Raw genomic sequence first — 55,892 nt, 5'->3', positions numbered from 1 at the left:
CTGTCCTATCTGGAGCGGCTCGCCGACGACCCGGTACCGCCGGACCACGTGATCGGGCACAGCCTCGGCGAATACGTGGCGCTGTTCGCCGCGGGGGTCTTCGACTTCGCGACCGGACTTCGCCTGGTGCGGCGGCGCGGTGAGCTCATGGCCGCCGCGGGAGGCGGGGCGATGGCCGCGGTCGTCGGCGTCGACGAGGCGACCGTCACGCGCGTCCTCGCGGAATCGGACCTCGGCGGCCTCGACCTGGCCAACTACAACGCCATGGACCAGTTCGTCGTCTCCGGGCCCGACGAGCTGATCGACACGGCCTGCCCCGCCTTCGAGGCCGTCGGTGCCCGCACGGTCCGGCTGCACGTCAGCGCCCCGCTGCACTCGCGGTACATGCGCCCGGCGGCGGAGGAGTTCGGCCGGTTCCTCGACGGGGTCACCCTGCACCCGCCGAAGATCCCCGTCCTCGCCAACGTCGATGCCCGGCCGTACACGGCCGACACGGTCAGGGAGCGCCTGGTGTCGCAGATCGCCTCGTCGGTCCGGTGGACCGACACGGTGCGCACCTTGATGGCGTACGGGGACTTCGAGTTCACGGAGCTGGGGCCGGGCAGGGTCCTGACGAAGCTGGTGACGCGCATCAGGGACGCCGCGGAACCGCTGACCCCGCGGGACGACCGGCCGACGGCGCAGACGCCGGCCGCGACCGGGACGCCCGCCGACGAGGGCGAGCCGGCGGGGATCGACGCCGGATCGCTCGGCGCCCACGGCTTCCGCGAACGGTACGGGCTGCGGCGCTCCTACGTCGTGGGGTCGATGTACGGCGGGGTGTCCGGGCGGGAGCTGGTGCGCGCGGCGTCGAAGGCGGGCCTGCTCGGCTTTCTCGGCATCGGCGGGCTCCAGGACGACGAGGTGGAGCGGCAGTTGCACGGGCTGGCCGAGGACCTCGGCCCGCACGGCCACGGCGTGAACCTGCTCTATCCCCACCGGGCACCGGAGCGGGAGGCCCCGCTCGTCGACGCGCTGCTGCGGCACGGTGTCGGCCTGGTCGAGGCGTCCGGCTACCCCTTCGTCACCGAGGAGCTGGTCCGCTACCGGCTCAAGGGCGGCCGGATCCTCGCGAAGGTGTCCAGGACCGACCTCGCCGCGGCCTTCCTCGCGCCGCCGCCGCACCAGCACGTCGCGACGCTGCTCGCCAAGGGATCGGTGACGCGGCGGGAGGCCGCCACTGCGGCCCGGCGCCCCATGGCGGACGACCTGTGCGTCGAGGCGGACGGCGGCTGGCTCGCCGGCACGGCGAACCCGCTCTCCCTGCTCCCGGCGGTTCTGCGGCTCCGGGACGAGGCGGCCCTGCCGGGCCACCGGGTGCACGTGGGATGCGCGGGCGGCATCGGCACCCCGGAGGCGGCCGCCGCAGCCTTCCTGATGGGCGCCGACTTCGTGCTGACCGGCTCCATCAACCAGTGCTCGGTGGAGGCGGCCACCAGCGCCGCCGTCAAGGACCTGCTGCAGGAGGCCCAGGAGTACGACGTGGACACCGCGCCCTGGAGCGAGCTGTTCGAACACGGCGTCCAGGCACGCTACTTGAAGCGCGGCCAGTTCTTCCCGGCCAGGGCGTCCAGGCTGCACGACCTGTGGCGCCGCCACGCCTCCCTCGCCGAACTCGACGCCCCCACAAGGAAGCAGGTCTTCGACCGCTACCTGGGCGGCGAGGACCCGGGGGCGACGGCGGCGGGCCCCGACCCCAAGGCGGAACTGGCCGAAGTGTTCCGCGCCTACTTCCGGCGCGGCCTGCGCCTCGCGGTGACGGGCGACCGGCAGGCCACCGTGGACTACCTGGTGCACTGCGGACCGGCGATGGGCGCCTTCAACCAGGCGGTCGCGGGGACCAGCCTGCAGCCGTGGCGGGCCCGCACCGTCGAGGCCGTCGCCGACCACCTCATGGACGGCGCCGCCGCCCACGTCACGGCCCGGCTGCGGGCCCTGCGACCGGCACAAAAGATCTAGAGAGACGGAGGAAGGAAAGCTACGATCAGTAACCGTCCCGGAGGGCACCACCGGTGTCACCGCGCCGAACGGGACCACCTCCCCCCGCGCGCTGGACCTCTCGACCAGCACAACCCTTTTTCCACCGCTACACACATGCTGACGCCTGCGCGCTCGGCAGAGGAGTTCACCATGAGCACGGTGCCGCACCGCGAGCCCCTGATCTTCAATCCGTTCACGCCGGAATTCATGGCCGACCCCTACCCGCACTACGCGGAGCTGCGCCGAGAGGTCCCGGTGCACGAACACCCCGGCGGCTTCTGGATGCTGTCGCGCTACGCGGACGTGGACGCGCTGCTGCGCTCCGGTCTCTCCGTCGAGCAGCGCCACGTCGCCCCCGGCCCCTTCCGCGACGCGTACACGAACGCGGGCGTCACGGACGAGCCGCGCCTGAAGGGCCTCGCTCTGCTCGACCGGGACGCGCCGGACCACACCCGGCTGCGCAAGCTGGTCTCCAAGGCGTTCACGCCGCGCGCCATCTACGCCATGGAGCCGCAGATCAAGGCCCTGGTCGACGAGGCGCTCGACGGCATCGCCGCGGCCGGCGGCGGTGACCTGGTCGAAGCGCTCGCGTTCCCGCTGCCGTTCACCGTGATATCCCGGATGCTCGGGATGCCGCCCACCGACACGAAGCGCATGCGGTACCTCACCAACGTATTGATGCGCTCCGTCGAACCGACCACGGACCCCGAGATCATGAGGGCCGTCGAGTCGGCCGACGCCGAGCTGTTCGACCTGGTCGGCGAGGCCGTCGCCTGGAAGCGCGACAACCCCGGCGACGACCTGCTCAGCCAGCTCATCGCGGTCGAGGACGACGGTGACGTGCTCAGCCACGACGAACTCGTCGCCCAGGTCACCATGCTCTACGTCGCGGGCCACGAGACCACCGTGAACCTCATCTCCGGCGGCACGCTGGCCCTGCTGCGCAACCCCGATCAGCTCGAACTGCTGCGCGCCAAGCCGGAGCTGATCGAGAACGCCGTCGAGGAGATGCTGCGGTACGACGCCCCGGTGCACAACAGCCGCCGGATCAACCTGGAGCCGTACCACGTCGGCGGGTTCGAGATCCCGCCGGGCTCGTTCATCCTCGCCAACCTGGCCGGCGCCAACCGCGACGAGGAGTTCTTCGGAGCTGACGCGGAGGAGCTGCGCCTGGACCGCGAGAACGCCCGCAAACAGCTCTCCCTCGGCGCCGGCATCCACCACTGCCTCGGCGCTGCGCTGGCCCGCATCGAGGGCCGGGTGGCGATCGGCGGCCTGGTGGAGCGCTTCCCCGGCCTGGCCCTGAACGGCGAGGTCGAGTGGAACGGCCTGCTCAGCCTGCGCGGGGCGGCCCGGATGCCGATCAGTGTGTGAGCGAGCAGACCACAGGTGCGTACCCGAAAGGAATCAGTGACCATGACCAGCGTCGACCCCGGCACCGTATGCCGGGTGAAGGACCTCCCGGTGGCCGAGCGGCGTGACGACGCCTGGCGGATCCTCGCCGAGAAGGGAGAGGTCGCGCCCATGGCGGACGGCCTCGCGGTGACCGGCCTCGCCGGCGTCAAGGAGATGCTCAGGGAGCCGAACCGGTTCTCGGCCAAGATGGTGTTCGACGGTGTGGAGAGCGGCTTCCCGCTCGTCCCGCTGGGCTATGACCCGCCCGAGCAGACCCGCTACCGCCGCATCCTGCAGCCGTTCTTCAGCCCGCGCCGCATCCGGCCGCTGGAGGATTCGCTGCGGGCCCAGGCCGTCGACCTCATCGAGGGCGTCAAGGCCCGCGGTGGCTGCGAGTTCGTCGCGGACGTCGCCGACCCCTTCCCGGCACAGGCGCTGCTGACCCTGCTGGGTCTGCCCCTGGAGGAGCGCGAGCGGTTCATCGCCTGCAAAACGGCGGCCCTCGCGCTCACCGCCGACGCCGCGGGGGAGGTGCCCCTCACCGACGAGGAGCGGGTGACGGCGACGGAGCGGACCGTGGCCACGGCCGGTTACCTGATGGAGCTGATCCAGACCCGCCGCGCGCGGCCCGGTGACGACATCCTCAGCGAGATCCTCGCCATTGACGGCGACGACCGGCTGTCCGACGCGGAGGCCATGGGTCTGTGCGTGATGCTCATCATGGCCGGTCTGGAGACCGTCACCGACGCGCTGAGCATGGCCATGGAGCGCCTGGCCACCGCTCCCGAGCGGCGCAAGGAACTGGTCGCCGACCCCTCCCTCGTGCCGGCGGCGGTGGAGGAACTGCTGCGCCTGGACCCGCCCGCGCCGTTCCTGCCCCGCGTCACCACCGAGGACGTCGAGGTGGCGGGCTGCCCGGTGCCGGCCGGGACCCTGGTCAACGCCCACCTGACGACGGCCAACCGGGACGAGGCGACCTGGCCGAACCCCCACGACCTCGACTTCCACCGCCCGGAGAACGTGCACACCGCGTTCGGCGTCGGCGTGCACCGCTGTCTGGGCGCGCATCTGGCGCGGCTGGAGATGCAGATCCTCTTCGAGGAGTGGCACTGCCGGATCCCGGAGTACGCGATCGCCGAGGGCACCGAGCACCGGGCCAGGCTGGTGCGCGCGAACATCGGCCTCGAGTCGCTGTACCTGCACTTCCCGGGGACAGGCAGCGGCTCCTGAGCCGTTCCTGGCGCGGCGAAGTCGATCAGTGTCCGGAGGGTGTGCTCGTCACAGCCAGTCGCGCCGCTTGAAGATCACGTACAGGCTCGTGCACACCACCGCCATCAGCAGCACCGCGAACGGGTAGCCGGCGGCCCAGTGGAGCTCCGGCATGTGGTCGAAGTTCATGCCGTAGATGGTGCCGACCAGTGTCGGGGCGAAGAGGATGGCCGCCCACGAGGAGATCTTCTTGATCTCCTCGTTCTGTTCGAAGCCTGCCTCCGCCAGTGCTCGCATCTCCGCGTTCTGTTGCTGTGTCACCAGCGTCGCGTTGACCGTGAGGATGTCCGTCAGGGCCTGGCGGAAGCCGTCGACGCGTTCGCTGGTGTGGGTGACGTGGTCGGCCACGTCACGCAGGTAGCGCTGGAGTTCCTCGTCCGTGCCGTACTTCGCGAAGCCCGCCATCAAGGCGTGCAGCATGCCCACCAGGGGGCGGGTGGCGCGTTGGAACTCCACCATTTCGCGGGAGAGTTCGTAGATGCGGCGGGAGACCTCGGGGTCGCCGCTGAAGACCTCCGTCTCGATCTCGTCGATGTCGTTCTGGACGCCCGCGACGACCGGGGCGTAGCCGTCCACCACCGCGTCGAGGATCGCGTACAGGACCGCTTCTGGGCCCAGCTTGAGCAGGTCCGGGCTCTCCTCCATGCGGCGGCGGACCCCGGACAGGTCGGGGGCCGCGGCGTGCCGGACCGTGATGACGAAGTCGGGGCCCACGAAGACGTGCAGCTCGCCGAAGTCGACCTCCTCGGGGGCGTCCAGATAGCGGGCGGCGCGCAGGACGACGAAGAGTGTCTCCCCGTACCGTTCCAGCTTCGGGCGCTGGTGCGCCTCCAACGCGTCCTCGACGGCCAGCTCATGGAGGTCGAACTCCGCTGCCAGGGACAGGAGTTCCGCCTCCGTCGGGCGGGCCAGGCCGATCCACGCCATGCCGTCCCGCTGCTCGCGCAGCTCCCGGAACGTGTCCGCGAGGGAGGACGGCGTCGCCACGCGGACCCCGTCCCGGTACAGCGCCGCCTGGACGACGCTGCCCGTCGCCTCCCGTGCCGCCGCGGGACGCGCGGGCGGGGCCGGGCGGGTCTCCTCGGCCGGCGGGGCCGCCGGGGGGCGCGTTCCGCGTCGCCACGTGTGCTTGCGCGCGGGCGATGCCGGACGGACTCGGCGCTCCGCCATGCTGGCCGCCTCCAGGTCGGTTGTCGTGGGTGGGCGTCGGGTGTCGGGTGTCGAACGTACGTCTAGATGGCCACTGAGCAGGATATACGTGGCCGATGGGGCGGGCTCCTGGTGGCGGCCAGGCCCGGGGCGGCTGGCCCGGAGCGCGTCGCCATCGGTCCGCGCATTGCGGACCGCACGTGTCCGCAAGCCCCACTAGCGTGACCGTATGGCCAAGACGAACAGGGCTCCTTCGGGAACCGCCCCCGTGCTGGGGCCCCGCGCGCTCAATCGCGCCACGCTCGACCGGCAGCTCCTCCTGCGCCGTTCCCGGGACCTGTCCGTCGAGGAGGCCGTCGCCCATCTCGTCGGGCTCCAGGCGCAGAACGTCAAACCGCCCTACTACGCCCTCGCCGCGCGTCTGGCGGACTTCGACCCCGCCGAACTCTCCGCGCTCCTCGACGCGCGTGAACTGGTCCGCATGGTCACGATGCGCTCTACCATCCATCTCCATACCGCCGCCGACGCCCGCGTGCTGCGGCCCTTCGTCCAGGACGCGCTCGCACGCGAGCTGAGCGTCTTCCGCGCCGGTCTCGCCGGCGTAGATCTGCGGGAACTCGCAGGCGTCGCCCGCGAAGCCGTCGAGACGGAGCCCCGCACGATGAAGCAGCTCCGCGAGGCACTGTCGGCCCGGTGGCCCGACGCCGACCCGCAGTCGCTCGCCATCGCCGCGCGCTGTGCGCTGCCGCTCGTCCAGGTGACCCCGCGTGGACTGTGGCGCCGCAGCGGACAGGTGGCGCTCACCACGCTTGAGCACTGGCTCGGGGAGGAGCAGGGGGATCGCGGCATGGCAAGCACGGGCGGGGACGGTGGGGCGCGGGGCGGGCGTGACGGCTGGGGCGCGGTCGGGGCGCCGCCCGCCGCCCCCTCCGACGCCGGCACCCCCTGCGATACCGCCGCCCCCTCCGAAACTGCCTCCCTCGTCGTCCTGCGCTATCTCGCCGCCTTCGGACCCGCCTCCGTCAAGGACATGCAGACCTGGGCGCGGCTCACCCGGATGAGGGAAGTCTTCGAGCGGTTGCGGCCCCAGCTGCGGACGTTCCGCGACGAGCACGGCGTCGAACTGTTCGACCTGCCCGATGCGCCGCGGCCCGACGCGGACACCCCGGCTCCGCCGCGCTTCCTTCCCGAGTACGACAACCTCCTCCTCTCGCACGCCGACCGCACCCGCGTCGTCCCCGCCGCCTACAAGGGGCGTACCTGGAAGGGGAACTCCGCCCACTGCGTCTTCCTCCTCGACGGGTTCCTCGCCGGGGTCTGGCGGCTGGCGGAGGACCCCAGGGGCGGCGGCGAGGCCGTGCTGACCATCGAGCCGTTCGGGGAGCCGGGGCGCGCCGAGCGCGAGGAACTGACCCGGGAGGCCGAGCGGATGCTGCTCCGCATCGCCGAGACAGCCTCCTCCTACGACATCCGCTTCGGCACCGTCATCGACACCTGAGCCGACGCCCCCGTAGCACCCCGTCCTCGTAGCACCCCGTCCTCGTAGAACGCCGCCTCCGTAGACGGCCGTCCCCGTAGAACGCCGCCTCCGTAGACGGCCGCCCCCGCAGAACCCGTCTGCGCAGAACCGCCCAGGGGTAGTGGGACCCGCATCGCGGACTACACGATGCTACGTAGCCGAAGTGGTCCCGGATATCAGGAGAGAGCAATGCGGACACCGATGACCGTCACGGACTTCCTCGACCGGGCGGAGCTGGGCTTCGCCGCCAGCCCCGGCGTGATCGACGAGCCGGATCAACCCGCCCCGGTGGTGCCGGACTCGACGTACGGGCGTCTGGGGGAACGGGTCCGGGCCTGGCAGGCGGGGTTCGACGCGCTGGGCGTCGGGGAGGGCGAACGGGTCGCGGTGGTCAGCCACAACTCCGCGCGGCTCCTGGAGCTGCTGTTCGCCGTGCCGATGAGCGGACGGATCTGCGTGCCCGTCAACTTCCGGCTCAAGCCGGAGGAGGTCGAGTACGTGGTCCAACAGAGCGGCGCCTCCGTCCTGCTCGTCGACCCGGAGCTGGACGACGCCCTCTCGGGCGTCAAGGCGCGCCACCGCTTCGTGCTCGGCGAGGAGACCGAGACCGGGCTGATGCGCTTCGGCGTGGAGCCGCGGCCCTGGTCGAACCCCGACGAGGACGCCACCGCGACGATCAACTACACCTCGGGAACCACCGCCCGGCCCAAGGGCGTGCAGCTCACCCACCGCAACATCTGGGTCAACGGGCTCACCTTCGGCCTGCACACCCGGGTGTGGGAGCGCGACGTTTACATGCACACGCTGCCGATGTTCCACTGCAACGGCTGGGGCATGCCGTTCGTGATGGCCGGGCTCGGCGTGAAGCAGGTGGTGCTGCGCAAGGTGGACGGCGCGGAGATCCTGCGCCGGGTGGAGGAGCACGGGGTCACACTCATGTGCGGTGCGCCCGCCGTGTGGAACGCGGTCCTGGACGCGGCGGTGACCTGGCGCGGCGCGGTGCCCGGCCGCGACCGGGTGCGGATCGTGTGCGCCGGCGCCCCGCCGCCGAGCAGGACCATCCAGCGCGTGGAGGCGGAACTGGGCTGGGAGTTCACCCAGATCTACGGGCTCACCGAGACGTCCCCGCTGCTCACCTTCAACCGCACCTCGCCCGCGGACGCGGCGCTGCCCGCCGAGGAGCGGGCCCGCAAGCTCTCCCGCGCCGGGCTGCCCGCGCTCGGTGTCAAGCTCCGGCTCTCCGAGGAGGGAGAGGTGCTCGCCCGCTCCAACGTCGTGCTCGAAAGCTACTGGGACAAGCCGCGGGAGACCGCGGCGGCGCTCAGGGACGGCTGGTTCCACACCGGTGACGGCGGGACGTTCGACGAGACCGACGGCCATCTGACGATCTCGGACCGGAAGAAGGACGTCATCATCACCGGCGGCGAGAACGTCTCGTCGATCGAGGTGGAGGACACGATCTTCCGTCACCCGGCGGTCGCCGAGGTCGCCGTCATCGGGGTGCCGCACGAGAAGTGGGGCGAGACGATCAAGGCCCTGGTGGTCCTCGCGGAGGGGGCGACGGCCACCGAGTCGGACATCATCGCCCACTGCAAGCAGCGGATGGCCGGCTACAAGGCGCCCACCTCCGTCGAGTTCCGCGACGCCATCCCGCGCACGGCCACGGGCAAGGTCCAGAAGTTCAAGCTGCGGCAGCCGTACTGGGAGGGCCGGGACCGCGAGGTGAACTGACGCCCCGCGCCACGGCCGGAACCGGCGCCTTCAATAAACCTGCACATCGAATGCGCAGTCCGGTCACGCAATTCGGCATCCGGCACCGGGTGACTCCCCGGGAATTCCCGTACAGGGGCCATAGAGCGTGTCTCTCGCCATGAAAGTGTCCGATTTGTTGACGGGAGTCCACCGGTGTCCCCGATTTCCTTCTGTGAATCTTGTGAAGGAGCTGCCGCCACACGGTGAAACCCCCTGCACGCAGCGGTGATGCGACGCCGTGCCCCTCACCGAGAGGCGCTTCACCGATTGGATGTGCGAGCTGCGAACGTGCTTTGATCCTGGCCCACGCGGAATTGGCAGGTCAGGTTCCGCTGTGCTGGAAACACCTTTGCGACATTGATGAGAAGGGCAGCTCACGCCATGAACAACACCCCCCAGGTCGAGACCCTCGAAATTTCCGACGCCGACCTCGACAACGTCTCCGGCGGCCTCGTCGGCCAGGTCGTGGGCAACGTCACCGGCACCGTCGACTCCATCGCCCCGGTCTCCGGCGTCGTCTCCGGTGTCCTCGGCACCGTCGACAACGTCACCGGCGTGAACACCGGCGCCGTCACGGGTCTGGCCTCCGGCCTGACCGCCGGTCTCTGAGCCTTCGCTCACCGAGACACCGTGATCCCCGAGCCCCGGAGCCACTGGCTCCGGGGCTCGGGGACGCCCCGGGCAAGCAAGGGAAACGCTCCGTGCAGTTCCGTCAACAGGCCCTGTCCAAGCTGCAGTCGCCCGAGGAACTCGACCTTCCGGTGCGCTACGCCCGCCCCCAGGGCCTGCTCGTCCTCGCCGTCACCCTCGTCGCCATGGCCGCCGCGAGCATCTGGGCCGTGACCGGCTCGGTGGCCTCCACACTCCGTGCGCCCGGCATCCTCACGCACGGCCAGGGCAGCTACGTCCTGCAGAGCCCCGTCACCGGGCAGGTGACCCGCGTCCTGGCCAAGGAGGGCGAACGCCTGGCCGCCGGCGCCCCCGTGCTCGAAGTCCGCACGGAGCGGGGCGACAGGACCGTGCGCGCCATCGCCGCAGGACGCCTGACCGGCCTGGTCGCCAGAATCGGCACCGTGGTCACCACCGGCGCCGACGTCGCCACCGTCGAGCGCGTCTCCGGCGCCGACGACCCGCTCCTCGCCCTGCTCTACGTACCCGCCGACAGCGCGGCCACCATCCCCGTCGGCGCCGACGTCGACCTCACGGTCCAGTCCGTGCCCACCGACACCTACGGGACGCTGCGCGGCCGCGTGCGGGCCGTCGGACGCGCCGCCCAGACCCGCCAGAAGATCGCCGGCTTCCTCGGCGACAAGGAACTCGCCGGGCGGTTCACGAAGGACGGGCCACCCGTGGCCGTCCTCGTACGGCTCGAACCCTCTCCCGGCACCCGGTCCGGCTACGCGTGGTCGACCGCCGGGGGCCCGCCCTTCGCGCTCGACTCCATGACCCCGGCCACCGGCGCCGTCCACCTCGCCGAGCAGCGCCCGATCGATTGGCTGCTTCCGTGACCGCACCGCACCCCGCCCCGACCCCCCAGCGGCGGCTGCCGCCCCCCGGCGGCCGCCGCAGGCACCGCCCCGAACCCCCGCGGCGCGGCCGCCGGCGCGCGGCACGGCCCCCCGCGCGACGGGGCGGGCGGCCCAAGACCGTGCGGACACCCACCGTCCTGCAGATGGAGGCCGTGGAGTGCGGCGCCGCCGCCCTCGCCATGGTCCTCGCCCACCACGGGCGGTACGTGCCCCTGGAAGAGCTGCGCATCGCGTGCGGCGTCTCCCGCGACGGCTCGCGGGCCAGCAACGTCCTGAAGGCAGCGCGCGGTTACGGCCTCACGGCCAAGGGCATGCAGATGGAGCCCGCCGCGCTCGCCGAGGTGAAGGCCCCCGCGATCCTGTTCTGGGAGTTCAACCACTACGTCGTCTACGACGGCACGGGGCGCCGCCTCGGCCGCCGGGGCGTGTACGTCAACGACCCCGGCAAGGGCCGCCGCTTCGTGCCCGCCGAGGACTTCGACACCAGCTTCACCGGCGTCGTCCTCGTCCTGGAACCGGGCGAGGACTTCCGCCCCGGTGGCCGCAGGCCCGGCGTCCTCAAGGCCCTCCCCGCCCGGCTGCGCGGCACGACGGGCACCATGCTCGCGGCCCTCCTGGCCAGCCTGCTGCTCGTCGCGGTCGGCGCCGCGCTGCCCGCGCTCAGCCGCACGTACATCGACCTGTTCCTGATGGGCCATCAAACCTCCGTGCTGGGAGCGCTGTTCGCCTCCATGGGGGTGATGGTGGCGCTCACGGCGCTGCTGACCTGGCTGCAACAGGCCAACCTGCTGCGCGGCCGCATCATCTCCTCCACCCTCGGCAGCGCCCGCTTCCTGCGCCACCTGCTGCGCCTGCCCGTCACCTTCTACGCCCAGCGCAGCCCCGCCGACCTCGTGCAGCGCCTCGCCTCCAACGACGCCGTCGCCGAGACCCTGGCCCGCGACCTCACGGCCGCCGGGGTCGACGGCGTCGTCGTCCTGCTCTACGCGGCCCTGCTGTGGACCTACGATCCGCAGCTCACCCTCGTCGGCGTCGGCATCGCCCTGCTGAACGTCGTGGCGATGCGCGTCGTCGTCCGGCTGCGCGCCACCGGCACCCAGAAACTGCGCGCCGACAGCGCCAAACTCACCAACACCGCCTACACCGGCCTGCAGTTGATCGAGACGCTGAAGGCGACCGGCGGCGAGAGCGGCTACTTCCGCCGCTGGGCCGGGCAGCACGCCACCACCCTGGAGGAGCAGCAGCGCCTCGGCGTGCCGAGCGCCTGGCTCGGCGTCGTCGCGCCGGCGCTCGCGACCCTCAACAGCGCGCTGATCCTGTGGCTCGGCGGCCTGCGCGCCGTCGAGGGGCATCTGTCGATCGGACTGCTCGTCGCCTTCCAGGCCCTGGTCACCCGCTTCACCGCGCCGATCACCCGCCTCAACGGCGTCGCGGGCCGCGTCCAGGACTTCGCCGCCGACGTCGCCCGCCTCAAGGACGTCGAGAACTTCCCCGTCGACCCCCTCTACACGCGCCCCGCACCGGCGGCCGACACCCGCCGCCTCAAGGGCCACGTCACCCTGGAGAACATCACCTTCGGCTACAGCCCCCTCGACAAACCGCTCCTGACCGGCTTCTCCCTCACGGTCGGGCCGGGGCAGCAGGTCGCGCTCGTCGGCGGCTCCGGCAGCGGCAAGTCGACCGTTTCCCGGCTGATATCGGGGCTCTACACCCCCTGGGAGGGCACCATCCGCATCGACGGACAGCGCCTGGAGGACATCCCGCGCGGCGCGCTCACCGCGTCCGTGTCCTTCGTCGACCAGGACGTGTTCCTCTTCGAGGGCACGATCCGCGACAACGTGGCCCTGTGGGACCCCTCCCTCCCGGACGCCGAGGTCGTCGCCGCCCTGCAGGACGCCTGCCTGTACGAGGTCGTGGCCCGCAGGCCCGGCGGCATCCACGGCCGGGTCGAGCAGGACGGCCGCAACTTCTCCGGCGGGCAGCGCCAGCGCCTGGAGATCGCGCGGGCCCTGGTCCGCCGCCCCAGCGTCCTCGTGCTCGACGAGGTGACCAGCGCCCTGGACGCCGGGACCGAGCAGCTCATCATCGACAACCTGCGCCGCCGCGGCTGCGCCTGCGTGGTCATCGCCCACCGCCTGAGCACCGTGCGCGACAGCGACGAGATCGTCGTACTCGACCACGGCCAGGTCGTGGAGCGCGGCCGGCACGAACACCTCGTCGCCGCCGGCGGCCCCTACGCCGATTTGGTCAAGGAGCACTGAGGTGACGCAGGCCCCACAACACGTCCACCCCGGCGACGGCGTCGCCGCCGCCTTCGGCGCGCTCGGCACGCCCGTCGACTGCGCGGACCTGCGCAGCGTGGGCCTCGAGGGCCCGCAGGTGCTGTGGTTCGTCGTCGCCGGCGCCCTCGACCTGTTCGCCGTCGACGCCGTGCAGCAGGGCCACTGGCACTTCCTCGGCCGCCTGGAGCCGGGCACGCTGCTCCTCGGCCCGGTCGAAGGCCCCCGGCACACCCTCGTCGGACGGCCCCTCCAGGGCTGCGAGCTGCGGCGCGTCCCGCTGCGCGAGCTGTACCGCCCCGAGTACGGCGACACCTGGGCGTACGAGGACGAGCGGTACCCCACGCGGTACGACACCCAGGACGCGGCCCTGAGCCTCCTGGAGCAGGCCTTCGCGCTCGGCGTCGCACGCGGCCACCGGGTCCTCTTCGAGGCGCCGCTGGACGGCCGCACCCTGGGCGACGACGTGGTCACCGACGACGACATCCTCTGGATGCCGGTCGCACCGGGCAGCGTGCGCTACGGCTCCGCCTACAGCGCGGAGGCCGCGGGGGACCTGCTCGTCGACGCCGCCATGTGGCAGCGCATGGTCGACCAGCAGTACCGGCTGCTGTCGACGCTGGACCGCTGGATCGAACGCCTGGAGCGCGCCCACGAGGACCGCACGGCGGCGGGCATCAAGGCCGGCGAGCACGTCCGCGAGGAGGCCGACCGCACCCTGCTCGCCTCCATCGGCCGCCCGGGAAAGGGCGGTTCGCGCCGCTCGGGCACGCGGGGCGGTGACGACACCACGTACGCCGCCTGCCGGCTGGTCGCCGAGGCGGCCGGCGTCACACTGTCCGAAACCGCGCGGGGCGGCCCGGTGAGCGACCGGACCGACCCGGTGGAGCAGATCGCCGTCGCCTCCGGCGTCCGCACCCGTGCCGTCCGGCTCGACGGGCGCTGGTGGCGCGCGTACGCGGGCCCGCTGGTGGGACGCCGGGCCGCGAGCGGGACGCCGGTCGCGCTCCTGTGGCGGCGCGGCGGCTACGAGGCGGTGCACCCGGCGTCCGGACGGCGCACCCGCGTCGACCGGAGCAACGCCGACGAGTTCGAACCCCGGGGCGTGATGTTCTACCGCCCGCTGCCCGAGGGCAGGTTGACGCCGTGGCGGCTGGCCCGCTTCAGCCTGCGCGGCACGGGCGGCGACCTGCGCAACCTCGTCCTCGCCACCTTGGTGACGGTCGCGATCGGCGCGCTGGTGCCGATCGCGACGGGACAGGTGCTCGGCGTGTTCGTGCCGAACGGCGAGAAGAGCCTCATCGTCCAGGTGTCCCTGGCCGTCATGGTCACCAGCGTCGTCTCCGCGGCGTTCATGCTGCTCCAGAACCTCACCGTCCTGCGGATGGAGGGCCGGATGGAGAGCACGCTGCAACCCGCAGTCTGGGACCGGCTGCTGAGACTGCCCACCCGCTTCTTCGCCTCCCGCTCCACCGGCGAGCTGGCGAGCGCGGCGATGGGGGTCAGCGCCATCCGCCGCGTCCTGTCGGGCATCGGCCCCGTCGCGCTCCAGTCGAGCACGATCGGCGCGATGAACCTCGTCCTGCTGCTCTGCTACAGCGTTCCCCTCGCCCTGGCCGCGGTGGTGATGCTGGCCGTCGTCGCCGCCGTGTTCCTCGCCCTCGGCCTGTGGGAGCTGCGCTGGCAACGGCAGCTGGTGGAACTGGGCAACAAACTGAACAACCAGGCGTTCCAGACGCTGCGCGGCCTGCCCAAACTGCGGGTGGCCGGGGCGGAGAGCTTCGCGTACGCGGCATGGGCGGGGGAGTTCGCCCGCAGCCGCGAGCTGCAGCGGCGGGCGGGCCGCGTCAAGAACGTGACGACGGTCCTCAACGCCGTCTACCTCCCGCTGTGCACCCTCGGCATGTTCGTCCTCCTCGCGGGCCCGGCCCGCGGCAGCCTCACGGCGGGTCAGTTCCTCACCTTCAGCACCGCCGTGACGATGCTGCTCACGTCCGTCACCCAGCTGACCGGCGCGCTGATCTCGGCGGCCGCCGTGCTCCCCATGTTCGAACAGATCAAGCCGGTCCTCGACGAGACCCCGGAGGTGCGCTCGGGGAGCACCCGGCCGGGCGAGCTGCGGGGGGAGATCGAGGCCCGCGCCCTGTCCTTCCGCTACACCGACGACGGCCCACTCGTCCTGGACGACGTCTCGCTCGCGATCCGCCCCGGCGAGTTCGTGGCCGTCGTCGGCCCGAGCGGCTGCGGCAAGTCGACCCTGCTGCGCCTGCTGATCGGCTTCGACCAGCCGGTCTCGGGCAGCGTGCTCTACGACGGCCAGGACCTGGCGGCCCTCGACGCCTCGGCCGTACGCCGTCAGTGCGGCGTGGTCCTGCAGAACGCCCAGCCGCTCAGCGGCTCGATCCTGGACTGCATCTGCGGCGCCGAGACGTTCACGCAGGAGGAGGCGTGGGAGGCGGCCGCGATGGCGGGCCTCGCCGAGGACATCAAGCGGATGCCGATGGGCCTGCACACCATGATCTCCGGCGGCGGCGCGGTCTCCGGCGGCCAGCGTCAACGGCTGATGATCGCCCAGGCCCTGATCCGCCGGCCGCGCGTCCTCTTCCTCGACGAGGCGACCAGCGCCCTGGACAACGAGACGCAACGCACGGTCATCGACAGCACCCGCGCCCTGAACGCCACGCGCGTCGTGATCGCCCACCGCCTGTCCACCGTCATGGACGCCGACCGCGTCGTCGTCATGGAGGAGGGGCGGATCGTGGAACAGGGGCCGCCGGGACAGCTGCTGGCGGACGCCGGCGGGCGGCTGCGTGCGCTGGTGCGGCGCCAGCTGAGCTGACCGGCGCTCCCGGCGGGCCGGCCACCTCTTGGGTCTGCGCCGAGGTCAGTCGCCGGGGTGGATCGTTCCGTCCTCGTCCATGGTGGGGTGGATCTGCATGGGGCCGAACGAGTCCTGGTCCGAGGGGCGGGGCGGTTCCGGGCCGTCGGGGCCGACGCGGACCAGCCGCTCGGTGCGGCAGATCCGATACAGCTTGTCGGCCACGCGCACCTCGTTGGCACGCCCGAGCGCCTTGAACTCCTCGGCCGCCCGCGCGTGCTCCGCCGTCTCCTCGGGGCTGAACCGGTAGAGCATCGGCCAGGCGTCGGTCATCGAGTCGTACAGCAGCCGACGGGCGTCGTGCGGGGTGGGCATGAGGGACGACACCGGCTTCCACCCCTTCGTGCCGCGCTCGGACACGCCGAAGCCGACCGGCATGAGGAGGATGTCGGGGTGGCTGGCGATGGCCCGCACGGAGTCCGCGCGCACGTCGACGGGGAAACGCGCGCCCGTGTACGCGAACTCCCGCAGCCCCAGTTTGAGGGCGCTCGTCATCAGGCCGGAGGTGTCCTCGGCGGGGTCGAGGACGAAGCCGAGGTCCGCGGAGGGCGGATCGTGCCGCCCGCACCACTTCCGCTCGACCGGTTCGGGGTCCGTCGGCCGGGGCGGCTCCAGGCCGTCGGCGCCGCTGCGGGCGAACTCGTCGCCCCGCACCACGCGGTAGCGGGCGCCGCGTACCTCCACCTCGTTCACCGGCTCGCGTTCCAGGATCGCGACCGCCGCCAGCAGATCACGGCGTACGGCGGGGTCGTCGGTGTCGTCCTTGGCCTTGAACCACAGCATCGAGTTGAGCGCGTCCCGGGCCTGCTGGGGCATCCCGTCCACGACGGGCGCCACCACCCGCCACTGCGGGCCGACGGCGGGATCCTGCACGGCCAGACCGAAGACGGGCCCGCGGACGGCGAGTTGCGGATAGCGATACGACGCGTCGACGGCATCGGCCTCGGTCACCAGCTCGGCGGGATCGTCGCGCCGCACCAGACCGGCGTGCACCTGGTCCAGTTGTCGCTTCCAGTCATCAGTCATGCGCACATTGTGCTGGCTGGTGGTGAGGGGGCGGGGCGGAACGGGCCAAGTCGGGGAAAAACCTGGCACCGGTGGCTCGCGGGCGGTAGAGGGGTGCGGGGTTGCCGTCCTGACCTCGCTCTGCGCGGGGGTAGGCGCCCAAGGATCTTCGGGGCATCCTTGACGGCATGTCGCAGACACCGGGTGGATCACCGCAGGGGGCCGAGCCGTCGTACGCCCACGGCACCAGTACGACCCCGCTCCTCGGTGACACCATCGGGCGCAACCTCGACCGGGCCGTCGCCGCCTGGCCCGAACGCGACGCCCTGGTGGACGTGCCGGCGGGCACCCGATGGACGTACGCCGAGTTCGGCGCCGCCGTCGAGCGGCTGGCCCGCGGCTTCATGGCGGCCGGGGTTGCCAAGGGGGACCGCGTCGGGATCTGGGCGGTGAACTGCGCCGAGTGGGTGCTCGTGCAGTACGCCACCGCCCGCATCGGCGCGATCATGGTGAACATCAACCCCGCGTACCGCGCGCACGAGCTGGAGTTCGTGCTGAGGCAGGCCGGGATCTCCGTCCTGGTCGCCTCCCTGTCCCACAAGAGCAGCGACTACCGCGCGCTCGTCGACGAGGTGCGGCCCCGCTGCCCACAGCTGCGCGCCGTGCACTACATCGGGCACGCGTCGTGGGACGCGCTGACCGACGCCGCGTCGTCCGTCACGGTGGACGAACTGCGGGCGCATGAGGGCGAGTTGAGCTGCGACGACCCCGTGAACATCCAGTACACCTCGGGCACCACCGGCTTCCCCAAGGGGGCCACGCTCTCCCACCACAACATCCTCAACAACGGCTACTGGGTGGGCCGCACGGTCGGCTACACCGAGCAGGACCGCGTCTGCCTGCCCGTGCCCTTCTACCACTGCTTCGGCATGGTCATGGGGAACCTCGCCATCACCTCGCACGGCGCCTGCGTCGTCATCCCCGCGCCGTCCTTCGACCCCGTCGCCACCCTGCACGCCGTCGAGCGGGAGCGGTGCACCTCGCTGTACGGCGTGCCGACGATGTTCATCGCGGAGCTGAACCTCCCCGACTTCGCGACGTACGACCTCTCCTCGCTGCGCACCGGGATCATGGCGGGCTCGCCCTGCCCGGTCGAGGTGATGAAGCGGGTGGTCGCCGAGATGCACATGGCGGAGGTCTCCATCTGCTACGGCATGACGGAGACCTCGCCCGTCTCCACCCAGACGCGCCGCGACGACGACCTGGAGCGCAGGACCGGCACGGTGGGCCGGGTCCTGCCGCACGTCGAGGTGAAGGTGGTCGACCCGGCCACCGGCGTGACCCTGCCGCGCGGCACCTCGGGGGAACTGCGCACCCGCGGCTACAGCGTGATGCTCGGCTACTGGGACGAACCCGAGCGGACCGCCGAGGTCCTCGACACCGGGCGCTGGATGCACACCGGCGACCTGGCCGTCATGCGGGAGGACGGCTACGTCCAGATCGTCGGCCGCATCAAGGACATGATCATCAGGGGCGGCGAGAACATCTACCCCCGGGAGATCGAGGAGTTCCTGTACGGCCACCCGAAGATCGCCGACGTACAGGTGGTGGGCGTGCCCGACGAGCGGTACGGCGAGGTGCCGCTCGCCTGCGTGATCCTGCGCGGGCCCGACGAGACGCTGACGCTCGATGAGCTGCGGGCCTACTGCGAGGGGCGGCTGGCCCACTACAAGGTGCCGTCCGCGCTGCGGATCCTGGAGTCCTTCCCCATGACGGTCTCGGGCAAGGTGCGCAAGGTCGAGCTCAGGGAGCGGTACGGGCGGTAGGCCGGGCCCTCACGCCGGGCGGGGCGCCAGGGGGCGGCACATGCACAGGCGGGGCCACCGGTCGAGGCCCAGCCGCGCCTCGTGCGCGCGGATCTCCTCCAGGGCCGGGGGAAGCGCGGCGTCCGGCAGCGGGCGAAAGCCGATGCGGGCGTAGTACGGGGCGTTCCACGGGACGTCCGCGAACGTCGTCAGGGTGAGCGCCGTCCCGCCCCGCGCGCCCGCCCGGTCCGCGAGGTGCTCGATCAGGGCGCGGCCGAGCCCACGGCGGGCGGCGCGGGGATGCACGGTGACCTGCTCGATGTGCTCGGCGTACGCGACGGGCGGGCCGGGCGCGTACATGACGGGCTCGCTGAGCAGATAGGCGAGGGGCACGTCGTCCTCGTCGGCGGCGACCCACGCCCGCCCCGCCCGGCGAAAACGCTCCAGCTGCTCCTCGGCGGGCGGCTCGTCGTCCGCGACGGCGTCCATGCCGAGGGCCCGGAAGGCCTCTCCGGCGGCCCGCTCGATGTCCTGGAGCACGGGGAGTTCGGCGGCGGTGGCGGGGCGGATCGGCATGGGGCGAGTATGCCCCGGCCACCACCGGTCGTGCCGCCGCCGTTCCCCGGGGACCGTATGCCGGTGATCCAGAGGTCTCCGTAAAGCGTGCGACGGGCGGGGGCGGTCAGCGCACTCCGCGCGGGCGGAACTGGACGCTGATGCGGCCCCCGGTGGCCCGGGCCGACTTGGGGACGGCGTGTTCCCAGGTCCGCTGGCACGAGCCGCCCATCACGATCAGGTCGCCGTGCCCGAGCGGATGGCGGACCGTCCGGCCGCCGCCGCGCGGGCGCAGCAGCAGGTCGCGGGGCGCGCCCACGGAGAGGATGGCGACCATCGTGTTCTCGCGGGCGCCCCGGCCGACGCGGTCGCCGTGCCAGGCCACGCTGTCGCGCCCGTCGCGGTAGTGGCACAGGCCGGCCGTCGTGAACTCCTCGCCGAGTTCGTCGGCGTAGTACGCGTTCAGGGCCCGGCGCGCCTCCTCCAGTACGGGGTGGGGCAGCGGTTCGCCGGCGCGGTAGAAGGCGAGCAGGCGCGGTACGTCCACGACCCGCTCGTACATCTGCCGGCGTTCGGCCTGCCAGGGGACGTCCCTGGCCAGGTGTTCGAACAGGGCGTCGGCGCCGGTGAGCCAGCCCGGCAGCAGGTCGATCCACGCGCCGTCGCCGAGGACCGTCCTGCGGATACCGGCGAGGGAGCGCAGGCGCGGGTCCTCGCCCTGATCGAAGAGCGACCCCTGGAGCTGGTTCCGTGCCATGGGCCCAGCGTACCGCCCATTCGAACATCAGTGCCAATAGTGGGCCGGGGTCGGGGCGCGGCCCGGCGTGCCGCCCGCTCCCGCGTCGTCCGGCCGGATCACGGATGTCCCTTGACGGTCTCCGACGCGCCCGCTTACATTGCTTCCATATAGCAGAACATTCTTTCCACGATGCGGAAAAAGTGCTCACCGCGGGGCGCGACGGGAGCCGGATCCGCCCGCCGTATCCGGCAGCCGAAAAGCTGTCGTAGCTGTCGAAGCAGGAGAACCCCATGGCTCGTATGACCGCTGCCCGCGCGGCAGTTGAGATCCTCAAGCGCGAGGGCGTCGTCAACGCGTTCGGTGTGCCGGGCGCCGCGATCAACCCCTTCTACAAGGCGCTCAAGGAGGGCGGTGGCATCGACCACACCCTCGCGCGGCACGTCGAGGGCGCCTCGCACATGGCCGAGGGCTACACCCGGACCAACCCGGGCAACATCGGCGTCTGCATCGGCACCTCGGGCCCGGCCGGCACCGACATGATCACCGGCCTGTACTCCGCGATCGGCGACTCCATCCCGATCCTGTGCATCACCGGCCAGGCGCCCACGCACCTCCTGCACAAGGAGGACTTCCAGGCGGTCGACATCGCGACGATCGCCAAGCCGGTCACGAAGATGGCCGTCACCGTCCTGGAGGCCGCGCAGGTCCCCGGCATCTTCCAGCAGGCCTTCCACCTGATGCGCTCCGGCCGTCCCGGCCCGGTCCTCATCGACCTGCCCATCGACGTCCAGCAGACCGAGATCGAGTTCGACCCGGACACCTACGAGCCGCTGCCGGTCTACAAGCCGGCCGCGACCCGCGCCCAGATCGAGAAGGCCATCGGCTTCCTCCTGGAGTCCGAGCGGCCGCTGATCGTCGCGGGCGGCGGCATCATCAACGCCGACGCCTCCGACCTCCTCGTCGAGTTCGCCGAGATCACCAACACGCCGGTCGTGCCCACCCTGATGGGCTGGGGCACCATCCCGGACGACCACGAGCTGAACGCCGGCATGGTCGGCCAGCAGACCGGCCACCGCTACGGCAACGCGACGTTCCTGGAGTCGGACTTCGTCCTCGGCATCGGCAACCGCTGGGCCAACCGCCACACCGGCTACAAGCTGGACGTCTACACCCAGGGCCGCAAGTTCGTGCACGTCGACATCGAGCCGACCCAGATCGGCAAGATCTTCGCGCCCGACTACGGCATCGCGTCGGACGCCAGGGCCGCGCTGGAGCTGTTCGTGGAGGTGGCCAAGGAGCTGAAGGCCGCGGGCAAGCTGCCCGACCGCTCGGCGTGGGTCGCCTCCCACCTGGAGCGCAAGTCCACGCTCCAGCGCCGCACGCACTTCGACAACGTGCCGATGAAGCCGCAGCGCGTGTACGAGGAGATGAACAGGGCCTTCGGCCCGGAGACGCGGTACGTGACGACGATCGGCCTCTCGCAGATCGCCGGCGCCCAGATGCTGCACGTCTACCGGCCGCGCCACTGGATCAACTGCGGCCAGGCGGGCCCGCTCGGCTGGACCATCCCGGCCGCGCTCGGCGTCGCCAAGGCCGACCCCCAGTCGCCGGTCGTCGCGCTCTCCGGCGACTACGACTTCCAGTTCATGATCGAGGAGCTGGCGGTCGGCGCGCAGCACCGCATCCCCTACGTCCACGTCCTGGTCAACAACGCCTACCTGGGCCTGATCCGCCAGGCCCAGATCGGCCTGGACATCAACTTCCAGGTCAACCTGGAGTTCGAGAACCAGAACTCCCCGGAGCTGGGCGTCTACGGCGTGGACCACGTCAAGGTCGCCGAGGGCCTCGGCTGCAAGGCGATCCGGGTCACCGAGCCCGACGAGCTGCTGCCGGCCTTCGAGCAGGCCAAGAAGCTCGCGGCCGAACACCGCGTGCCGGTGGTCGTCGAGGCGATCCTGGAGCGCATCACGAACATCTCGATGAGCCCGACCGCGGACATCAGCGCGGTCAAGGAGTTCGAGGAGATCGCGACCGAGCCGGGCCACGCGCCGACGGCGATCCGCCCGCTGAAGGTCTGACACACGGCGGAGCACGGACAGGGGCGGTCCACCCGAGGGGGGTGGACCGCCCCTTTGGCGCGCCCGGCCACGAGAACCGGGACGGGAGATGCTGGAGGTGTCGGCCAGGGGCAACAGCCCGGCCTTGAACGGGCCGGCGCCTCACTCCGGCGCCTCACTCCGGCGTCCTCGGTGGCGAGGGCGTGGCTCCGGTGATCGGCGTGCCGGTCCCGGGGGCCTGCGCGCGCACGCGAAAGAGCGCCGAGTACGGGACCGTCCGTACTCGGCGCTCCGGCCGTGGGATGTGAGGTTGTGCCCGCCCGACGGCGCGCGACTGGCGAAACATGCATACGTGCTGCCGGGCGGAGTCCATGGGCCTCGCGTCGAGGCGTCCCCGTACGGCGCAGGCGCACGGGGGAGTCGGGGCCGCGGCGGATGCGACGGACCGGGGTGTCCCTCTTCTCAGGTCGAGAGGGAAGCCGCCGGACCTTGACCCCCGCACGGGCTCGCAGAGCCGCCGCGGACCGTGCCCGCCCGCGTCACGTACCACCCCTCATCCGGGTCCGTGACGGCGGTGCGGGCTCAGCGCCGGTGAGTCGACCTCCCGTCAACTCACCGGCGCAGCCTGGGAATTCCGGCTCGCTCAGTCCTCGCGCAGGGCGCGGACGGCCTCCTCGACGCGCTTGCCGTAGTCGGCGTCGGCGGCGTGGAAGTGGGCGAGGTTCTTCTCGATGACGTCGTCGCGGGAGACCTGCGAGAGGCCACCGGCGATGTTCGCCACCAGGCGCGACTTCTCGTCCTCGGACATCAGCCGGTACAGCTCACCGGCCTGGAAGAAGTCGTCGTCCTTGGCGTGGGTCGGGGCGGCGTGCGTGCCCGTGTAACCGGCGACGGCGATCGGCGCGGACAGCGGCTGACCGGTCTCGGCGGGCCCGTCGTACGAGTTGGGCTCGTAGTTCTTGCGGTCGCGGCCGTAGGGGTTGGACGCCATCAGGCCGTCGCGGCCGTAGTTGTCGGCCTTGGCCGCCTTGGGGGCGTTCACCGCGAGCTGGGTGTGGTTGACGCCCAGGCGGTAGCGGTGCGCGTCGGCGTAGGCGAACAGCCGGCCCTGGAGCATCTTGTCCGGCGAGGGGCCGATGCCGGGCACGAAGTTGTTCGGGGAGAACGCGGCCTGCTCGACCTCGGCGAAGACGTTGTCCGGGTTGCGGTCGAGGACCAGGCGGCCCACGCGCTGGAGCGGGTAGTCCTTGTGCGGCCACACCTTGGTGAGGTCGAACGGGTTGAAGCGGTAGTCCGCCGCCTCGGACGCGGGCATGATCTGCACGTGCAGCGTCCAGGAGGGGTTCACGCCCCGCTCGATCGCCTGGAGCAGGTCGGTCTGGTGCGAGTTGGCGTCCTTGCCGACCAGCTCGGCGGCCTGCTCGCTGGACAGGGAGCGGACGCCCTGGTTCGTCTTGAAGTGGTACTTGACGAAGAAGGCCTCGCCCTTGGCGTTCGTCCACTGGTAGGTGTGCGAGCCGTAGCCGTTCATGTGGCGGTACGAGGCGGGGATGCCGCGGTCGCCCATCAGCCAGGTGACCTGGTGCGTGGCCTCGGGGGAGTGCGCCCAGAAGTCCCAGACGTTGTCCGGCTCCTGCTTGCCCGTGAAGGGGTCGCGCTTCTGGGAGTGGATGAAGTCGGGGAACTTGATGGGGTCCTTGATGAAGAACACCGGGGTGTTGTTGCCGACGAGGTCGTAGTTGCCCTCTTCGGTGTAGAACTTCACCGCGAAGCCGCGCGGGTCACGGACCGCGTCCGCGCCGCCGAGGTTGTCCGCCACGGTGGAGAAGCGCAGGAACAGCTCGGTGCGCTTGCCGATCTCGCTCAGGAAGTCGGCGTGCGTGAAGCCGGTGACGTCGTCGGTCACCTCGAAGTACCCGTACGCGCCGGAGCCCCGGGCGTGCACGACGCGCTCCGGGATGCGCTCACGGTTGAAGCGGGCCAGCTTCTCCAGGAGGTGCTGGTCCTGGAGCAGGATGGGGCCACCGACGCCGGCGGTGGCGGAGTTCTGGTTGTCGGCGACCGGGGCGCCGGACTCGGTCGTAAGCACGCGCTTCGACATGGTGACCTTCCGTGCTGTGACTGCTGAGGTGCTCGGAGCGTAAGGAGCCCTGAACTGCTACGTCAACAGTTTGTTGAATTTGTGGTCGTGGTTCCGGGCCGCGGCGGCGCCTGGGCGCGACAGGACAGGTGTCAGCGCCGCCGCGGCCCGGAAGTCTCAAAGGAGCCCGGGGGCTTAGAGCTCGGCGCCCGACAGGCGCTCGACTGCGCGCAGCAGGGCGGAGTGGTCGAGGCCGCCGTCGCCCTGCGCGCGCAGCGAGGCGACGAGCTGGGCGACGACCGCGCCGACGGGCAAAGCGGCGCCCACGTTGCGGGCGGCGTCGGTGACGATGCCCATGTCCTTGTGGTGCAGGTCGATCCGGAAGCCGGGCTTGAAGTCCCGGTTCAGGAAGTTGTCCTTCTTGCGGGTCAGCACGGTCGAGCCGGCGAGGCCGCCGTTCAGGACGTCGAGCGCGGCCGTCAGGTCCACGCCGGACTTCTCCAGGAAGACCACGGCCTCGGCGCACGCCTGGATGTTGACGGCGACGATGAGCTGGTTGGCGGCCTTCACGGTCTGACCGGAGCCGTGCGGGCCGCACAGCACGATGGTCTTGCCGAGGGCCTCCAGGAGCGGCTTGGCCTCGTCGAAGTCGGCCTGCTCACCGCCGACCATGATGGACAGGACGGCCTCGATCGCGCCGGCCTCGCCACCGGAGACCGGGGCGTCCAGGACGCGCAGGCCCTTCTCCTTGCCGGCCTTGGCCAGGTCCACGGAGGTCTGCGGCGTGATCGAGGACATGTCGACGATCAGCGCGCCGGACCGCGCGTTCTCCAGGATGCCGTCCGGGCCGTACGCGATGGCCTCGACCTGCGGGGAGGCGGGCACCATCGTGACGATGACGTCGGCGTCCTCGACGGCCTCGGCGATGGACTTCGCGGCGGTGCCGCCGGCGGCCGAGAGCCGGTCCAGCTTGTCCTGCTCCAGCGTGTAGCCGGTGACGGAGTAACCCGCCTTGATCAGGTTCTCGGACATGGGGGAGCCCATGATGCCGAGCCCGATCCACGCGACCTTGGGGAGGTTGCTCATGAGGGTGCCTTTCTGACTGCGGTGTTTCGACGAGGAGGTGACGCGGGGCAACGGGTGGGTGGGAGAGCATCGCCGCGGAGCGGCGCCTAGTCCCGCCCCGACAGCCAGCCGAAGGACTCCTCGCTGGGACGCTCGCCGGCCTTGTACTCCAGGCCGACCCACCCCTCGTAGCCCGCGGCACGAAGCTGGTCGAGCAGGGCCTCCAGCGGCAGCGACCCCGTACCGGGCGCCCCCCGCCCGGGGTTGTCCGCGATCTGCACATGGCCCGTCTTCGCGGCGTACCGCGAGATGACGGCCGGCAGGTCCTCCCCGTTCATGGACAGGTGGTACAGGTCCATGAGGAACTTCGCGTTGCCGAGCCCGGTCGCCGCGTTCACCTTGTCCACCACGTCGACCGCCGCGGGGGCGCTCACGAGGGGGCACTTGGGCGACTCGGGCGCGTTGAGCGCCTCGATGAGCAGGATCGCGCCGACGCGGTCGGCCTCGCGGGCGGCGAGCACCAGGTTCTCCAGGGCGAGTTCGTCCTGGACGGCCGGGTCCACGCCGTCGACGCGGTTGCCGTAGAGCGCGTTGAGCGCCGTGCAGCCGAGCGACTGCGCGAAGTCGGCGGCCACCGCGAGGTTCGCGCGGAACTTCTCGCTCTCCTCGCCGGGGATCGACAGGGCGCCGCGGTCGGGGCCGGGCAGCTGTCCGGCGTAGAAGTTCAGACCCACCAGTTGCACGCCCGCGTCCTCGATCGCCCTTTTCAGGGCGTCGAGCTCGGACTGCTCGGGGGTGGGGGCGTCGACCCAGGGCCACCACAGCTCGACCGCGCCGAAGCCCGCCTTCGCGGCGGCCGCGGGGCGCTCCAGGAGCGGGAGCTCGGTGAAGAGGATCGACAGGTTCACATCGAAGCGCTGGTCGGAGTATCCCATGGGGCTTCCGCGCTCCTTCCGTATTGCGGAAGTTCATTTCTGTCTGGTGGAAGACTGCCTCCGATCTGCGGAAGCTGTCAAGAGGGGACTGCCGAAAAATCGACCGGCGGCAGTAGGTTGGCCGCGTGCGATTGAGAGTGGAGTTCACGACCGAACCCTTCGATCTCGAGGAGGCCCCGCCGCATGCGCTGGTGGCCCGCGAGGTCATCCAGGGGGCCCCGCTGGACGCGGTCGACGTAGGCCCGTTCGGCAACACCGCCGAGGGCGACGCCGACGCGGTCCTGACCGCCGTCGACGCGATGCTGCGCCGCTCCCTGGGGGCGGGCGCCACCCGGGTCTCGCTCCAGGTCAACGTGATCGGCGGACCGGGGGAGCCCGGCCGGCCGGCGGGCCCGGGAGCGTCGGGGGAGGCGGATAAGTGACCGCGTTCGGGGACGACCCCTTCGCCGCCGCGGTCAAGCCGCTGGTGGACGCCATGGGCGGCGAGATGCTGCCGCCGGACCAGGCGGGGACCGATGACGTGGTCCTGGCCTGGGAGGGCGAGGACGTGGTGGCCGTACGGCTGCCCCAGCTCGCCGACTCCCTGGACCACATCCTGCTCGCCCTGGAGCGCAAGCGGGGCAGGCCGCTCGCCGAGCTGGACCGCAAGGCCAAGCAGGAGGTCGTACGGATCCTGGAGGCGCGCGGCGCGTTCGCCGTCCGCCATGGCGTCGAGACGGTGGCGAGCGCCCTAGGCGTGTCGCGTTTTACCGTATACAACTACCTGAACAGGGAAAACGCCGCGAAGGGCGAATAGTCCCCCCGGAACCGGCGGGGTCACACCCGCCGCCTCCTCACGCGGCGCAGCCGAGCCGTCACCCGAATCGCCGGGTGACGGCTTCTTTGTTCAACTTATTTCAACAAAGTGTTGACGCTGCGTTGTCGAAGGTCTTAGCTGTTCCGCAGCCCGTCCAGCACAAGGCCACGGAGGCTCCCGTGACTTCGAGTACGACGCCGGGTCTCACCCGGTTCAACGCCTTGGAGGAGGCCGCGGCCACCGCCGCCCTCCACGAGGCCTGTGCCTCTTCGGCCTGGGGGAGCAAGCTGCTCTCCCGGCGCCCCTACGCCACCGTCGAAGCCCTCTTCGCCGCGAGCGACGCCGTGATGGCCGAGCTGAGCGCGGAGGATCTGGCCGAGGCCATGGCGGGGCATCCGCCGATCGGCCGCCCGAAGCCCGGGGACCCCACCTCGTCCCGCGAACAGCGGGGCATGGCGGGAGCCTCCGAGGAACTGAAGGCCGAGATGCTCGAACTGAACCTGGCCTACCAGGAGAAGTTCGGCCACGTCTTCTTGATCTGCGCCACCGGCCGCACCGGTGAGCAGATGCGGGACGCGGTCAAGGAACGGATCGGCAACTCTCCCGAACAGGAGCGGGAGATCGTCCGCGCCGAACTGGGCAAGATCAACCGCATCCGCCTGACCCGCCTCCTGGAAGAGGAAGCCGCATGAGCACGCAACCCGCCGAGAACACCGCGTCGGTGTCCACGCACATCCTGGACACCAGCGTCGGACGCCCCGCCGAGGGCGTCGCCATCTCCCTGTCCGCCCGCCGCGGCCCGGGCGAGCGGTGGGAGGCGCTCGGCGCGAGCGCGACCGACGCGGACGGGCGCTGCAAGGACCTGCCGGCGCTGCCGGCGGAGACCACGCACGTACGCCTCGACTTCGAGACCGAGGCGTACTTCCTGACCAAGCAGAACAACCAGCAAGCCGAGGCGCAGCAGGACGCCCCCGCGAATCGGGACAGCGGCACGAGCGGAGCGTTCTTCCCGGAGGTGGCGATCACGTTCGCCGTCACGCCGGGCGAGCACTACCACGTACCGCTGCTGCTCAACCCGTTCGGCTACTCCGTTTACCGAGGGAGCTAGCAGACATGCCCACCATTCTGGGACAGAACCAGTACGGCAAGGCTGAGAACCGGGTCGTAAAGATCACGCGGGACGGCGACACCCACCACATCAAGGACCTCAACGTCTCCGTCGCCCTCTCCGGCGACCTGGACGACGTGCACTACTCGGGTTCCAACGCCCACTGCCTGCCGACGGACACCACCAAGAACACGGTGTACGCGTTCGCCAAGGAGTACGGCATCGAGTCGGCCGAACAGTTCGGCATCCACCTGGCGCGCCACTTCGTGACCTCGCAGGAGCCGATCCACCAGGCGCGCATCCGCATCGAGGAGTACGCCTGGGAGCGCATCGCGACCTCCGACGCCAACTCGAAGTTCATCGGCTCCGACGAGGTGAAGCACTCCTTCGTCCGCCAGGGCCAGGAGACCCGGGTCACCCAGATCACCTACGACGGTGAGAAGTGGGAGGTCATCTCCGGCCTGAAGGACCTGGTCGTGATGAACTCCACCAACTCGGAGTTCTGGGGCTACATCAAGGACAAGTACACGACGCTGAAGGAAGCCTACGACCGCATCCTCGCCACCCAGGTGTCCTCCCGCTGGCGGTTCAACTGGACCGACGACGAGCAGCGGATGCCGCACTGGGAGAAGTCCTACGAGCAGGTCAAGAAGCACATGCTCCAGGCCTTCGCGGAGACGTACTCGCTCTCGCTCCAGCAGACCCTGTACCAGATGGGTTCGCGCATCATCAACAACCGCGCGGAGATCGACGAGGTCCGCTTCTCGCTGCCCAACAAGCACCACTTCCTGGTCGACCTCGAACCGTTCGGGCTCAAGAACGACAACGAGGTCTACTACGCGGCCGACCGCCCCTACGGCCTCATCGAGGCCACTGTCCTGCGGGACGGCGTCGAGCCCAAGATCCCGGTCGACATGACCAACCTCTGACGCGGGACGCGCGCCCCCGCCCTCCCGCAGTGGGCGGGGGCGCGCGACACCGGAGGGAACAGCAATGGCACAGCCTGCAAAAGGGTCGGCAGAAGGCCCGTGTTCCACCCCACCGGTAGGTGACGAGGCATCAACTTCCGACTGTCACCCGGTGGATGAGAAGCTCCACCCCTCGCGGCTCGTCCCCGCCGCACTCCAGCACATCGCCGCCATGTACGCGGGCGTGGTCACCCCTCCGCTCATCATCGGACAGGCGTGCGGCCTGGACACCGTGGCGCAGACCCGGCTGATCGCCGCCGGTCTGCTGATCGCCGGTCTCGCCACCATCCTGCAGACCCTCGGCGTCAAGGGCTTCGTCGGCAACCGCCTGCCCTTCGTGAACGCCGCCTCCTCGGCCGGCATCGCGCCGATCCTCGCCATCGCCGAGACCAACGCCAAGGGCGACCAACTCCCCGCGATCTACGGCGCGGTGATGGTCGCGGGCGTCTTCTGCCTCCTGATCGGCCCCTTCTTCGGCAGGCTGCTGCGCTTCTTCCCGCCGCTGGTCACCGGTGTCGTCATCACACTCATCGGCGTCACCCTGATGCCCGTACCCGTCAAGTGGGCGCAGGGCGGCGACGAGACGAGCCCGGACTTCGGCGACATGAGGTACCTGGCGCTCGCCGCCTTCACGCTCGTCGTCATCCTGCTCTTCCAGCGCTTCGGACGCGGCTTCCTGAGGCAAGTCGCCCTGCTCGCGGGCCTGTTCATCGGCACGCTCGCCGCGATCCCCTTCGGGATGGCCGACTTCACCTCCGTGCGGACCGCGCCGCTGGCCGCGCTGCCCACGCCGTTCGCCGCGGGCGCCCCCCTCTTCCAGCCCGCCGCCATCCTCTCGCTCTGCATCGTCATGCTGGTCCTGATGACCGAGTCGGCGGCCGGCATGCTCGCCCTCGGCGAGATCTGCGAGCGCGAGACGGACGGGAAGACCATCACCCGGGGCCTGCGCACCGACGGCATCGCCACGCTCGTCGGCCCCGTCTTCGGCGGCTTCCCGACCTCCGCCTTCGCGCAGAACGTCGGCGTCGTCTCCCTGACCCGGGTCCGCAGCCGCTACGTCGTGGCCGTCGCGGGCGCCACCCTCATCGTGCTCGGCGCCTTCCCCGTCCTCGGGGCCGTCGTCAACGTCGTCCCCATGCCGGTCCTCGGCGGCGCGGGCATCGTCCTCTTCGGCTCCATCGCGGTCAGCGGCATCCGGACGCTCTCCGAGGCGGGCCTGGACGACAGCTCCAACATCATCCTGGTGGCCGTCGCGCTCGGGGCGGGCATCATCCCGCTCGCCGCGCCCACCTTCTACGCCGACTTCCCCGCCTGGGCGCAGACCGTCCTCGGCTCCGGGATCAGCGCGGGCGCGCTCGTCGCGGTCTCGCTCAACCTGTTCTTCCATCACCTCGGCACCCGTGGCGGCGCGCGGAACGCGGCCGCGGCACTCAAATCCTCCTAGGGCCATGCCGTGCCCCCTCGCCACTCACCCCAAGGAAGCACCATGGCACCTTCCGCGGACCGCCTCGTCATCGAGAACGTCGCCATCGCGACGGTGGACGCCGAGGACACCGAGTACGCCTGCGGCCACATCGTCGTCGCGGGCAACACCATCGAGTCCCTCGGCGCGGGCAAGGCGCCGACGGGCCTGGAGAACGTCGTACGCCGCGTCGACGGCACCGGCCACCTCGCCACCCCCGGCCTGATCAACACCCACCACCACTTCTACCAGTGGATCACCCGGGGCCTGGCCACCGACCACAACCTCTTCGACTGGCTCACGGCGCTCTACCCCACCTGGGCGCGCATCGACGAGCCGATGACGTACGCGGCCGCGCGGGGCTCCCTCGCGATGCTGGCCCGCGGCGGCGTCACCACCGCCATGGACCACCACTACGTCTTCCCGCGCGGCGCCGGTGACCTCTCCGGGTCGATCATCCGCGCCGCCTCGGAGCTGGGCGTCCGCTTCACCCTGGCCCGCGGCTCCATGGACCGCGGCGAGAAGGACGGCGGCCTGCCGCCCGACTTCGCCGTGGAGTGTCTGGAAGACGCCCTCGCCGCGACCGAGGAGACCGTCGGCAAGCACCACGACCGGTCCTTCGGCGCGATGACCCAGGTCGCCGTCGCACCCTGCTCGCCGTTCTCCGTCTCCACCGAACTCATGCGACAGGGCGCCGAGTTGGCCCGCCGTCTGGGCGTACGACTGCACACCCACGGCAGTGAGACGGTCGAGGAGGAGCAGTTCTGCCACGAGCTGTTCGGCATGGGCCCCACCGACTACTTCGAGTCGACCGGCTGGCTCGGCGAGGACGTGTGGATGGCGCACTGCGTCCACATGAGCGACTCCGACATCGCCGCGTTCGCCCGCACCGGCACCGGCGTCGCCCACTGCCCGTCCTCCAACGCCCGCCTCGCCGCCGGCATCGCCCGCGTCCCCGACATGCTCAGGGCGGGCGTGCCGGTCGGCCTCGGCGTCGACGGCACCGCCTCCAACGAGTCCGGCGAACTCCACACCGAGCTGCGCAACGCCCTGCTGATCAACCGCCTCGGCCCCCACCGCGAAGCGGCCCTGAACACCCGTCAGGCGCTGCGACTCGGCACCTACGGCGGCGCCCAAGTCCTCGGCCGGGAACGGGAGATCGGCTCCCTGGAGCCCGGCAAGCTCGCCGACCTCGTCCTGTGGAAGACGGACGGCATAGGGCACGCCTCGATGGCCGACCCGGTGGCCGCCCTCGTCCTCGGCGCGCCGGCCCCGGTCACCCTCTCCCTCGTCAACGGCAGCCCGGTCGTCGAGCACGGCCGCCTGCTGCACGCCGACGAGGACGCCATCGCCCGTTCCACACGGGACGAGGCACAGCGCCTGGCGCGGATCGCCGCCGGGGGCTGAAACCCAAGAACCCCGGTCGGGGGGGACGGCCCCCGACCGGACTTGAGCAACCGAGCGGGCTGCTCAAGTGCCGCCCCGGGAACGTGGCCCAAAGCTTCACGTCCCCGGGGCGGTCAGCACTACCTGGGCGCACGCACCACCCGCACACCGAGCAATTCCTTGCCCCACGCACCACCTCCCAGAAGCGATGTGCCGGTGTCCAGCCGGTACGGGAAAACAACCGGAGGAGCCACAGTGGCCACTCAGCCCAGGTTCACCAAGCGAGGCACTACCCCCGACCCCGACCCCGGGGAGGGCTCCATACGAGCGGTCCACCCGGTCGACGAGAAGCTCCCGCCCCTGAAGATGGCGACGACCGGCCTCCAGCACGTGGCCGCCATGTACGCGGGCGTCGTCGCCCCGCCCCTTATCGTCGGCGCCGCCGTCGGCCTGTCCCCGAAGGAACTCACCTTCCTGACCGGCGCGTGTCTGTTCACCGCCGGCCTCGCGACCTTCCTCCAGACCCTCGGCGTCTGGAAGATCGGCGCCCGGCTCCCCTTCGTCAACGGCGTCACCTTCGCCGGGGTCGCACCCATGCTCGCCGTCGTCGACTCGACGAAGGACAAGGGCGACGCGCTCCCCCTCATCTTCGGCGCGGTCATCGTCGCCGGCGTCCTCGGCTTCCTCGCGGCGCCGTTCTTCTCCAAGATGGTCCGGTTCTTCCCGCCCGTGGTCACGGGTACGGTCATCACCCTCATCGGCATCTCCCTGATGCCGGTCGCCTTCGGCTGGGCCCAGGGACCGGTGCCGGGCGCCGACGACTACGGCTCCACCAAGAACCTCGCCCTGGCGGGCGGCACGCTCGTCGTGGTGCTGCTGCTGCGCCGCTTCACCACCGGTTTCGTCAAGCAGATCGCGGTCCTGCTCGGCCTGGTCATCGGCACGCTGATCGCCATCCCGTTCGACGCCACCGACTTCGGTCCCATCGGCGAGGCGGACGTCGTCGGCTTCCCGACGCCCTTCCACTTCGGCGCCCCGCAGTTCGCGGCCGCCGCCATCGTCTCGCTCTGCGTGGTCATGGTCGTCTCGATGACGGAGTCGACGGCGGACATGCTGGCCCTCGGCGAGATCGTGGACCGGCCCGCGGACGAGAAGACCATCGCGGCGGGCCTGCGCGCCGACTGCCTCGGCTCGGCGCTCAGCCCCCTCTTCAACGGCTTCATGTGCAGCGCCTTCGCGCAGAACATCGGCCTGGTCGCGATGACGAAGATCCGCAGCCGCTTCGTGGTGGCCGCGGGCGGCGGCTTCCTCGTCCTGATGGGCCTGTGCCCGGTGGCCGCCTCGCTGATCGCGGTCGTGCCGCGTCCGGTGCTCGGCGGCGCCGGCGTCGTGCTCTTCGGCTCGGTCGCCGCGAGCGGCATCCAGACGCTGGTCAAGGCGAACCTGGAGCGGGACAACAACGTCCTGATCGTGGCGGTCTCCCTGGCCGTCGGCCTGATCCCGATCGCGGCGCCGGAGTTCTACCACGCGTTCCCGGAGACCGCGAAGATCATCCTCGACTCGGGGATCTCGACGGGCTGCGTGGCCGCCGTACTCCTGAACCTGGTCTTCAACCACCTCGGCAAGGGCCGTGACGACGACGACGTCACGGCGCCGATGGAGCCGGGCGGCGAGATCGCGCAGACCCGGGTGCCGGGACAGGCGGTGGCGCACTGAGTCCCCTTGCACTCCGCGGCCCCAAGGGCCGGCGGGGTTGAGGATCAGCTCCGGGCACCCGGGGCGCCCAGCCGCCTGACCATGGCGAGGATCGCGGAGATCTGGCGGCCGCCCTTCTCCGCGTACCGGGTGTCACCTCCGTAGCCCCACCAGTTCCAGCAACCGCGCGGGTTGTCGGGCGAGGTGGTGGCCTGCGGGTACAGGACGATCATGCGGTTGGTGTCGGCGTACTCGTTCAGGTGGGCCTGGCGCATGAACGAGTCCCCGATCTGGCCGTACGTCTGCCGGCATCCGTGCAGGGCGACCATGAGGCGGCACGGCTCCCCGGTGCCGGTCGCGCACGCCCCGGGGATGTACGCGAAGCCGTCCCTGCCCATGCCGGCGGTGGCCGCGCCGCCACCCGGGGCGTAGAGGTTCTGGTCGAAACGGATCAGGGTGCCGTCGAGCGCGGCGGTGGTGGCGGGGTGCGGGGCGGTGCCGAAGAGATGCGTGAGCATGCGGAGCTGCGGATCGTCCCCGCAGTTGTTGACGTAGGGCGACGCGGTGCTCGTGCAGGGCACCTGGCCGAGCGGCGAGACCCAGGCATGGCCCGCCATGGAGGACGTCTCGTACGCGACGTTCGCGCCGAAGTCCCGGTGGTAGGTGGCCAGATCGTCGTTGACCGGTCGGTCGATGGTCCGGTCGGAGCCGCCGTGGTAGAGCCAGACCCGGTCGCCCGACAGGTTGGACACGGGGTCGACCCGCCCGGCGGCCGCGCGCTCCCTGGTCCGCTGCTCCAGTTGGGCCGGGGTCCCGCGCGGCATGAACGTGTCCATACAGGCGTACAGGGCGGTGCTGAGGCTGCCCTGCGCGCAGTCGTAGGCGCCCGCGCTGAAGATCCCGGCGCCCTGGAAGACGGCCGAGTGGGCCACGTGCAACTGGTCGGCGAGGTAGCCACCGGACGAGACGCCGGACACGTACGTCGTCGCGATGTCGTACGCGCGCAGCTCGCCGGGTGTCGGGGAGGGGACGGCGGCCGTGGCGCCGGTGGCGCCGCCGACGGCGAGGACAAAGGCGGCGACGGCGAGGAGGGTCTTTCTGTACCCCATGAGGACCTCCGGTTCGGGCGGGGTCCGCCATTGTGCGGCGCTCGCGGCGGGGCGCACGAGGTGGCCCGGGACCACAGCTCACCTCGGCGGAGTGTGGCCCCGGACCATGGGCGACGCGGTGCGTGCCGGAGTGCCGCGGACAGCTGGCTTCGTTCTGTCAGGGCCCGTCTGTGGCCGGGCAGACATCGCGGTACGGCACTTCAGGGATGTACTTGTGCCAGTCGGCCCGGGACAGGCCACCCCCGGCGCGCGCGCAGACAGACGCGGTCAGGCGCTTCGGGTCCACCGGGAGGGAGCGGGGGGCACTGCGCTCGCCCGCGGTGTGGAGCGTGCGGCCGTCCGGGGAGAAGGCGAGGGCGAGCACGGCGTCGCCCGGCGTCGGCAGGGGGCCTCCCAGCGGCCGGCGGGATGCGGCGTCCCAGAGCTGCAGCGTGCCGAGGTCGCCCGCCACGGCCAGGGTCCTCCCGTCGGGTGAGTAGGCCAGCGCGGTGACCGCCTCCGCCCGGGACCCCGGTCGGGCGGCCCCGTACGTCCCGGCGAGTGAGCCGAGGTTCTGCTTCATCTCGCCGTCCCAGAGCGCGACCCGTCCGCCGATCGTGCCCGCCGCCAGCTGCTCGCCGTCCGGGCTGAAGGCGAGTGCGCCGATCTCCCCGTCGGCCAGTCTGTTGGTGGCGGTCCGCCCCGAAGGAAGGGTGACCGTCTGCCCAGGGGCGACGAGCAGCCGACCGTCGGGGCGCACCGCCAGCGGGTGGCTGTCCCGCGACGTCGCGAAGGACCGCAGGACCGCGGCGCCGCTCGGAGCACCGGTCTCGTGGGCAGGCGGCTCGGCGGTGGTCCGCCCCATCCGCCTGCCGGCCGAGACGTCCCAGGTCTCCGTGGGCGTGTCGTCCCCGTGGCGGACCAGCAGGGACCGGCCGTCCCGGGTGAAGGCGAGGCCCACCACCGCGGCGTCCTCGCGGGAGGAGCCGGGCCCGGCGAGCGAGCGGGACCGGGAGTTCCCGCGTACGTCCCACAGCGTGACAGGGCTCTGTTCGCCGGGGTTGCCGTCGGAGTCGATGATGAGCCTCGTGTACGCGAGGGTGGCGCCGTCCGGGGCGACTGCCAGGGAGATGCGACAGGTGTCCTCGCTGTAGGGGGACTTCGCTCGTTCGCACCGCACGGCGGGGGTACGGGAGATCCGCCTTCCGCCGCCCGCGACCTGGCGCACCTCGAACCGCGAGGTGTCCTCGCCGCGTCGTTCGAGCGCCAGGACCCGGCCGTTTTCGTTGTATTGGGCCTGGGCGGCGGGCTGTCCGCTCCATCCGTCGGCCATCGCCGCGCCGTAGGAGACGGTGCGCACCGCGAGTTCGGTGCTGCCCAGCTCGCTCAGGTAGCGGATCACTCCCGCGCTCACGTCGAAACGCAGCTGCGTGGCGGACTCGTTGGTGAGCGGGACGCGCAAGACCGGTGTCGTGGGGTTCGCCGTCCTCCACAGCAGGATCTCCTCGCCGTCGGTGGCCGCGATGAACCTGCCGTCGGGGCTGAAGGCCGCCTCGTCCAGCCCCTTGTGCCGGATACGGGTTCGCTCCCGGTGCCGGTCCAGGTCCCACACCCGCACCTCGTTCGCGGTCTGGGCCAGCAACGCACGGCTGTCCGGGGCGAATCGGAGCGAGGACTCCTCGTCGCACGCGTCGCGCCCGAACGCGCCGGGCCAGGGGGCGGACCGGGCCGCCTGTTTCCGGTGCCCGGTCAGGTCCCGGATCCGTACAGGGCCCCTGCGGCCCGAGCACAGGGCCAGCAGCCGGTCGTCCGGGCTGATGGCCCACTGGGACACGGCGGTACGGCGCTGCTCGAAGCTCACGCGCTGACGCTTCGTGTCCCAGAGCGTGATGCCGCCCGGCTCCCGCTCCTCCAGCACCATGCGGTCGCCGGGGCCGAAGGAGTAGAAGGAGCCGACGTGCCCGAAGGGCTCACCCATCGGCTTCCCGGTCCGCAGGTCCCGCAGCCGGACCTGGTCGTCCGACGTCGTCAGCCCTCACGCTCTCGACCGCCGCCCTGGTACTCGGTTCCGGCGTGGCCGTGGCGAATCCCGCGGCAGCCGCCCCCGAGAGGAGCGTCCCGGCCCAGGCCGGCTGGCACACCATCTGGGGCAACGCCTGGGTTCCCGCGCAGAGCAGCGGCATGTGGAAGTCCGGGGCCTACAAGTCGCCGAGCAAGGCGACGCGGGCCGTGCTGCGGTGCTACAACACGAACGCCTCGATGAAGGTGCGGATCTTCGAGTACCTGGGCGGCGGCCGCCTGCGGAAGGTCGCGGACAGCGGCTGGAAGCGGTGCGACCCGAACGGGGGCGTCATCGCCAAGGGCACGGTCAACAGCACCCGCCACGCGCTCAAGGTCCGCCTCGACGGATACCAGGGCTCCTTCGTCCGCGCGGAGAAGTGGTCCTGAGACCGGCCGGCGCGGGCCGCCGGGCGCGGCCCGTGTCGGCGTACCAGCCGACGGCGAGGACCGTGGCGAGGGCGAGTTCGGCGATGTCCCCGCCGTAGTACATCAGTTGTGACCCGGTGTGCAGATCGCCGGGGGCGACGGGGGAGCCGGGCGGGGGCGCGGCGTACAGGCTCTTGGCGAGGACGGCGTGGGCCCAGCCGGCCGCCAACAGGCCGGCGCCGCGCCAGGCCGGGCTCCAGCGGCGCCGTACGGGATCGAGCTGGCAGACGGCGAAGGCGAACAGCAGCCCGGCGGCCAGGACATGGAGCTGGACAGCGGCGCCGAGAAGCGGGCGGTGGTGGGCGGCGGCCATCAGGCCGGTGCGGTACAGCAGCCACAGGCCGCCGATGTCCAGGGCGGCCGCCACCGGAGGGAACAGCAGCCAGGCGGCGGGCCGCGAGTGCGCGACGGCCAGCAGCGCCCGACGGGGCGGCGCCCCGCCGGGCAGCGCGCGCAGGAGGAGCGTGAGGGGGCGGGCGAGGACCAGCGGCAGCGGGGCGGCCATGGCGACGACGAGGTGCTGGGCCATGTGGGCGGTGAACGCGCCGCCGGGCAGCGGTCCGGTGAGCGCGTACGCCAGGGCCGCGCAGCCGGCGGTGAAGGAGGCGTCCCGGTGGCGGGGCCAGGCATCACCCCGGCGGCGCAGCCGGGCGGCGGCGAGTAGATAGCAGGCGGCGGCAACCGCCGCGGCCGTGGCGACGAGCGGCCCGAGAGCGCCGGTGCCGGCAGCGGCGTGGGCCGGGATCACGGCGCCGTGCGGGTCCTGGCGCGCGCGGTCAGGGCGACGCCGACGAGGAGCAGGACGAGGCCGGCGCCGTTCCAGGCCAGGTCGTAGCCGGTGACGTCGACGTCGTAGCGGACCTGGTGCAGGCGCAGCAGCTTGTGGTCCACGATTCCGTCGAAGAGCTGGAAGGCGCCGAGGCCGAGGAAGAGCCCGGCCAGGCCGTGGGCGGGGGCGAGGGCGCGGCGCCGGCGCAGATCGGCGTGGAGGACGAACCCGGCGACCAGGGCGAGCAGCTCGAAGGTGTGCAGCAGGCCGTCGGAGAGCAGGCCGATGCCGGAGGTGGAGCGGTCGTAGAAGTGGTGCCAGTGCAGGATCTGGTGGAAGACGATCTCGTCGACGGCGGCCATCACGGCCACGCCGATCAGCGCGCACACGGCCAGCGACCGTCCCGCCTGCACGGGACCGAGGGAAGGGGCGGGGCGGACCGGTTCGCTGGGCATCGCGGCTGACTCCTGGGGGCGGGGTGGTACCCAGGGTGGCACAGGGTGCGCGAGGCGCGCGGGGTGCCCGTCGGGCGTCCCGCGCGCCTGCCGCGCCCGCAGGGGGCGGGGGTCAGCCGATGTGGTACGGGTCGCCGTACACCTTCCAGTCCAGCGGCGGGTCGAGGCTGAGGTTCTTCTTCTTGAGGAACACCCGCTGCGCGGTGTCGACGCGGCTGGTGTCCTCGTGCGCCTCCTCCTGCCTCATCGCCCAGACGCGCGCGTCCAGGAAGGCGTTGAGGTACGCCACCTCGTCACCGCCCTGGGCCGGCGGCTTGGCCGAACGGAGCGCGCGCCCCCGGATGTTGCGGAAGCTGGTGGAGTCGCTGCCGTCGCCGTGCATCACGATGGCGTCGTAGTAGCAGAACTGGCCGAGTACGCCGATGCCGTCGGCCTTGCCCTGCTTGACGGCGGGGTCGAAGTAGACGCGGTCGCGCTCGTCGTTCTGCGCCTTCTGGAAGGCGGGGTCCTCGGCGGCCTTGCGCCAGTCGCGCGTGAAGTTGGGGTCGAGGCCCTCGTGCGAGTCGGTGCCGTCGACCTCGCGCAGGGCGGGCAGGTACTTGGCGAGGACGTTGCCCGGCTTGCGCCGCGTGTACAGCTCGACGAGGTCCAGCATGTCGCCGGTGCCGGAACAGAAGCCGATGATGCCCGCGGTGTAGCCGCGGCCGTCGTCGATGTCCTCGATGTAGCGGTAGTAGTTCTTCCAGTTGAGGTTGGAGTTCTCGGCGCTGCAGACGAGCTTCATGGCGATCTCCTTCTTCGCCGGATCGTCGAGCCCGAGGGCCCGGGCCGAGGTCGGGGTCAGGGCCGAGGTGGCGGTCGCCGTCCGCGAGGCGAGGAACGGCCCGGCCACGGCCGCGGCGCCCATCAGGGCGAGCAGGCCGCGGCGGGAGGTGAGGGGGCGCGAGCGGTGGTGCGGGGAGTGGGGGGTTTCCACGAGGGCCTCCAGAAGGGGGAGTTCATCGCTCCACGTACTGTTAGGAAGGTTTCCTACCAGAGATTGAGCGTGACGTATACCCGTCAAGACGGGGTCAGTGTCCGGGGCGCTGCGGTGACGGAGCCGATGGCCGGGCGTGCCGCCGGGCATCTCGGCGCGACCAGGTTCGACGTCGCCGACCTGGCGGTAGAGCATCAGCCTAATCGCAGCGTCACCTTGACCTACCGGCTGACCGTCGGGCGGAAGGGCCACGCCGACGAGCGCCGTGCCCACAAGGCCGCCGTATCTCACCCGCGCCTCACCTGTGATGAACTGTGGCCCGGTTTCGAGACGTTGACCCCGTCTCGAACAAGAGAGTGGGAGGGGCCGTGGGCCTGGGTGGGGGGACGGGGCGGCGACTGACCGCCGTGGCGCTCGTCATGGCGGTGGTGGCCGGGTGTACGGGCCGGGGCGAAGACGCGGGCGGCGGAAACGACGTGGACCTGCTGCGGAACCACGACTGGACGCGGATGCCGGGCACCACCGCGCGGAACGACGTCCTGCAGGTCGCCGCGTTGGATCGGCGCATCGTGGAGCAGGACTCCTCCGGCGGACAGCCCAACCCGCCGCTGAACGTGGCCGGCCCGCATCTCAGGTCCGACGGCGATTTCACCGTCACCGCGCGCATGGCCGGCGTGGGCGACGGTGACGGCGACTCATGGCTGCGGCTGTACGGCCGTGTACCGGTCATCTACGACGAGTGGCGGCAGGAGCGGCCCTCACTCCGCGTCGGCGTGACCGCTGACGGACACGTGAAGGCGCAGGTATGGGACGGCGAGGGCGATGAGCCGGCCACCTCCGAGGATTTCGACTGCGGCTGCGCCGGGACGGTGACGCTCGCCGTGTCGAGCATCGGTGACACCTTCCGCGTGAAAGCCGACGGACAGCGGCTGGGAACCGTGCGGGACCCGGGGGTGTTCGCCGAGGGCACCGTCTGGTTCGGTCTGGAGGCGGACGCGGGCGAGGGCGAGGACGAGCGCCGCGAGGGATGGCGTCTGACGCGGCTGAGCGCGCGGGCGGAGAGCGGTGACTCGCTCCGCGTGATCAAGGCGCCGCGGCTGCGCCAGGAGCAGGCCGACGACTCGCTGCGCGCGCGAGCCGCAGACGTGGGGCGGCCGTTCGACGTCGGCACCGCCCTGGCCGAGAACCCGCTGCTCACCGACGCGCGTTACCGGGCGCTCGCGGGGAGCCAGTTCTCCATGCTCACTCCGGAGAACGCGTTCAAGCCACAGTTCCTCCACCCGCGCCGGGGCGTCCACGACTTCCGCGACGCGGACCTGCTCGTACGCTTCGCCCGCGCGAACGACATGAAGGTGCACGCGCACACCCTCGTCTGGCATGAGGCGCTGCCCGCCTGGATGCGGGAGAACGACGACCCCGAGGAGGTGCGCCGGACCATGCTCCGGCACATCGCCGTGGTCGCCGGGCACTTCAAGGGAAAGGTCGCGGAATGGGATGTGGTCAACGAGCCCATGTCCGACGACGAGGAGAGCTACACCAACGGGGACCTCGGGCTGCGCTCCGAGCAGAGCCCCTGGTTCGAGGCCATGGGCGAGGAGTACATCGACGAGGCGTTCAGGGCCGCCCGCCGGGCCGATCCGAAGGCACGGCTGTTCCTCAACGAGTACGGGGTCGAGGAGGAGGGCGAGCGGTGGGACGCCCTCTACGATCTGGTCGAGCGGCTCAAGGAACGCGGCGTACCGATCGACGGCGTGGGTTTCCAGAACCACGAGTACGAGCCCGGCGACCGCGTCGACCCGGAGACCTTCCGCGGCCATGTGCGGGATCTGGCGGAACTCGGGCTGCAGGCGCGGGTGTCGGAGATGGACGTCCCCGTAGGTGAGGACGAGGAGGACGGGCGGCAGACCCAGGCGGATGAGATGGCGGGCAAGCTGCGGGTCTGCCTGGAGGAGCCGAACTGCACATCGTTCTCCACCTGGGGCTTCACCGACCGGTACGGTTCCACCGCCGACACCCGGATCTATCCTCCGCGCACGGCCGATTCCCTGCCGTGGGACGCGGCCCTGCGGCCGAAGCGGGCGTACGAGCGTCTGCTTGAGGCCTTTGACGAGACGTGAGGGACAAGAGCACCTTCTGCCGCCAGGGGCGGGATCGACGCCGAGCAGACGGCACTGCGCCGCGCCCCCTGACCGGCTTCGGCCCGAGGTGAGCCTGGGCATGGGGGTGGTCAGATACCGGCGGGGATGATTCCCGCGGCGCCGGGGTCTTCCACGGGTTCGGTCAGGGCCTGGAGGATGCGGGGGGTGACCCGCTGGGGCAGCTGTCGGGCGTCGTCATGGGTGCCGTGGCTGGCCCGGAGCGCGGCCAGCCCCTCGAACAGCGAGATCATCAGGCGGCTCAGGTCGGTGACGGTGATGGTCGGACGCAGGCCCAGCCGGGCCAGTGCCGCTGTCAGCAGCTCGGCCAACCCTTCGACCAGCCGCTCCTCGCGCTCGGCCAGCTCGGCGGCCAACTCCGGCTGGCGGGCGGCGTGCAGGGTGAACTCCATGGAGGCCAGGAACCACTGCGGCTCGCGGGCCCGCTCACCGAATCGGGCGAGCAGCTGGTCGAGGCTGCCCGGCCCCACCGAGGCCTCCCGCAGCGCGGCGAGCAGGCTGTCGGTGTGCACGTCGTAGAGGGCGAGGAAGAGTTCTTCCTTGTCGCGGTAGTTGGAGTAGAAGGCCCCTCTGGTCAGCCCCGCGCGCTCGACGATGTCACTGATCGAGGTGGCGTGGAAGCCGCGCTCGGTGAACAGGGACCGTGCGCTGTCGAGAAGCGCGGCTCGGGTCACGGGCCGGCGCTTGGTCGGGGTCTTGGGCACGCGGGGGCCTTTCCTCGGGGCGGGATCGAGCAGCCTACGCGGCCGGGGACCGGTAGTCGTCATAGAACCCCTGTCCCGTCTTCGCTCCCAGGTGGCCGGCGTCCACGTAGCGGCGCAGGAGCTCGCGGGGACCCTCGGGCAGGTGGGGGTTCTCGGCGGCGTAGTGGTTCTCGATGTCGAGCACGACATCGAGGCCGACCTGGTCCATCATCCGGAACGGTCCGGCCTTGAGGCCCATGTTGATCTCCCACATCCGGTCCACGTCGCGCGGGGTGGAGACACCTTCGGCGACCACGGCCAGCGACTCGCGCTTGATGGCGGCCCAGATGCGGTTGAAGATGAAGCCGGTGCTCTCCTTGCGCGCCTCGAAGGGGTGGACGCCGTACCGGGGCAGTTCCCTCAGCAGGAAGTCCAGTACCGCGCGGTCGGTCCTGCCGTCGGACATCAGGTCGACGGCGACCTGCTGCGGCGGCATGTAGAAGTGCATGTTCAGCACCCGCTCGGGGTGCGCCACGCCGTCGATGAACTGGCTCGTCGGGTACGACGACGAGTTGCTGGCCAGGATCGCGTCGGGCTCCGCGTCCTGGTCGAGCCGGGCGAACACCTGCTTCTTCAGGTCGAGGCGCTCGGGCACGGCCTCCACCACCAGCCAGGCGCCGGCGAGCGCCGCCGATTCCTCGGTGTGGGCGGAGGCCCTGCCGGGGCGGCCGCCGTCCACCGTGGCGGCCACGTCGGCCACGTGCTCGGCGACGAACGCGGCGGCCTGCTCGCCGACGGCCCGGCTGGGGTCGTAGATCCGCACGTCGCCCCCGCGGGTGGCGAACATCAGGGCGATGCGGCGGCCGAGGGTACCGCCGCCGATCACCGCGACCGGGCGGGATTCGATGGCGGTGGGGAGAGTGAAAGCCATGGCGGTGCTTCTTTCAGAGCGGGGCGAGGCGGGACGCCCTACCGGGGCAGGGCGGCGCCCCCTATCGAATACATGGTGTATCGGATACACCGTGTATGCAAATGGACCGCCCGGCGAGCCCCCTGCGGTGTCACAGGCGCCCGCACCGGCCTACGCCGTGCAGAGCGTCCCCGCCCGGTTCCGCGAGGAGGCCCCCACCCGCATCGCCGGGTCCGGCTGACGAGTCCGGTTGAAGCAGGCCGCCCGGCCACTCTCGTCCGGCGTGGCGCCCGCGCAGGGCGACTGCCATTCCTGGGGGAGCGACGGGGTCGGGCCGGGTTCCTCCCAGCCGTACCGCCGTGGCTCTGTCGACTCGTCCCACCACAGGGTCAGGCCGCCCGCAACGGCCACGATGACCAGCCACAGCGCGACGGCCCACCGCCATAACGTGCGGTGCCCTCCGTGCGGGTGTGCGGACACAGGGCAGCAACTCCTCACGACGAAACCGGCATTCGACTCCCCGCTGTGCCGTCTCAGTAGCCGGGGTACGCGCCCTGGAAGGAGCCGATCGCCACGCCGATGACCGTCGCGTCGACCGCGAGGCCGAAGTGCGACGCCGCTCTCATGCCGGTCAGCCGGCGACGGGACCGGCCGGTCAGGCCGTTGGGTCGCCGCCGGGCGCCTGCTCATTCACCCACCGCCGGGCCTCCGCGAGGTCCGCGGCCGTGCCTGCGGGCGCGTACGCGAAGCCGTCCCACTCCTCCAGGGCGCGGGCTGCCTCGGGCCGGAGGTGACCGCCGCCCCCGTGGAGCGGACGGTGTCGGCGCCAGACGTCCAGCGGCGGGCGGCGCCGCTTGCGGTACGCGGCCAGTGGGTCGGCGTCGTCCACGGGCGGGACGGCGCGGGACGGCTGGTTCGGCGGTCCGGGTCGGGAGTGCTTGCCCATGCACTCGATGGTCTCAGGCCGCGACGGTGGTCGGACGGGCCGCGGCGAGATCGGCCGCGCGGGTGCGGACCTCGTCCACCGCGGCCATCCGGTAGGGCCGGGCGGCAGCCAGCAGGGTGTTGAGCCGGGAGGCGACCAGGGTGGAGTCGATGCGGGTGGCCCGGCTCGATCAGAGGTCGGCGGTCACTCCACCGGTGACCAGGGGGCGGAGCGCAAGTGGGCGACGCTGTGGCGGGTGCGGTTCGGGGGTGGGGGGTCGGTCGTTTTGCCCAGGGCGACCATGGAGATGATCGCCCAGCCCGGGTTCGGGGCCAGTTCCTTGGTGAGGCCTTCCAGGTCGAAAGCCCGGAACTGGTGCGCGGCCAGCCCCATGGCCTGGGCCTGCACCGTCATGTGCGCGACCGCCTGGCCGAGGTCGTAGTCCGCGAACTCGGAGTAGAGCAGCTCGGTGTCATCGACGTACCGCCGCGCCAGGGTGACGACGAGCAGACTCGCGTCCGTCGCCCAGCGGGCCGAACTCGGCGCGAGGTGGGGGAGGACACGGTCGTGCCCCGGCTCACCGGGCCTGCAGGCGAAGAAGCCCCACGGCTGGGAGTTCCCCGCCGACGGCGCCCACCGCACGGCCTCCAGCAGCAACCCGAGGGCCTCGTCATCGACGACCGCCGACGGATCGAACCGGTAGGGGCTGAAACGTCCCGCGAGCAGCGGATGTATGCCGCTGGGCGGCTCCTGAGGATGAGGCATGTTCCGCTGCAACCGGCCACCCCGCGTGCGTATTCCGGCCTTGATCGCGGCTGCGGTATTGATCGGATCGGCAGTGTTGATCCGGGTTCGGCAGGGCAGACGAGTGATCAACGATGACCGACCGACGCCGATGAGAGAGTGATCGAGACACCGTGAGCGCCCCCGAAGCACCAGAGATACCCGCACCGCCCGCTCCGGAGGCCATCGCCCGGCACCGCGCGCTCTTCCGCGCGATCCACCGCCGCAAACACCCCCGGCTGCGTCAGTCGGACATCACCGTCACCGAGGAAGCCCAGGTCAAGCGGGCGGTGAAGGCGACCGCCCTGGGCAACGCCATGGAGTGGTACGACTTCGGCGTCTACGCCTACCTCGCCGTCATCATCGGCAAGGAGTTCTTCCCCTCCGGCAACGACACCGCGCAGACCCTCTCCTCCCTCGCCACCTTCGCCGCCGCCTTCCTCGTGCGTCCCATCGGCGGCATGTTCTTCGGGCCGCTCGGCGACCGCGTCGGACGCAAGAAGATCCTCGCCCTCACCATGATCATGATGTCGGCGGCGACCCTCGCCATCGGCCTGATCCCGAGCTACGCCTCCATCGGCGTGTGGGCGCCCGTGCTCCTGGTCCTGTGCCGCATGGTGCAGGGCTTCTCCACGGGCGGCGAGTACGGCGGCGCCGCGACCTTCATCGCCGAGTACGCCCCCGACAAGCGCCGCGGCTTCTGGGGCTCGTTCCTGGAGTTCGGCACCCTGATCGGCTACACGGTCGCCGCCGTCCTCGTCACCGCCCTCACCGCGCTGCTCAGCGACGACGCCATGCAGTCCTGGGGCTGGCGCATCCCCTTCCTCGTCGCGGCCCCGCTCGGCCTCATCGGCCTCTACCTGCGGCTCAAGCTCGACGAGTCGCCCGCCTTCCAGAAGATGGAGGACGGCGACGGCCCGGCCGCCGAGCGCCAGAAGAAGTCCTTCAAGGAGTCCTTCTTCGGCCAGTGGCGCGCCATGCTGCTCTGCATCGCCCTGGTCGCCGCGTTCAACATCACCGACTACATGCTGCTGTCGTACATGCCGACCTACCTCACCCAGCTCGGCTTCGGCGAGACCGGCGGCCTGATGTCCATCGTCGTCGTCATGCTCATCCTGATGGCCCTCATCAACTCCGTGGGCCGCCTCTCCGACCGCGTCGGCCGCAAGCCGGTCCTCATGGCGGGCTCGCTCGGCTTCTTCGTCCTCGCCCTCCCCGCCTTCCTGCTCATCAAGCAGGGCGGCACGGTGCCGGTCTTCGCGGGCCTGCTGATCCTCGGCCTCGCCCTGGTCTGCTACCTGGGCGCCATGTCCTCCTCGCTGCCCGCCCTCTTCCCGACGGACGTGCGCTACAGCTCGCTCTCCATCGGCTTCAACATCTCCGTCTCCCTCTTCGGCGGCACCACCCCGCTGGTCGTCGCCGCGCTCATCGGCGCCACCGGCAACGACCTGATGCCCGCCTTCTACACCATGCTGGCCGGCCTGGTCGGCATCATCGCGGTCGCCGCGATGAAGGAGACGGCCCAGAAGCCCCTGGAGGGCTCCCCGCCGTCCGTGGCGACGGACGAGGAGGCCAGGGAACTCGTCCAGACCCAGCGTCAACCGCGGGACGCGTAGTCCACGAACCGCGCCCACGCGTGGGGCTCCAGCGCGAGCTGGGGCCCTTCGGGGTTCTTGGAGTCCCGCACGTGGATCGCGCCCGGGCAAGGGGCGATCTCCACGCAGTCCCCCGAGCTGCCGCTGCTGTAAGTCGACTTGCGCCAAGCGAGGGCGACTTCCACGCAGTCGTCGCCGGAGCTGCCGCTGTAACTGCTCTTGAACCACGCCAGTTCGGGGGTGCCCATCATGCTCCTCGCATCTGCTCCAGCAGGCTCACCGACTCTTCGAACGAGAGAGCCTGTGAGCGCATCCTGGCATACCGGGTCTGGAGAATGCTGACCACTTTCGGGTCGGAGATCAGCTGCCCGCTCTCCTGCCCTTCGTTGTAGGCGTACCACTTGTTGTCGGGGGTCTCCAGCAGCTGGATGGGCCCGTCCGTCCCCGCGTGGGTCGTGCGGACCAAGGGCATGATCTGGATCTCGATGTTGCGCTGCGCGGCCAACTTGAGCAGGTGCTCGATGAGTTCCCGGGTGACCGCGGGACCGCCCAAGGCCCGCAGAAGCAGGTGCTCCTCGACGATGAAGCTGTACGTCGTGTTCGGCCGCTCTGTGAGCAGCTTCTGCCGTTCCATCCGAGCCGTCAGTTGCGCCTTGACCTCCTCGTCGCTGAGCGGGGGGAGCCGGTTGGCGAACAGCGCTCGGGCGTAGGCCGGGGTCTGTAACAGACCCGGGATCAGCCTGCATTCGTACGTGTACAGGTTGAGTGCCTCCCGCTCCAGGCGGGCCCACTGGCGGAACCATCGCGCTAGCCCCGGCTTGCGCGAAAGCTGGTTCGCCGCGAGCCGCAACGTGCCGAACGCGTCCAGCGCCGCCTCGCAGCGGTCGACGAAGCCCGGTGGTGGGAACCGCCTGCCCTGCTCGATCGAGGCCAGGAAGTGGGAGGAGCACCCCACTTCGTCGGCCAGCGCTTCCTGGGTCGAGCCCGCCCGCTTGCGGAAGCTCTTCAGAACGGCGCCGAAGGTCTTCAGACCGTCCGACGACTCCGGCTCTTTGTTGCTTGACGACATCACGGGAAACCCCCGACGCTCGTATACCGATCCCCTCCAACACCCCCAATGGTTACACTCCGTTACCCCCGCTGTCTACCCTTCGTACTCGTACGCTGACGGAGCGTACGGGTTTGGTGGCTGGCGCACGGCTTCCGGCGGGGCCACGGTGGGCGCCATGCCAACCGAAGCCCGTCCCGCCACCCCGCAGCGGGAATTCACCCAACGTCTCAGCGCCACGCCCCGGGGCGCCCGCCTCGCGCGGCGACTGTCCCGGTACTACCTGGACGGCTGGGGCATCGCGTACGACAGCGAACTGTCCGACGCCGCCGAGGCGATCGTCGCTGAACTGGCGGCGAACGCGGCCACGCACGGCCGGGTGCCGGGCCGTGACTTCGAGGTCCGCCTGACACTCGTCATGGACACGCTCCGTATCGAGGTGTCCGACACGCGGACCGAACTCATGCCTCCGCAGACGCCAAAACCCCCGGAGGCCGACGACGAGTCGGGCCGGGGGCTCGTGATCGTGGCGGCGCTGGCCGCCGAGTGGGGCGTGGTGCCGCGCCAGGTCGGCAAGACGGTCTGGGCTCACCTGCCCTTGGGGGAGGAGGCCGGACGCAGGAGAGCCGCGGCCGGCGCGAGGCCGGCGGCGGAGATGCCGGCGGCGACCCAGAAGGCGAGCCGGTAGCCGTCGGCGGTGGCGGCGAGGGCGTCCGTGCCCCGGCCGGTGAGGGTCTGTGTGCGGCTCGCGGCGGGCGTCGTCAGGAAGGCGAGGCCGAGCGAACCGCCCACGACCTGCGTGGTGTTGAACGGGCCCGAGGCGAGGCCCGCGTCCTCCTCGGCGGCGCCGCCCATGGCCAGGCCCGTCACGGCCGGCATGGCGGCGGCGAAGCCCGCGCCGAGCAGCAGCATGGCGGGCAGGACGTCGAGGACGTACGAGCCGTCGGCGGGCAGGCGGCCGAGGAGCGCGAGGCCGAGCGTGATCAGGGCGAGGCCCGCGAGCAGCGTGCGGTGGGCGCGCCGAAGCGGCCGATGAGCCTCGCGGAGAGGCCGAGCATCAGCACGCCGATGACGAGGGGAGCGGGCAGGAAGGTGACGCCGGTCCGCAACTCGCCGAAGCCGAGGACCCGCTGGAGGTGGAGGGCGCCGTTGTGCTGGAAGCCGCACATCCCGGCGATCAGCAGGATCGGCAGCTGAACACGGCGATGGCCCTGGCCTGTTCGCGGGGTTCGGGCAAGAGGGCGACGAGCATGCCGAGTACGACGGCCGAGGTCATGGCGCCGCCGACGCCCTGGAGGGTGCGGGCCGCGACGAGGAGGCCCGGGGCGCCGGCGACACCGCACAGGACGGAGGCGGAGGTGACAAGGCCGAGCCCCGAGACGAACATCCGCTTGCGTCCGACGAGGTCGCCGAGCCGCCCGAAGAGCAGCAGGAGCCCGCCGAAGGCGATCAGGTAGGCGTTGACGACCCAGGCGAGCCCGGCGGCGTCACATGGCCATGGCTACGTCCGCAGCGGGGCATCCAGGCTGCTGCGATCAGGTGTAGATCCACGACTGGTTGTCCCCGCCATTGGCATGCCAGGTGCCCACGTTGTTGTCGCCGGACCACTCGAGAACCGCGTTGGTCGCGTAGTTCACCCACTGGTAGCGCACCGTTGAGCCCTGGTGGGTGGTGCGCAGAGTCCACTTCTGATTCGTCCCGCCGTTGCAGGCCCACAAGATGACCCTGCTTCCACCGGCCCAGTCCAGACACTGACCTCGCGTGCCCGCGCCCCGGTTGTGGATCGTGTAGGTCGCCCCCGGGTAGGACTCCTCGAAGTACCACTGCTGGTTGTCGCCTCCGTTGCAAGCCCAGACGATCACCCTGTTGCCACCCGCAGCGTCCAGGCACTTACCGTTCGCCACGTTCCGGATCTCGGTGTCCCAGGGCTGGCCCGCCGCGACAGCCGGCACAGCCGCCACCGAAACGGAAGCTATCGCTCCCGCCAGCGCCACGCTCGCGACCGCGGCCGCCCGAGTGATCCGCCCCCACGCCGAACGCACGAGAATCTGCATCTGGTTCCCCCAACATGATCTTTCGGTCAAGACGGGAAGACATTACACACTCGTGAGCAATGGGCTCCCACCAGGCCATACGGTTTCGAGCCCTCGCGGGCGCACGGGCGCCGGCGCGCCGACGGCGACAAGCCGGCGCTGGCTCGTCACGGTCGGGCGGGCGGGCGGGCGAGCGCACGTGCAACGGTGGTGTGGTGGCCCTTTGCCGAGGCCGGGCTACGGCTTGCGGGCCACCGCTCCGTACGCGTCGACCTCCGTCGGGTCCTCGGACTCCGGGCGCCAGCGCGTCACCTGCGTGACACCCGGCTCCACCAGTTCGAGGCCGTCGAAGAAGGCGCCGATCTCCTCCACACTGCGTACGTAGTAGGGGATCGCGCCGCTCTTGTTGTACTCGTCCGACGCCGCGATCATGCCCTCGCTCGTGGCGGTGGAATCGCTTATCACCAGGTAACTGCCGGACGGCAGGCCCGACATGAGGCGGGAGACCAGGTCGCGGGCCTGCGCGTGGTCGGCGACGTGGCCGAGCGTGTTCAGGATGATCAGGGCGACCGGCCGCGAGAGGTCCAGCGTCGTCGCGGCCTCCCGCAAGATGGCCTCCGGGTCGTAGAGGTTGGCGTCGATGTACGCCGTCTCGCCCTCGGGCGTGCTGGTCAGCAGGGCCCGCGCGTGGGCGAGGACCAGCGGGTCGTTGTCCACGTAGACGATGCGCGAGTCCGGGGCCGCGCGCTGCGCCACCTCGTGCGTGTTGTCCGCCGTGGGCAGGCCCGTGCCGATGTCGAGGAACTGCCGCACGCCCCGCTCCGTGGCCAGGTGACGCACCGCGCGGCCGAGGAAGAGGCGGCTGGTGCGGGCCACGTCGACCAGGCCCGGGAAGATCTCCTTGATGTGGTCCCCCAGCTCACGGTCCTTCTCGTAGTGGTCCTTGCCGCCCACGAAGTAGTTCCAGAAGCGGGCCGAGTGCGGCTTGCTGGTGTCGATGCGGGCGCGCACGTCGGCGGCGGAACCGAGCTGGGGGTCGTTCTCTGTCACGAGGAGCCTCCTGGAAACCTGCGTCATGTGGTGCGACGATCAAGCACCAATCTAGACGGCAGTCCAGACGGTGGGGCGCACCGGTCAACTGCCTGCCCGTGGCCGGATCCCGTCATGCACGTGTCGCAGAATGTGGGCCATGACGACCACGGAGCACGGCACGCACGGCGGCACCTACGATTCGCCCGGTACAGGGCATCCCGGGGACGGGGACGGGGACGGGGGCGGGGGCGGGGGCGGCGTTGTCGGCGGGGCGGCCGCCGCCGCGGGCCAGTACCTCATCGGAGGCGAACTCCCCGTGCACCGCATGGGATTCGGCGCGATGCGCCTGCCCGCGCCCGCGTGGGAGGGGCCCGCGCACGACCCCGCGCGGGGCGTCGAGGTGCTGCGGCGCGCCGTGGACCTCGGCGTGAACCACATCGACACCGCGGCGTTCTACTTCTTCCAGGACATCGCCGCCAACGACCTCATCCGCACCGCCCTGCACCCCTACCCCGAGGACCTGGTCATCGCCACCAAGGTCGGCCCCGGCCGGCTGCCGGACGGAAGCTGGACGGACCCGGCCGGTCCCGCGGAGCTGCGCAGAGCCGTGCACCGCAACCTCCGCGAGCTGGGCCGCGACCACCTCGACCTCGTCTACCTGCGCTTCCTGAGGAACGACGGGCCGGGCGAGGACCGCTTCGCCACCCTGGCGGCGCTGCGCGAGGAGGGCGTGATCCGCCACCTCGGCGTCAGCAGCGCCTCCCCGCAGCAGCTCGCCGAGGCGCGGACGATCGCCCCGGTGGCGGCGGTGCAGAACCGATTCAGTCCGCTGGAGCGGCCCGACGCCGAGCTGGTGCACAACTGCGCGCGCGACGGCATCGCGTTCGTGCCGTACTTCCCCTTCGGCGGGACCGGCGCCCCCGACCTCGGCCGCGTCGAGGCCGTCGCCGCCCGGCACGGCGCGACCCCCGCGCAGGTCACCCTGGCCTGGCTGCTCGCCGTGTCCCCGGCGATGCTGGCCATCCCGGGCACCTCATCCCCGGCGCACCTGGCCGAGAACGTGGCCGCCGCCGCCCTCACCCTGAGCCCCGAGGACCTCGCGGACCTGGACGCGCTCGGTCAGGACGGCTGAACCACGCCGTCGGCGGCGGGGCGTCACCAGACCTCTTCCACCCACTCCGGGTGGTCGATGAACGGGTTCCGGTTGTGCTGGTACTTGTCGAATATGACCTGGTTGCGGTTCTTCTCGAAGGCGTCCGGCGGGTCCTCGTCGCTCCACTGCTTCAGCACGGAGAGGCGGCCGATGGCGGGCGCGCTGCCGTTGTCCACGCGGTCGTTGGGCTCCAGGTCGGGGAAGCCGTCCTCGCCGTCGTAGCGCACGGCCATGTAGAGGATCATGCGGGCCACGTCGCCCTTGACCGCGTCCCGGGGCTCGAAGGAGTCGCCGTCCGTGAGATTGCCCGGAGCCCCGGCGACCGCGCCGCCGCCGTTGTCGAAGTCCTTGTTGCCCCGGATGCTGTTGACCGTGACATCCTCCGGGCGCAGGTGGTGGAGGTCCGTGCCGGGGCCGGTCGCCGTGCCGAAGTCGCCGTGGGACTTGGCCCACACGTGCTCGCGGTTCCAGTCGCCCTGGTCGCCGCCGCTGCTGCTCTTGCTCCGCGAGGCGCCGGTGTAGAGCAGGATCACGTTCGCGCTGTTGGCCGGGTCCTGGTCGGTGGTCTTCAGGGCGTCCCAGACCTGGCTGTACGAGACCTTGGTCTGCTTGCCGATGATCGTGTGCAGCGCGGACTTCAGGGCGGGCCCCGTCTTGCCGAGCGCGTCACGGTAGTACGTGTCGTCGTAGGCGCCGGCATACGTCGGGGCCGCGGCCGACGGGGCCGCCCGGGCGGGGGAGGCGGTGGCCGTGGTGGGCACGGTGAGGCCGACGAGCACGGCGGCGGCGCTCAGGGCGAGGGGTTTCCAGCGGCGTACGCGCGGGACGTGCATGGGGGGTGGGTCCTTTCCCGGAGGTCTCACGTGCCGTGCGCCGTCCAATGAGCGCGCGTTCTACGCGAGTTGACCGATCAACCATCGGGAGAGTGACATGGATGTGCGGACGAGCGTGTGAACGTCCTGGGTCGGTCGGGTAACGATGTCATGTACGCGTTCACGCGGCGCGCGTGAGCCGTGTCCGGTAGCGGCCACCCTGCGGTGATCTGCCCGAACCCGCTGGTCGCGGGCGCGAGGTCAGGGTGCTGCCGGGGGCGGTCAGGTGCGCTTCGGGGAAGCCAGGAGGTAGCGGCCCCCGCCGCGCGGTGCCGTGTGCTCGCCGGTCTGCCAACCCGCCCTCTCCAGCGCCGCCGCACAGGCCCGCAGCCCCTCCGGTGACGGCTCGCGCACGGCGACCGCCTCGGGCTGCGGGGTGCCCGTCACCTCGTAACCCGCGCCGCCGGGGCGGGCGGGAGGCAGACCGGCCGCCTCCAGGGCCAGGGCGGCGGCCTGCACGAGATGCGTGCGCTCCCACGCGCAGGGGCGGTCCCGGGCGCCGTCGGTGTTCGTCATCCGGCGCAGCTCCACCAGGCCCTCCCACGCGCTGCGGACCTCCCGCGCCCGCGCGGCCCCCTCACTGCCGCTCGGCGCGCTCTCCGTGCCGGTGCGGGCGGCGAAGACCCCCGGGGCCGCCACGGGCTCGGCGGGCGAGGGCTCGGCGGCCGGCGCCTGTGCCGCCCCGCGCAGGCGGTGGCCCGCGGGCGTCAGGAAGTACGCGTGCGGAGGCCGCGGATGGCGGAAGGCCAGGCGGGCCCGCACCAAACCCGCCAACTGGGCGTCGCTGCCGGACAGGCGGCCCGTCTCCGGATCCGCCGCCTCGATGATCCGCAGCTGCGTGGCCGTGGGTGGCTTCATGGCGCCCGCACCCCTTCCCGCGTCGGTCGGCGTCACCTGGTACCGATGGTGCCCTGTGCCACTGACATCACCAGCTCCAGCACGCGCCGGTCGTCGGCGGCGCCCGCCCGTTCGCCGGGCGTCCCGGGGTAGGTGTCCAGGAGCACGTCCGTGGCGCCAAGCCCGGCGAGGGTCGCCAGGTCGTCGGCCACCTGGTCCACGCTGCCGTGGCCGAGCGGGCGGTCGGGGGTGTCCGGCCGGGCGCCGAGCCGGATCTGCAGGCGCGGCGCGAGATCCGGCACGGGGCGGCCCGCGGCCTTCGCCTCGGCCGCGACGAAGGGCAGCGCCTCTTGCAGCGCGGCCGCCGTCGGCATGAACGGATGCCAGGCCTCGCCGAGGCGGGCCGCACGGCGCTGCGCGGCCCGGGAGTTGCCGCCGACCCAGACCGGCAGCCGGCGGGACGCGGGCGCGGGGGCGGTGCGGACACCCTCGTACGAGACGTAGGTGCCGTGGAAGGACGTCGGGTCCTCGCGCCACGCGGCGCGGATCGCCGTGAGGTACTCGTCGGTCATCGCGCCGCGCTCACCGAAGGGGACGCCGAGCGCCGCGTACTCGGCGGCGGACCAGCCCACCCCGGCGCCGAGGATGAAGCCGGCGGCGTTGAGCCGGTCGAGGTTGGCGGCGAGGCGGGCGGTCTGCAGCGGATGGCGGTAGGGGATCACGGTGATCGTGGTCCCCAGCCGCAGCCCCGGCACCCGCCCCGCGAGGTGCGCGGCGAGCACGAACTGGTCGTAGAACGGCGCCGGATAGACCTCGTGGACATCAGGCGTCACCGCGATGTGGTCGGAGATCATCGCGAACTCGAAGCCGAGTTCACGGGCGTCGGCGGCCTGCCGCACGAGGGAGTCGGGGGTGGTGCCGGAGCCGAAGTTCAGGAGGTTCACGCCATATCGCATGACGCCAGTCTTGGAGATCAAGGACGCGGGTGTCGAATCACGCCGCGCGGACGCCGAACGGGCTTGCCGGCGGCGCCCGTTGGGGTGCGGGCGACCCCGGTGGGCGGCGCCGGAGCCGTTGCCGCCGATGGGGACGACGGTGGGACGGCCGCCGTGAGCGCCCCCCGGTCGGGTGCGGCAGCGCTCGGCGGCGAGGGCACCAGGGGGGGCGGCGCTAGTCGACTCGGCCGGTGACGGCCACCGTGGCGCCCAGGCCGATCATGGCCAGCCCGCCCGTGCCACCGATCAGCGACATCCGCCTGGGGGAGCGGCCGAACCAGGTCCGCGCGGCGGAGGCCGTCAGCCCCCACAAGCCGTCGGAGATCAGGGCCAACACGGCACCGGCCAGGCCGAGGACCAGCATCTGGAGGCTGACGTGACCGGCTTCCCGGTCGACGAACTGAGGCAGCATCGAGGTGAGGAACACGATGCTCTTCGGATTCGTCACCCCGACCATGAACCCCGCCCGCACCGAGCTGCCACCGCTGGACGGCGCCGGAGCGACACGTACCGCTTGTGCCCGGTTCCTCCAGCTCGCGCGCAGGGCCTTCACCCCGAGGTGGACGAGGTAGGCGGCCCCGGCCAGCTTGATCGCGACGAAGACGACGACCGAGGTCTCGACCAGAGTGCCGATCCCCAGAGCGACCGCGATGACCAGCGCGTAGCCACCGAGCGCGTTGCCCAGCACCGAGGCCAGCGCGGTGCGGCGGCCATGGGCCAGGGCCCGGCCGATGACGAACAGCACGCTCGGTCCCGGAATGGCGGACAACAGGACGGACATGGCGCAGAAGGCCAGGAGCCGATGCGGGTCGATCATGCCCGGGATCCTCTCCCGCGCCCTCCGTCGGCGCCAGAGCGACTTTCGACCTAGGTCGTGGGGTGCGTCCGCACGCACCGGCTCGTGGAGTGCCGCTCCGATCCGCCGGGATCCACTTCCGGTACGGGCTTCAGGGCCGCAGGTTCCAGCTGGCCACCACCGGGCGGCCGTGCTCCGTGCTCAGGCGGCTGATCGTGCCCGTGGCCATGAGGAACATCGAACCGCCCGACGCGGGCAGGCCGAGGCGCCGGGCGGTGAGGACGCGCAGGAAGTGGCTGTGGGCGAACAGGACCACGCTGCCCTCGCTGTTGGCGAGCGCCGCGTCCACCTTGGCCAGCATGCGGTCGGCGCGCTCGCCCACCTCCTCGGGGCTCTCCCCGGGGTGCTCCGGCGGGCCGGGGGCGACACCGTCGGTGAAGAGGTACCAGTCGGGCCGGGTGCGGTGGATCTCCACGGTCGTCACGCCCTCGTACGCGCCGTAGTCCCACTCGGCCAGATCGGGGTCGACGGACGCGTCGGGGAACCCGGCGAGCTCCGCCGTCTCGCGCGAGCGCAGGCGCGGACTGGTGAACGCCGCGCCGATCCGGAACCGGTCGACGAGCGGGGCCAGCGAGCGGGCCTGCTTCCTGCCGTTGTCGGTGAGGGGGATGTCCGTCCAGCTGGTGTGCTGCCCGGTGAGGGCCCACGACGTCTCGCCGTGCCGGACGAGGAGCAGATCGCCCATGGTCGCGCCATTCCTGTTCGTGTCGTCGGTGGCCGGACCGTGCGCCGACCTGGTCACGCTGGTGGTGAGCGAGTGCGAGCCGGCCGCGGGCATGCAGTCGGAGCACGCC

52 protein-coding genes (1 of these 52 running past the window's edge) are annotated in these 55,892 nt (G+C 71.5%); 24 read left to right on the top strand and 28 right to left on the bottom strand.

Annotated features, from left to right (window positions below):
* From fabD to ABZ385_RS29180, 3 genes are all read left to right on the top strand, one after another.
* Positions 1–1,998 carry the 3' portion of an ACP S-malonyltransferase gene (fabD, locus tag ABZ385_RS29190; protein WP_358913804.1) on the top strand. It extends 1,212 nt beyond the left edge of the window, so the window shows 1,998 of its 3,210 coding nt (coding positions 1,213–3,210); its start codon lies beyond the left edge, outside the window; its stop codon occupies positions 1,996–1,998.
* A gap of 171 nt (positions 1,999–2,169) precedes the next feature.
* Positions 2,170–3,393 (top strand): cytochrome P450, encoded by a 1,224-nt coding sequence (locus tag ABZ385_RS29185; protein ID WP_358580295.1) that lies wholly within the window; start codon positions 2,170–2,172, stop codon positions 3,391–3,393.
* Between the two features lie 42 nt (positions 3,394–3,435).
* Complete coding sequence (locus ABZ385_RS29180) at positions 3,436–4,644, top strand: cytochrome P450 (RefSeq protein ID WP_358580293.1); 1,209 nt, start codon at positions 3,436–3,438, stop codon at positions 4,642–4,644.
* Between the two features lie 48 nt (positions 4,645–4,692).
* On the opposite strand, the gene ABZ385_RS29175 is transcribed toward ABZ385_RS29180, so the two are convergent.
* Positions 4,693–5,853 carry a magnesium and cobalt transport protein CorA gene (locus ABZ385_RS29175; protein WP_358913803.1) on the bottom strand — a complete coding sequence of 387 codons (1,161 nt, stop codon included), beginning with the start codon at positions 5,851–5,853 and terminating at the stop codon, positions 4,693–4,695.
* Positions 5,854–6,061: 208 nt separating this feature from the next.
* Here ABZ385_RS29175 and ABZ385_RS29170 point away from each other — a divergent pair, with 208 nt between their 5' ends.
* The 6 genes from ABZ385_RS29170 to ABZ385_RS29145 all read left to right on the top strand — a co-directional run bounded on the left by ABZ385_RS29170 (position 6,062) and on the right by ABZ385_RS29145 (position 15,750).
* A complete protein-coding gene (locus ABZ385_RS29170) occupies positions 6,062–7,330 on the top strand; it encodes a winged helix DNA-binding domain-containing protein (protein ID WP_358913802.1) in 1,269 nt (422 codons plus the stop codon).
* A 210-nt stretch (positions 7,331–7,540) separates the two neighbouring features.
* Entirely contained in the window at positions 7,541–9,082 is a 1,542-nt protein-coding gene (locus ABZ385_RS29165) for an AMP-binding protein (protein WP_358580286.1), read from the top strand.
* Between the two features lie 402 nt (positions 9,083–9,484).
* A complete protein-coding gene (locus ABZ385_RS29160) occupies positions 9,485–9,712 on the top strand; it encodes a type A2 lantipeptide (RefSeq protein ID WP_358580284.1) in 228 nt (75 codons plus the stop codon).
* Positions 9,713–9,804: 92 nt separating this feature from the next.
* Complete coding sequence (locus ABZ385_RS29155; protein WP_358580282.1) at positions 9,805–10,611, top strand: HlyD family efflux transporter periplasmic adaptor subunit; 807 nt, start codon at positions 9,805–9,807, stop codon at positions 10,609–10,611.
* Positions 10,608–12,893 (top strand): NHLP family bacteriocin export ABC transporter peptidase/permease/ATPase subunit, encoded by a 2,286-nt coding sequence (locus ABZ385_RS29150; RefSeq protein ID WP_358913801.1) that lies wholly within the window; start codon positions 10,608–10,610, stop codon positions 12,891–12,893. Before ABZ385_RS29155 ends, ABZ385_RS29150 begins: the two co-directional genes overlap by 4 nt.
* Position 12,894: 1 nt before the next feature.
* The gene (locus ABZ385_RS29145) at positions 12,895–15,750 is read left to right on the top strand and encodes an NHLP bacteriocin export ABC transporter permease/ATPase subunit (RefSeq protein ID WP_358913800.1); all 2,856 of its coding nucleotides are present in this window, start codon (positions 12,895–12,897) and stop codon (positions 15,748–15,750) included.
* Positions 15,751–15,795: 45 nt separating this feature from the next.
* Here ABZ385_RS29145 and ABZ385_RS29140 read toward each other — a convergent pair whose 3' ends face one another.
* Entirely contained in the window at positions 15,796–16,815 is a 1,020-nt protein-coding gene (locus ABZ385_RS29140) for a DUF5954 family protein (RefSeq protein WP_358913799.1), read from the bottom strand.
* Between the two features lie 167 nt (positions 16,816–16,982).
* Between ABZ385_RS29140 and ABZ385_RS29135 the strand changes: the two genes are divergently transcribed.
* On the top strand, positions 16,983–18,620 hold the full coding sequence (locus ABZ385_RS29135) for an AMP-binding protein (RefSeq protein ID WP_358913798.1): 1,638 nt from the start codon (positions 16,983–16,985) through the stop codon (positions 18,618–18,620).
* A 9-nt stretch (positions 18,621–18,629) separates the two neighbouring features.
* On the opposite strand, the gene ABZ385_RS29130 is transcribed toward ABZ385_RS29135, so the two are convergent.
* Both ABZ385_RS29130 and ABZ385_RS29125 read right to left on the bottom strand, forming a co-directional pair.
* Entirely contained in the window at positions 18,630–19,175 is a 546-nt protein-coding gene (locus ABZ385_RS29130; protein WP_358913797.1) for a GNAT family N-acetyltransferase, read from the bottom strand.
* A 106-nt stretch (positions 19,176–19,281) separates the two neighbouring features.
* The gene (locus ABZ385_RS29125; RefSeq protein ID WP_358913796.1) at positions 19,282–19,911 is read right to left on the bottom strand and encodes an alpha-ketoglutarate-dependent dioxygenase AlkB; all 630 of its coding nucleotides are present in this window, start codon (positions 19,909–19,911) and stop codon (positions 19,282–19,284) included.
* A gap of 272 nt (positions 19,912–20,183) precedes the next feature.
* On the opposite strand from ABZ385_RS29125, the gene gcl reads away from it, so the two are divergent.
* Positions 20,184–21,971, top strand: a complete 1,788-nt coding sequence (gene gcl / locus ABZ385_RS29120) for a glyoxylate carboligase (protein ID WP_358580265.1) — start codon at positions 20,184–20,186, stop codon at positions 21,969–21,971.
* A gap of 622 nt (positions 21,972–22,593) precedes the next feature.
* Here the strand turns inward: gcl and ABZ385_RS29115 are convergent.
* The 3 genes from ABZ385_RS29115 to ABZ385_RS29105 form a co-directional block, all read right to left on the bottom strand.
* Entirely contained in the window at positions 22,594–24,051 is a 1,458-nt protein-coding gene (locus tag ABZ385_RS29115; RefSeq protein WP_358580263.1) for a catalase, read from the bottom strand.
* 174 nt (positions 24,052–24,225) lie between these two features.
* Entirely contained in the window at positions 24,226–25,116 is an 891-nt protein-coding gene (locus tag ABZ385_RS29110; RefSeq protein WP_358696665.1) for a 2-hydroxy-3-oxopropionate reductase, read from the bottom strand.
* Positions 25,117–25,202: 86 nt separating this feature from the next.
* Positions 25,203–26,030, bottom strand: a complete 828-nt coding sequence (locus tag ABZ385_RS29105) for a TIM barrel protein (RefSeq protein WP_358696664.1) — start codon at positions 26,028–26,030, stop codon at positions 25,203–25,205.
* A gap of 125 nt (positions 26,031–26,155) precedes the next feature.
* Here ABZ385_RS29105 and ABZ385_RS29100 point away from each other — a divergent pair, with 125 nt between their 5' ends.
* From ABZ385_RS29100 to ABZ385_RS29065, 8 genes are all read left to right on the top strand, one after another.
* Positions 26,156–26,452 carry a hypothetical protein gene (locus ABZ385_RS29100; protein WP_358580257.1) on the top strand — a complete coding sequence of 99 codons (297 nt, stop codon included), beginning with the start codon at positions 26,156–26,158 and terminating at the stop codon, positions 26,450–26,452.
* Positions 26,449–26,826 (top strand): helix-turn-helix domain-containing protein, encoded by a 378-nt coding sequence (locus tag ABZ385_RS29095; RefSeq protein ID WP_358696662.1) that lies wholly within the window; start codon positions 26,449–26,451, stop codon positions 26,824–26,826. Before ABZ385_RS29100 ends, ABZ385_RS29095 begins: the two co-directional genes overlap by 4 nt.
* A 179-nt stretch (positions 26,827–27,005) precedes the next feature.
* The gene (uraD, locus tag ABZ385_RS29090) at positions 27,006–27,518 is read left to right on the top strand and encodes a 2-oxo-4-hydroxy-4-carboxy-5-ureidoimidazoline decarboxylase (RefSeq protein ID WP_358696661.1); all 513 of its coding nucleotides are present in this window, start codon (positions 27,006–27,008) and stop codon (positions 27,516–27,518) included.
* Positions 27,515–27,934: a hydroxyisourate hydrolase gene (gene uraH, locus ABZ385_RS29085; protein WP_358696659.1), complete on the top strand. Its 420-nt coding sequence runs from the start codon at positions 27,515–27,517 to the stop codon at positions 27,932–27,934. The genes uraD and uraH overlap by 4 nt, the downstream gene beginning before the upstream one ends.
* 5 nt (positions 27,935–27,939) lie before the next feature.
* On the top strand, positions 27,940–28,863 hold the full coding sequence (pucL, locus tag ABZ385_RS29080; protein ID WP_358580249.1) for a factor-independent urate hydroxylase: 924 nt from the start codon (positions 27,940–27,942) through the stop codon (positions 28,861–28,863).
* Positions 28,864–28,927: 64 nt separating this feature from the next.
* Complete coding sequence (locus tag ABZ385_RS29075) at positions 28,928–30,346, top strand: nucleobase:cation symporter-2 family protein (protein ID WP_358913795.1); 1,419 nt, start codon at positions 28,928–28,930, stop codon at positions 30,344–30,346.
* Positions 30,347–30,388: 42 nt separating this feature from the next.
* Complete coding sequence (locus ABZ385_RS29070; RefSeq protein WP_358913794.1) at positions 30,389–31,771, top strand: 8-oxoguanine deaminase; 1,383 nt, start codon at positions 30,389–30,391, stop codon at positions 31,769–31,771.
* Positions 31,772–32,116: 345 nt separating this feature from the next.
* The gene (locus tag ABZ385_RS29065; protein ID WP_358913808.1) at positions 32,117–33,466 is read left to right on the top strand and encodes a nucleobase:cation symporter-2 family protein; all 1,350 of its coding nucleotides are present in this window, start codon (positions 32,117–32,119) and stop codon (positions 33,464–33,466) included.
* 44 nt (positions 33,467–33,510) lie between these two features.
* Here the strand turns inward: ABZ385_RS29065 and ABZ385_RS29060 are convergent, their stop codons facing one another.
* Both ABZ385_RS29060 and ABZ385_RS29055 read right to left on the bottom strand, forming a co-directional pair.
* Entirely contained in the window at positions 33,511–34,554 is a 1,044-nt protein-coding gene (locus tag ABZ385_RS29060) for a PHB depolymerase family esterase (protein WP_358913793.1), read from the bottom strand.
* A 157-nt stretch (positions 34,555–34,711) separates the two neighbouring features.
* Positions 34,712–36,511: a hypothetical protein gene (locus tag ABZ385_RS29055; protein ID WP_358913792.1), complete on the bottom strand. Its 1,800-nt coding sequence runs from the start codon at positions 36,509–36,511 to the stop codon at positions 34,712–34,714.
* Between the two features lie 95 nt (positions 36,512–36,606).
* Between ABZ385_RS29055 and ABZ385_RS29050 the strand changes: the two genes are divergently transcribed.
* Positions 36,607–36,981 carry a hypothetical protein gene (locus tag ABZ385_RS29050; protein WP_358580237.1) on the top strand — a complete coding sequence of 125 codons (375 nt, stop codon included), beginning with the start codon at positions 36,607–36,609 and terminating at the stop codon, positions 36,979–36,981.
* On the opposite strand, the gene ABZ385_RS29045 is transcribed toward ABZ385_RS29050, so the two are convergent.
* The 3 genes from ABZ385_RS29045 to ABZ385_RS29035 all read right to left on the bottom strand — a co-directional run bounded on the left by ABZ385_RS29045 (position 36,923) and on the right by ABZ385_RS29035 (position 39,151).
* Positions 36,923–37,768, bottom strand: a complete 846-nt coding sequence (locus ABZ385_RS29045) for a cytochrome c oxidase assembly protein (protein ID WP_358913791.1) — start codon at positions 37,766–37,768, stop codon at positions 36,923–36,925. The genes ABZ385_RS29050 and ABZ385_RS29045 overlap by 59 nt on opposite strands.
* Entirely contained in the window at positions 37,765–38,244 is a 480-nt protein-coding gene (locus ABZ385_RS29040) for a DUF2243 domain-containing protein (RefSeq protein ID WP_358913790.1), read from the bottom strand. The genes ABZ385_RS29045 and ABZ385_RS29040 overlap by 4 nt, the downstream gene beginning before the upstream one ends.
* Before the next feature lie 112 nt (positions 38,245–38,356).
* The gene (locus tag ABZ385_RS29035) at positions 38,357–39,151 is read right to left on the bottom strand and encodes a chitosanase (protein WP_358580304.1); all 795 of its coding nucleotides are present in this window, start codon (positions 39,149–39,151) and stop codon (positions 38,357–38,359) included.
* Between the two features lie 437 nt (positions 39,152–39,588).
* On the opposite strand from ABZ385_RS29035, the gene ABZ385_RS29030 reads away from it, so the two are divergent.
* On the top strand, positions 39,589–41,337 hold the full coding sequence (locus tag ABZ385_RS29030; RefSeq protein ID WP_358913789.1) for an endo-1,4-beta-xylanase: 1,749 nt from the start codon (positions 39,589–39,591) through the stop codon (positions 41,335–41,337).
* Positions 41,338–41,447: 110 nt separating this feature from the next.
* On the opposite strand, the gene ABZ385_RS29025 is transcribed toward ABZ385_RS29030, so the two are convergent.
* From ABZ385_RS29025 to ABZ385_RS29010, 4 genes are all read right to left on the bottom strand, one after another.
* Positions 41,448–42,080 (bottom strand): TetR/AcrR family transcriptional regulator, encoded by a 633-nt coding sequence (locus ABZ385_RS29025; protein ID WP_358580225.1) that lies wholly within the window; start codon positions 42,078–42,080, stop codon positions 41,448–41,450.
* A gap of 34 nt (positions 42,081–42,114) precedes the next feature.
* The gene (locus ABZ385_RS29020; RefSeq protein WP_358580223.1) at positions 42,115–42,990 is read right to left on the bottom strand and encodes a 3-hydroxyacyl-CoA dehydrogenase family protein; all 876 of its coding nucleotides are present in this window, start codon (positions 42,988–42,990) and stop codon (positions 42,115–42,117) included.
* A 634-nt stretch (positions 42,991–43,624) separates the two neighbouring features.
* On the bottom strand, positions 43,625–43,915 hold the full coding sequence (locus ABZ385_RS29015) for a DUF6087 family protein (RefSeq protein WP_358580218.1): 291 nt from the start codon (positions 43,913–43,915) through the stop codon (positions 43,625–43,627).
* 183 nt (positions 43,916–44,098) lie between these two features.
* Complete coding sequence (locus tag ABZ385_RS29010) at positions 44,099–44,659, bottom strand: nitroreductase family protein (protein ID WP_358913788.1); 561 nt, start codon at positions 44,657–44,659, stop codon at positions 44,099–44,101.
* Positions 44,660–44,811: 152 nt separating this feature from the next.
* Here ABZ385_RS29010 and proP point away from each other — a divergent pair, with 152 nt between their 5' ends.
* A complete protein-coding gene (proP, locus tag ABZ385_RS29005) occupies positions 44,812–46,293 on the top strand; it encodes a glycine betaine/L-proline transporter ProP (RefSeq protein WP_358580214.1) in 1,482 nt (493 codons plus the stop codon).
* On the opposite strand, the gene ABZ385_RS29000 is transcribed toward proP, so the two are convergent.
* Together ABZ385_RS29000 and ABZ385_RS28995 are read right to left on the bottom strand one after the other, a co-directional pair.
* Positions 46,275–46,523 carry a DUF397 domain-containing protein gene (locus ABZ385_RS29000; protein WP_358580211.1) on the bottom strand — a complete coding sequence of 83 codons (249 nt, stop codon included), beginning with the start codon at positions 46,521–46,523 and terminating at the stop codon, positions 46,275–46,277. The genes proP and ABZ385_RS29000 overlap by 19 nt on opposite strands.
* Complete coding sequence (locus tag ABZ385_RS28995; protein ID WP_358580209.1) at positions 46,520–47,341, bottom strand: helix-turn-helix transcriptional regulator; 822 nt, start codon at positions 47,339–47,341, stop codon at positions 46,520–46,522. The genes ABZ385_RS29000 and ABZ385_RS28995 overlap by 4 nt, the downstream gene beginning before the upstream one ends.
* A gap of 157 nt (positions 47,342–47,498) precedes the next feature.
* Here ABZ385_RS28995 and ABZ385_RS28990 point away from each other — a divergent pair, with 157 nt between their 5' ends.
* On the top strand, positions 47,499–48,008 hold the full coding sequence (locus tag ABZ385_RS28990; RefSeq protein ID WP_358580207.1) for an ATP-binding protein: 510 nt from the start codon (positions 47,499–47,501) through the stop codon (positions 48,006–48,008).
* On the opposite strand, the gene ABZ385_RS28985 is transcribed toward ABZ385_RS28990, so the two are convergent.
* The 5 genes from ABZ385_RS28985 to ABZ385_RS28965 form a co-directional block, all read right to left on the bottom strand.
* On the bottom strand, positions 47,909–48,232 hold the full coding sequence (locus tag ABZ385_RS28985; RefSeq protein ID WP_358580204.1) for a hypothetical protein: 324 nt from the start codon (positions 48,230–48,232) through the stop codon (positions 47,909–47,911). The genes ABZ385_RS28990 and ABZ385_RS28985 overlap by 100 nt on opposite strands.
* Before the next feature lie 71 nt (positions 48,233–48,303).
* The gene (locus tag ABZ385_RS28980; protein WP_358580202.1) at positions 48,304–48,489 is read right to left on the bottom strand and encodes a hypothetical protein; all 186 of its coding nucleotides are present in this window, start codon (positions 48,487–48,489) and stop codon (positions 48,304–48,306) included.
* 8 nt (positions 48,490–48,497) lie between these two features.
* Entirely contained in the window at positions 48,498–48,749 is a 252-nt protein-coding gene (locus ABZ385_RS28975; protein WP_358580301.1) for an MFS transporter, read from the bottom strand.
* Positions 48,750–48,855: 106 nt separating this feature from the next.
* Positions 48,856–49,374 carry an RICIN domain-containing protein gene (locus ABZ385_RS28970; protein WP_358580200.1) on the bottom strand — a complete coding sequence of 173 codons (519 nt, stop codon included), beginning with the start codon at positions 49,372–49,374 and terminating at the stop codon, positions 48,856–48,858.
* Between the two features lie 216 nt (positions 49,375–49,590).
* A complete protein-coding gene (locus ABZ385_RS28965) occupies positions 49,591–50,403 on the bottom strand; it encodes an SAM-dependent methyltransferase (RefSeq protein ID WP_358913787.1) in 813 nt (270 codons plus the stop codon).
* Between the two features lie 139 nt (positions 50,404–50,542).
* Here ABZ385_RS28965 and ABZ385_RS28960 point away from each other — a divergent pair, with 139 nt between their 5' ends.
* Positions 50,543–51,517 (top strand): aldo/keto reductase, encoded by a 975-nt coding sequence (locus ABZ385_RS28960; RefSeq protein ID WP_358913786.1) that lies wholly within the window; start codon positions 50,543–50,545, stop codon positions 51,515–51,517.
* Between the two features lie 23 nt (positions 51,518–51,540).
* Here the strand turns inward: ABZ385_RS28960 and ABZ385_RS28955 are convergent, their stop codons facing one another.
* From ABZ385_RS28955 to ABZ385_RS28935, 5 genes are all read right to left on the bottom strand, one after another.
* Positions 51,541–52,371: an endonuclease gene (locus tag ABZ385_RS28955; RefSeq protein ID WP_358913785.1), complete on the bottom strand. Its 831-nt coding sequence runs from the start codon at positions 52,369–52,371 to the stop codon at positions 51,541–51,543.
* A 261-nt stretch (positions 52,372–52,632) separates the two neighbouring features.
* Positions 52,633–53,268, bottom strand: a complete 636-nt coding sequence (locus ABZ385_RS28950) for a hypothetical protein (RefSeq protein ID WP_358913784.1) — start codon at positions 53,266–53,268, stop codon at positions 52,633–52,635.
* Between the two features lie 32 nt (positions 53,269–53,300).
* Entirely contained in the window at positions 53,301–54,203 is a 903-nt protein-coding gene (locus tag ABZ385_RS28945) for a TIGR03619 family F420-dependent LLM class oxidoreductase (RefSeq protein WP_358913783.1), read from the bottom strand.
* Between the two features lie 214 nt (positions 54,204–54,417).
* The gene (locus tag ABZ385_RS28940) at positions 54,418–55,059 is read right to left on the bottom strand and encodes a LysE family translocator (RefSeq protein ID WP_358701150.1); all 642 of its coding nucleotides are present in this window, start codon (positions 55,057–55,059) and stop codon (positions 54,418–54,420) included.
* A gap of 130 nt (positions 55,060–55,189) precedes the next feature.
* Positions 55,190–55,783 carry a histidine phosphatase family protein gene (locus ABZ385_RS28935; RefSeq protein ID WP_358580186.1) on the bottom strand — a complete coding sequence of 198 codons (594 nt, stop codon included), beginning with the start codon at positions 55,781–55,783 and terminating at the stop codon, positions 55,190–55,192.
* Positions 55,784–55,892: the final 109 nt, after the last annotated feature.

Source organism: Streptomyces sp. NPDC005898 (assembly GCF_040629635.1).
Classification (GTDB): Bacteria; Actinomycetota; Actinomycetes; order Streptomycetales; family Streptomycetaceae; genus Streptomyces.
This window is presented reverse-complemented; position numbering and strand designations above follow the sequence as displayed.

Excerpts from the sequence above, each read along its gene's own strand:
- ABZ385_RS29185 (WP_358580295.1), top strand. The coding sequence starts at position 2,170 with ATGAGCACGGTGCCGCACCGCGAGCCCCTGATCTTCAATCCGTTCACG.
- ABZ385_RS29180 (WP_358580293.1), top strand. The coding sequence starts at position 3,436 with ATGACCAGCGTCGACCCCGGCACCGTATGCCGGGTGAAGGACCTCCCG.
- ABZ385_RS29175 (WP_358913803.1), bottom strand. The coding sequence starts at position 5,853 with ATGGCGGAGCGCCGAGTCCGTCCGGCATCGCCCGCGCGCAAGCACACG.
- ABZ385_RS29170 (WP_358913802.1), top strand. The coding sequence starts at position 6,062 with ATGGCCAAGACGAACAGGGCTCCTTCGGGAACCGCCCCCGTGCTGGGG.
- ABZ385_RS29165 (WP_358580286.1), top strand. The coding sequence starts at position 7,541 with ATGCGGACACCGATGACCGTCACGGACTTCCTCGACCGGGCGGAGCTG.
- ABZ385_RS29160 (WP_358580284.1), top strand. The coding sequence starts at position 9,485 with ATGAACAACACCCCCCAGGTCGAGACCCTCGAAATTTCCGACGCCGAC.
- ABZ385_RS29140 (WP_358913799.1), bottom strand. The coding sequence starts at position 16,815 with ATGACTGATGACTGGAAGCGACAACTGGACCAGGTGCACGCCGGTCTG.
- ABZ385_RS29135 (WP_358913798.1), top strand. The coding sequence starts at position 16,983 with ATGTCGCAGACACCGGGTGGATCACCGCAGGGGGCCGAGCCGTCGTAC.
- ABZ385_RS29130 (WP_358913797.1), bottom strand. The coding sequence starts at position 19,175 with ATGCCGATCCGCCCCGCCACCGCCGCCGAACTCCCCGTGCTCCAGGAC.
- ABZ385_RS29125 (WP_358913796.1), bottom strand. The coding sequence starts at position 19,911 with ATGGCACGGAACCAGCTCCAGGGGTCGCTCTTCGATCAGGGCGAGGAC.
- gcl (WP_358580265.1), top strand. The coding sequence starts at position 20,184 with ATGGCTCGTATGACCGCTGCCCGCGCGGCAGTTGAGATCCTCAAGCGC.
- ABZ385_RS29115 (WP_358580263.1), bottom strand. The coding sequence starts at position 24,051 with ATGTCGAAGCGCGTGCTTACGACCGAGTCCGGCGCCCCGGTCGCCGAC.
- ABZ385_RS29110 (WP_358696665.1), bottom strand. The coding sequence starts at position 25,116 with ATGAGCAACCTCCCCAAGGTCGCGTGGATCGGGCTCGGCATCATGGGC.
- ABZ385_RS29105 (WP_358696664.1), bottom strand. The coding sequence starts at position 26,030 with ATGGGATACTCCGACCAGCGCTTCGATGTGAACCTGTCGATCCTCTTC.
- uraH (WP_358696659.1), top strand. The coding sequence starts at position 27,515 with ATGAGCACGCAACCCGCCGAGAACACCGCGTCGGTGTCCACGCACATC.
- pucL (WP_358580249.1), top strand. The coding sequence starts at position 27,940 with ATGCCCACCATTCTGGGACAGAACCAGTACGGCAAGGCTGAGAACCGG.
- ABZ385_RS29075 (WP_358913795.1), top strand. The coding sequence starts at position 28,928 with ATGGCACAGCCTGCAAAAGGGTCGGCAGAAGGCCCGTGTTCCACCCCA.
- ABZ385_RS29070 (WP_358913794.1), top strand. The coding sequence starts at position 30,389 with ATGGCACCTTCCGCGGACCGCCTCGTCATCGAGAACGTCGCCATCGCG.
- ABZ385_RS29065 (WP_358913808.1), top strand. The coding sequence starts at position 32,117 with ATGGCGACGACCGGCCTCCAGCACGTGGCCGCCATGTACGCGGGCGTC.
- ABZ385_RS29060 (WP_358913793.1), bottom strand. The coding sequence starts at position 34,554 with ATGGGGTACAGAAAGACCCTCCTCGCCGTCGCCGCCTTTGTCCTCGCC.
- ABZ385_RS29055 (WP_358913792.1), bottom strand. The coding sequence starts at position 36,511 with ATGGGTGAGCCCTTCGGGCACGTCGGCTCCTTCTACTCCTTCGGCCCC.
- ABZ385_RS29040 (WP_358913790.1), bottom strand. The coding sequence starts at position 38,244 with ATGCCCAGCGAACCGGTCCGCCCCGCCCCTTCCCTCGGTCCCGTGCAG.
- ABZ385_RS29035 (WP_358580304.1), bottom strand. The coding sequence starts at position 39,151 with ATGGGCGCCGCGGCCGTGGCCGGGCCGTTCCTCGCCTCGCGGACGGCG.
- ABZ385_RS29020 (WP_358580223.1), bottom strand. The coding sequence starts at position 42,990 with ATGGCTTTCACTCTCCCCACCGCCATCGAATCCCGCCCGGTCGCGGTG.
- ABZ385_RS29015 (WP_358580218.1), bottom strand. The coding sequence starts at position 43,915 with ATGGGCAAGCACTCCCGACCCGGACCGCCGAACCAGCCGTCCCGCGCC.
- ABZ385_RS29010 (WP_358913788.1), bottom strand. The coding sequence starts at position 44,659 with ATGCCTCATCCTCAGGAGCCGCCCAGCGGCATACATCCGCTGCTCGCG.
- ABZ385_RS29000 (WP_358580211.1), bottom strand. The coding sequence starts at position 46,523 with ATGATGGGCACCCCCGAACTGGCGTGGTTCAAGAGCAGTTACAGCGGC.
- ABZ385_RS28995 (WP_358580209.1), bottom strand. The coding sequence starts at position 47,341 with ATGTCGTCAAGCAACAAAGAGCCGGAGTCGTCGGACGGTCTGAAGACC.
- ABZ385_RS28990 (WP_358580207.1), top strand. The coding sequence starts at position 47,499 with ATGCCAACCGAAGCCCGTCCCGCCACCCCGCAGCGGGAATTCACCCAA.
- ABZ385_RS28985 (WP_358580204.1), bottom strand. The coding sequence starts at position 48,232 with ATGCTGCTGCTCGGCGCGGGCTTCGCCGCCGCCATGCCGGCCGTGACG.
- ABZ385_RS28980 (WP_358580202.1), bottom strand. The coding sequence starts at position 48,489 with ATGTGCGGCTTCCAGCACAACGGCGCCCTCCACCTCCAGCGGGTCCTC.
- ABZ385_RS28970 (WP_358580200.1), bottom strand. The coding sequence starts at position 49,374 with ATGCAGATTCTCGTGCGTTCGGCGTGGGGGCGGATCACTCGGGCGGCC.
- ABZ385_RS28960 (WP_358913786.1), top strand. The coding sequence starts at position 50,543 with ATGACGACCACGGAGCACGGCACGCACGGCGGCACCTACGATTCGCCC.
- ABZ385_RS28955 (WP_358913785.1), bottom strand. The coding sequence starts at position 52,371 with ATGCACGTCCCGCGCGTACGCCGCTGGAAACCCCTCGCCCTGAGCGCC.
- ABZ385_RS28950 (WP_358913784.1), bottom strand. The coding sequence starts at position 53,268 with ATGAAGCCACCCACGGCCACGCAGCTGCGGATCATCGAGGCGGCGGAT.
- ABZ385_RS28945 (WP_358913783.1), bottom strand. The coding sequence starts at position 54,203 with ATGCGATATGGCGTGAACCTCCTGAACTTCGGCTCCGGCACCACCCCC.
- ABZ385_RS28940 (WP_358701150.1), bottom strand. The coding sequence starts at position 55,059 with ATGATCGACCCGCATCGGCTCCTGGCCTTCTGCGCCATGTCCGTCCTG.
- ABZ385_RS28935 (WP_358580186.1), bottom strand. The coding sequence starts at position 55,783 with ATGGGCGATCTGCTCCTCGTCCGGCACGGCGAGACGTCGTGGGCCCTC.